Raw genomic sequence first — 56,694 nt, 5'->3', positions numbered from 1 at the left:
GGCGGAGCGGCCTTGAACCGCCAGTCGAGCGGCTCGTCGGCCAGGGCGGCCACCGCTCCGCGGGCGATGCCCGGCCCGGTGCCGCTGCTTGAGAAGGTCTGCTCCACCATGTTCCTCCATCCGCACAGGTTGCAACATGTGCAACGAGGGTTGCACATGCTGGCAACACGGTTCTAGCATCGGCGCCGGATCACGGTCAACGGACCTGACTCCCGGTCAACGGGGTCGACTCCCGTTCAGCGCTCGCCGACGAGGCGGCGCTGACGTGCGGGGAGTCGACCCGGTGGGCCCGCTCTCGACGGAACGGCCGCAGACGAGGAGCCCCGCACATGCCGCGACAGGACACCCAGGGCCCGACCCGCCCCGGCCCTCCCCCGACGGCGGTGTGCGTGGGCGAGTCGATGGCCGTCCTGCTGCCGGACCGCCCGGGCCCGCTGGAGTCGGTGGAGAGCTTCCGGCTCTCCGTCGGCGGCGCGGAGTCCAATGTGGCGGGCGCGCTGGCCGCCCACGGCGTGCCGACCGCCTGGATCAGCCGGGTCGGCGACGACGGCTTCGGCCGCCGGCTGCTCGCCGAGGTCGCCGCCCGCGGCGTGGACGTCTCGGCGGTCGCGGTCGACCCGCACCGCCCGACCGGCCTCTATCTCAAGGAGGTCGGCGGCAGCACCGGCGACCGCCACGACCTCGGGCCCGGCCGCAGCCGGCTGCACTACCACCGGCGCGGCTCCGCGGCCGCCGCGCTCTCCCCCGACCTGCTCGCCGACCCGGCCGCCGCCGCGCTGCTGGCGGGCGCCGGACTGCTGCACCTGTCCGGCATCACCGCCGCGCTCTCCGACGACTGCCTCGCCCTGCTGCGCGCCCTGCTCGCCGACCGCCGCCCGGGCCGCCTGGTCAGCTTCGACCTCAACTGGCGCCCCTCGCTCTGGCGCGACCGCGATCCGGCCGTGCTGCCGCCACTGCTGGACGCCGCCGACCTGCTGCTGCTCGGCTCCGACGAGGCCGAGGCCGCCTTCGGCACCGGCGACCCGGCCGCCCTGCGCCGCCGCTTCCCCGCCCCGGCCACCGTCGTGGTCAAGGACGCTGCCCGCCAGGTGACGGCCCTGGGCCGGGACGGCACCGCGGTCACCGAGCCGGCCCTCGCGGTCGAGGTGGTCGAGGCCACCGGCGCGGGCGACGCCTTCGCGGCCGGCTACCTGGCCGGCACCGTCCGGGGCCTGGACCAGCGGAGCCGGTTGCGGCTCGGCCACCTGAGCGCCGCCTGCGCGCTGACCGCCCACGGCGACCAGGCCGAGCTGCCGGACGCCACCGTGGTGGCCGCCCTGCTCGCCGCCTCCCCCGCCCAGTGGGCCGCCACCCGGGTCACCGCGGAGGGGATCACCGGCCCGGCGCTGCCCGCCGGCTCCACGCGCCCGGTCGCCCCGACGCCGTCCGCCGCCCCGGCGCCGTCCGCCGGCCCGGCGCTCCCCGCCGACCGGTCCCGGGCACAATGAGCAGGACCCTCAGCCCTCGAAGCGGAGCACGATGAGCCAGACCGTCACCCGCGCCCTGCGCATCCTCGCCGAGCTCGGCGAGGGCGAGCGCTCCCTCGACCAACTCGCCGAGGTGCTCGGCGTCCACAAGACGACCGTGCTCCGCCTGCTCCAGAGCCTCGAAGAGGAACGATTCGTCTATCGCGACGCGGCCTACCGCTACCACCTGGGCGCCGGCCTCTTCGCCCTCTCCGGCCTGGCCCTGGAGCAGCGCGGCGTGCGCCGGATCGCCGCCCCGCACCTGGCCGAGCTGAACGCCGCCACCGGCCAGACCGTGCACCTGGCCGCGTACGAGGGCGGCGAGGTGGTCTACATCGACAAGTTCGACTCCCGCCACCCGGTGCGGATGTACTCCCGGATCGGCCTGCGCGCCGCCCTGCACTGCGCCGCCGTCTCCAAGGTGCTGCTGGCCGACCTCCCGCTGCCCGAGCGGCGCCGGGTGGTGGCCGGGATCGGCTTCACCCCGCACACCGAGCGCACCCTGACCACCCCGGAGGCGCTGCTCGCCGAGCTGGAGAAGGTCGCCGCCCAGGGCTGGGCGCAGGACCACGCCGAGCACGAGTCCTTCATCAACTGCGTGGCCGCACCGGTCCGGGACGCCAGCGGCCGGGTGGTCGCCGCCGCCTCGATCTCCGTCCCGGACGTGGTCCTGCCGTACGAGCAGGTGCTGGACCTGCTTCCGCAGCTGCTCGCCACCACCCGCGCCGTGTCCGCCGACTGCGGCCGCCCCGACCACAACTGACGAACCGTCGACCAGAGTAAGGAACCCCGCATGTCCTCCGACAAGACCGAGATCCGCACCGACGGCGCCCCCGCCCCCGCCTGGATGTTCTCCCAGGGCGTCCGCAAGGGCCCCATCCTCCAGGTCTCCGGCCAGGGCCCGCAGGACCCGGCCACCGGCGAGTACCTTTACCACGGCGACGTGAAGGCGCAGACCCGCCGCACCCTGGAGAACGTCAAGGCCATCGTCGAGGCCGGCGGCGCCACCATCGAGGACGTGGTGATGTTCCGCGTCTACCTCACCAAGCGCGCCGACTTCCCGCTGATGAACGAGGTCTACGCCGAATTCATCGACGAGAACGTCAAGCCCGGCGGCGTGAAGCCGTGCCGCACCACGATCTTCGTCGAGCTGCCGCAGGAGCCGATGCTGGTCGAGATCGACGCCCAGGCCGTCGTGGCCTGACGACCCGCCGCACCGAAGGGCCCGGACGCCGCAGGCGCGTCCGGGCCCTTCGGCCTGTCCGCACGCGTGCTTGCCACACCCCCGGTCGCACATTAGGTTAGGCTCACCTAACCAACTGGAGGTCCGTCCATGAGCCTGCCCACCGGCGACACCGAGGTCCCCGAGCCCACCACCGCCGAACGGATCCACAGCCTGCTCGTCACGACCTCCTCGCTCACCGTCCGGGCCCTGGGCGAGCACCACCACCTGGACACCCCGGTCTCCGTCCACGGCTCCCGGCTGCGGCTGCGCACCGCCCTGGACGACCCGCTCACCACGGCCGCCGCCGGTGCCGCCGACGGCCTCGCCGTCGTCCTCGACGTCACCGACGTCGCCCCCGTCGCCGTCCGCGACCGGGTCCGCGCCCGCCTCACCCTGGCCGGCCGGCTGCACCTGGCCCACCTCGCCGACGACGGCCTCAGCGTGCACCTGCGGGTGGACGTCGCCCACGCCGTCCTCGCCACCCCGTACGGCACCGGCGCGATCACCGCCGCCGACCTCGCCCTGTCCGCCCCCGACCCGCTGGCCCGGCACGAGGCCGCGATGCTCACCCACTTCGCCGACGACCACGCCGAGGCGCTCGACCTCCTCACCCGGCTGCTCGACCCGGCCCTGCTCGTCCACACCCCCGAGGTCCGCCCGCTCGCCCTGGACCGCCACGGCCTGGTGCTGCGCCTGGACCACCCGCACGGCCACCGCGACGTCCGCCTGGTCTTCCCCGAACCGGCCCGGGACACCGAGGACTTCGGCCACCGGATGCACGAGCTGCTGTCCGCCGCCCACCACGGCCTGCCGGTCCGGCGCGGCTGATCCCCCCGCCACCCGCCGTCGCCGACCGCCCGCCACCGCCCGCCGTCACCGCTCGACCGCGTCCTCCAGCACCACCCGCCCGATCCGCGCGTACAGCTCCGGCCGCCACCGGCGCACCGCGAGCGCCAGCGCGATCCCGCCGGTGAACACCCCGATCACCAGGTACGGCGTCAGCCGGAACAGCAGCGTGTGCGCCGCCGCCCCGGCCGCGGCGTCCTTGTTGAGCACCAGCAGCACCACCACCCCGGCCATCGCCACCCCGCCCACCAGCGGCGCCGCCAGCGTCCGGAACCAGTGCGCCGTCTCCGGGTGCCGTCGGCGCACGTGGAAGTACCCGACCACGGCGAAGGAGCAGAGCGTCTGCACGACCAGGATCGCCATCGTCCCGAGCAGCGCCAGCAGCGTGTACAGGTGCGCGTACGGATCCATCCCGGCCGCCAGGAACCCCGCCACCAGCCCCACCGCGATCACCGACTGCACCACCGAGGCGACGTGCGGCGAGCCGTGCCGCGGATGGGTGCGGCCGAGCCCCGGGTGCAGCAGCCCCTCCCGCCCGATCGCGTACAGGTACCGGGCCGCGCACTGGTGGAAGGCCATCGCGCAGGCGAACGAGCCGGTGACGACCAGCCATTGGAACACCTTCACCGCCCAGGCCCCCAGGTGCGCGCCGAGCGGGTCGAAGAACAGGCTGTTGCCGTCCTTGCCCGGCACCGCGCCGCTCGCCACCGCGATCGCCCGTTCGACCCCGTTGCCGGACACGATCATCCAGGACACGAAGACGTAGAGCAGCCCGACCCCGATCACCGACACCAGCGTCGCCCGCGGCACCACCCGCTTCGGGTCGCGGGACTCCTCGCCGTACATCGCGGTGGACTCGAAACCCACCCAGGACCAGAACGCGAAGAACAGGCCGAGCCCGGCCGCCGCCGGCCCCGAACTCCCCACCCCCTTCAGCGCGTTCAGCGGGTTCACGGCGGCCACCGCGATCCCGTCCGGACCGCCGCCGGAGAACAGCACCGCGAACGACACCGCGCTCAGCACCCCGATCTCCAGCACCAGCGCGACCCCGAGCACCCTGGCCGTCAGGTGCAGGTCGAACCAGGCCATCACCCCGATCACCGCCGCCCCGAACAGCGCGTACCAGCCCCAGCCCAGCTCCACCCCCAGTTGGGAACGGACCAGCCCGCGCAGCGAGTACGCGAAGAAGCCGAGGGCCGAGGCCTCGGTGACGACGTACGCGAGCACCGCGAGCAGCCCGGCCGCCATCCCGACCACCCGGCCCAGTCCGTGCGAGACGTAGCCGTAGAACGCGCCGGCCGCGGTGATGTGACGGGCCATCGCCACGTAGCCGACCGAGAACACCGTCAGCACCACCGTCGCCACGATGTACGCGGCGGGCGCGCCGGCCCCGTTGCCCTGCCCGACGATGATCGGCAGGTTGCCGGTCATCGCGGTGATCGGGGCGGCGGTGGCGAGCGCCATGAACACCACCCCGACCAGGCCGACCGAGTCCGCCTTCAACCGGTCGACGCCGCCCGGGCCGAGCCGCTCCCGTCCGGCCGTCTCCCCCGCCACGCCCCCGCTCCGGACCGCCATCCGGCCTCCTCGCCTCACTGACCCGCCCCACCGCCGGACCGGCCGGGCGCTGACCGCCCGCCAGCATGGCGCCCCGCAGGAGCCCGGCGCTTCAGCCGATCACCCGGCAGTGCGCCGGAGTTGACGCTTCGTTCGACCGCTGGAACACCCCGGGCGGCCCCGGGAACGAAAGCGGCCGGCCCGGCCGCACGAGGAGGTCCTCGTGCGGCCGGGCCGGCCTGGGCGTGTCCCGCGCCCATGTCCGCCGTGCGGCGATCACCCGGTCGAGCGGTCACCCGACATGACCATCCCGGGCGATCGGTTCGCCCGCAGCAGCGGTGGTTCCTGGTACCCCGGAGCTCTCGGGGTCAGAGCGCGACGCCGTGCGCGCGCAGGTAGGCGACCGGGTTGATGTCCGAGCCGTACTCCGAGCCGTTGCGGATCTCGAAGTGCAGGTGCGGGCCGGTCACGTTGCCGGTGGCGCCGGAGAGGCCGATCTGCTGGCCGGCGGTGACGGTCTGACCGATCCTCACACCGATCGAGGAGAGGTGCGCGTACTCGGCGTAGTGGCCGTCGGCGAGCTTGATCTCGACCTCGTTGCCGTAGGCGCCGCCGTTGCCGGCCTTGACCACGACGCCGTTGGCGATCGCGCGCAGCGGGGTGCCGGTGGAGGCGACGAAGTCCTGGCCGGTGTGGTGGCCGGAGGCCCACATCGAGCCGGCCACGCCGTAGGCGGTGCCGAGCCTCGGGTTGGCCAGCGGGGCGACGAAGCCGGAGGTGGCGGCGGCGACCGGAGTGGCGGTCACGGCCTGGGCCGGCGTGGCGACCTGGAGCTGGGTCTGGAGCTGCGCGGACGGCTTGGCGGCCTCGGTCTGCACCTGGACCTGGGCCTGCGGCTTGGCGGCCTGGGTCGCCGGAGCCGCCGGAGCGGCGGGCTTCGCCGGCGTGGCGGGCTTCGCCGGAGCGGCCGGCTTGGCCGGAGCGCCGGCATGGCCCGGCAGCGCGAGCTGCTGGCCCGGGAAGATCAGGTTCGGGTCGGCGCCGACGACCGAGCGGTTCCGCTCGTACAGCGCGTGCCAGCCGCCCTCGACGTTCCGGGCGTCGGCGATCTTGGACAGGGTGTCGCCGCCGACGACGCGGTAGCTCTCCTGCGCGGCGGCCTGGGCCGGGGCGGGGGCCTGCGCGGCCGGCTTGGCGGCGGCGGCGGCCGCGGCCGGGGCGGTGTGGGCCTGGGCGCTCATCGCGGTCACGAGCGGGAGGGCGAAGGAGACACCGGTCACGGCGGTGGCGATGCCGATGCGGGCGGCGCGGGGCAGGGCGATACGACGAGCCTGTGCAGGCATGGAAGTTTCCTCTCCGACGCCTGCGAGGTGAGCTGTCGGGTTCGGGCTGGAGTTGCCCGGCCGCGTGTGCGGCTTCACCCCTAGCCGGTCCTGGACGCCCGCGCCCTGAGGCGCGAACTCCGGTCCGGCGACTTACCTGTGGGTCCCCCGCTCCTGCCGTACAGAGTTCGTTTCGAACCACCGGGCAGCGGCAGGACTCGGCGTTCCACCCGGCGGATCCGTCCGGACTGGCCGGGCGGTCGCTGAACTAAAACCCATCCGTTCGGGTGAAGCAATGTCGATCTTTGAAAACGCAACGATCCCCCCTGCCCCGGTGACCCTCCGCAGGCCCAGGCCCACGATACGTACACAATCCATTCACCCCGCGCCACTGATCCACGACCCTGCGCCGAGATCGCCGACACTGCGCAGCCGCCCGCTCACGCACCGCCCACCCCCAACACACCCACCGGTGACCCTTGTCACTCGCGCCCCGGCAGCGCAGGATTCGCCCGTGACCACCTCCGAGGCCGGCACCCTGCGCTTGGGCACCGCGCAGGGCCGCTGGGTACTGATGGCAACGGTGCTCGGCTCCAGCATGGCGATGCTCGACGGCACCGTGGTGAACGTCGCCCTGCCCCGGATCGGCGCCGACCTCGGCGCCTCCCTGGCGTCCCTGCAGTGGACGCTGAACTCCTATCTGCTCACCCTGGCGGGCCTGATCCTGCTCGGCGGCGCGCTCGGCGACCGGTACGGGCGGCGCAAGGTCTTCCTGATCGGTGTGGTCTGGTTCGCCGTCGCCTCCGCGGCCTGCGCCGCAGCGCCGAACATCCACGTGCTGATCGCCGCCCGCGCCGTGCAGGGCATCGGCGGGGCGCTGCTCACCCCCGGCTCGCTCGCCATGCTCCAGGCCGTCTTCCACCCCGACGACCGCTCGGCGGCGGTCGGCCTCTGGTCCGGCCTCGGCGGGGTGTCGGCCGCGGTCGGCCCCTTCCTCGGCGGCTGGCTGGTGGACGGCCCCGGCTGGCGCTGGATCTTCCTGCTGAACCTGCCGCTGGCCGCCGCCGTGATCGCCGTCACCACCCGGTCGGTGCCGGAGAGCCGGGACGAGGCCGCCTCCGGTCGCTTCGACGTGCTCGGCGCCGTGCTCGCCGCCCTCGCCCTCGGCGCGGTCACCTACGCGCTGACCGCGGCCGGCGAGGGCCTGTCCCCCGCCGTCTGGGTCAGCGGGGTGCTGGGGCTGGCGCTCGGCGCCGCCTTCGTGGCGGTCGAGCGCCGCGCCCCCGAACCGATGCTGCCGCTGGGGCTGTTCTCCTCCCGGCTGTTCACCGCGGTGAACCTGGTCACCCTGTGCGTGTACGCGGCGTTCAGCGGCGTCTTCTTCCTCCTGGTGGTGCAGCTCCAGATCGTGTCCGGCTTCTCGCCGCTGGTCTCGGGCTTCGCCCTGGTGCCGATCACCGTGCTGATGCTGACGCTGTCCGCGCGCGCCGGACGCCTCGGCAAGCGGATCGGCCCGCGTGTCCCGCTGACCGTCGGCCCGCTGCTGTGCGCCGCCGGGGTGCTGCTGATGCTGCGCATCGGCCCCGACTCCTCGTACTGGGTGGACGTGCTGCCCGCCGTCGCGGTGATGGGCTGCGGGATGACACTGCTGGTCGCGCCGCTGACGGCGACGGTGCTGGCCGCCGTCGAGGTCCGGCACGCGGGCATCGCCAGCGGGGTCAACAACGCCGCCGCCCGCGCGGCCGGCCTGCTCGCGGTGGCCGCCCTGCCGGCGCTGGCCGGGCTGAGCGGCGACGCCTACCGGGTGCCCTCCTCGGTCGACTCGGCCTTCCACACCGCGATGCTGATCTGCGCCGGTCTGCTGGCGGCCGGCGGGCTGATCGCCGCCGCGACCGTACGGGGCAACGTCCTGGCCCCCGAGGCGGCGCAGCCGGTGGCCGAGCCGAACTGCGACTGGCCGTGCGGCCCCACCGCTCCGCCGCTGGACCCGGGCCACGTCCCCACGACGCGCGAGGGACCCGCCACCGGTCCGGCGGCAGGGCCCTCGGCTCAGGCCTGACGAGGGCCTGACGACACGTCAGAGAATGTCGGCCGGCGCGTACTTGGCGGCGTCCGGGTAGGCGGCCGCGACGGCCTCCACCTGGCGGACGACCTCCGCGACCTGGGCACCGGCCGCGCCGGTGAAGGACAGCTTGTCGGCCAGCAGCGCGTCCAGCCCGGCCCGGTCCAGCGGGATCCGCTCGTCGGCGGCCAGCCGGTCCAGCAGCTCGTTCTCGCGGGCGCCCGCGCGCATCGCCAGCGCGGAGGCGACGGCGTGCTCCTTGATGACCTCGTGCCCGGTCTCCCGGCCGACGCCCGCGCGCACCGCGCCCATCAGCACCTTGGTGGTGGCGAGGAACGGCAGGTAGCGGTCCAGCTCGGCCTCGATCACGGCGGGGAAGGCGCCGAACTCGTCGAGGACGGTCAGGAAGGTCTCCAGCAGGCCGTCGAAGGCGAAGAACGCGTCCGGCAGCGCGACCCGGCGCACCACCGAGCAGGAGACGTCGCCCTCGTTCCACTGGTCGCCGGCCAGCTCGCCGGTCATCGAGGCGTAGCCGCGCAGGATGACGGCCAGGCCGTTGACGCGCTCGCAGGAGCGGGTGTTCATCTTGTGGGGCATCGCGGAGGAGCCGACCTGGCCCTCCTTGAATCCCTCGGTGACCAGCTCGTGGCCGGCCATCAGCCGGATGGTCTTGGCCAGGCTGGACGGCGCGGCGGCCAGCTGGACGAGGGCGGTGAGCACCTCGAAGTCCAGCGAGCGCGGGTAGACCTGGCCGACGCTGGTCAGCACGTGGTCGAAGCCGAGGTGCCCGGCGACCCGGCGCTCCAGCTCGGCGAGCTTCTCGGTGTCGCCGCCGAGCAGGTCCAGCATGTCCTGGGCGGTGCCGACCGGGCCCTTGATCCCGCGCAGCGGGTAGCGGGCGATCAGCTCCTCCAGGCGGCGGAAGGCGACCAGCAGCTCGTCGGTGATCGACGCGAACCGCTTGCCCAGGGTGGTGGCCTGCGCGGCCACGTTGTGCGAGCGGCCGGCCATGACCAGCTCGGAGTGCTGGGCGGACAGCTTGGCCAGGCGGACCAGCACGGCGACCGTGCGGTCCCGCACGTGCTCCAGGGACTGGCGGATCTGGAGCTGCTCGACGTTCTCGGTCAGGTCCCGGGACGTCATGCCCTTGTGGATCTGCTCGTGGCCGGCGAGTTCGCTGAACTCCTCGATGCGGGCCTTCACGTCGTGGCGGGTGACCCGCTCACGGGCGGCGATCGAGCCGAGGTCGACCTGGTCGATCACCCGCTCGTAGTCGGCGACGGCGGTCGCCGGAACCTCGACGCCGAGGTCCTGCTGGGCCTTCAGGACGGCGAGCCACAGGTGGCGCTCGAGGACCACCTTGTGCTCGGGGGACCACAGCTGGGCCAGGGTCGCCGAGGCGTACCGGGAGGCCAGGACATTGGGGATCTGGGGCTTCGCGCTCACGCTTCGCAAGAGTAACAGTCGAGGTCACGCCGGACGTCGGCGGATGGGGTAGGCTGGGTCAATTGAGCGCCATTAAAAACGCACTCCAAAGCCTCCTCACCGCAAGGATATCACATCGATGAGCGAATCTCCAGCGGCCGCAACGGATCACGACGGCGCCCTCGCCGCGGCCCTGCGCACCGAGCAGGCCCGCCTCACCCGGCTCTACGCCCGACTGGACACCGTGCGCGACCGGGCCCGCCGCACCGCCGACGGCGCCCACGACGGCGCCGCGCCCGGCGGCACCCACCAGGCCCGGCTGGAGCGCGAGGTGCGCGCCCGGGAGGCCGCCCGCCGGGCCGCCCGGCTGGACGCGGTCGAGCGCGGCCTGTGCTTCGGCCGGCTCGACGAGCGCGACGGCACCGTCCACTACATCGGCCGCACCGGCCTGACCGACGAGGCGTACGAACCGCTGCTGCTCGACTGGCGCGCCCCGGCCGCCCGCCCCTTCTACACCGCGACCCCCGCCCGCCCCGGCCCGGTGGTGCGCCGCCGCCACCTGCACACCCGGGGCCGCACCCTCACCGGCCTGGACGACGAGGCGCTCGACCTCGCCGGGCTGGACGAGTCCGGCCGGCGCGGCCTGGTCGGCGAGGCCGCCCTGCTCGCCGCCCTCGGCCGCGAGCGCACCGGCCGGATGGGCACCGCCGTCGCCACCATCCAGGCCGAACAGGACCGGGTGATCCGCTCCCCGCTGCGCGGCGCCCTGGTGGTCCAGGGCGGCCCCGGCACCGGCAAGACGCTGGCCGCCCTGCACCGCGCCGCCTACCTGCTGTTCACCCACCGCGCCGCGCTGGAGCGCCGGGGCGTGCTGGTGATCGGCCCCAACCCCGGCTTCCTCCGCTACATCGACGAGGTGCTGCCCGCGCTCGGCGAGACCGAGGTGGTGCTGCGCACCGTCGGCGAGCTCCTCCCCGGCATCGCCGCCACCGCCACCGACGCCCCGGCCACGGCCCTCGCCAAGGGCGGCCCCTGGATGTCCGGGGTGCTCCGCCGTGCGGTGGCCGCCCACCAGACGGCCCCCGCCGAAGGCCTGGACCTCGGCGAGGGGCTGCGGGTCTCCGCCCGGGCCTGCGCCGAGGCCCGGGACGCCGCCCGCGGCCTGCGGCTGCCGCACAACCGGGCCCGCTCCTTCTACCTGGGCACCCTGCTCGACGCCCTCGCCATCGCCCAGGCACTCGCCCTCGGCCGCCCGTACGACGACGAGGAGGCGCACTACGCCCCGCGCGAGCTGTGGGACCGGCCGGACGTCCGCGCCGCGCTCGACCCGCTCTGGCCCCGGCTCACTCCCCAGCGGCTGCTCGAACGGCTGCTCACCGACCGGGAGTTCCTCGCCGGGACGGCTCCCGGGCAGGCGGCCGCGCTGCTCCGCCCGGTCGGCTCCCCCTGGACGGTCGAGGACGTCCCGCTGCTCGACGAGGCCGCCGAACTCCTGGGCCCCGAACGGACCTCCGACCCCACCGACCGGCAGCAGGACCCGGACCAGAACCCAGGCCAGGACGAACTCGCCTTCGCCGAGGGCGTGTTGACCATCACCGGGCAGACCGGCGACGCCCTGCTGGACTCCGCCGCCCTGGCCGAGCGCTTCCGCGACGACGGCCCGTACCGCTCCACCGCCGAACGCGCCGCCGCCGACCGCACCTGGGCGTACGGCCACGTCGTCGTCGACGAGGCCCAGGAGCTGTCCGCGATGGCCTGGCGCGCCGTCCTGCGGCGCGTCCCGACCGGTTCGCTCACCATCGTCGGCGACCTCGCCCAGACCGGATCGCCCGCGGGCGCCCGCAGCTGGGCCGAGACCCTCGACCCGCACCTGCCCGGCCGCTGGCGCGAGGAGCGGCTGACCGTCAACTACCGCACGCCGGCGCCCGTCATGGCTCTCGCCACCGCCGTGCTGAGCGCCGTGCTGCCCGGCCACCGGCCGCCCGAGTCCGTCCGCCCGGGCACCGAGCGGCCCCGGGCGGTCCCCGTCCCGGACGGCGACTTCGCCGCCGCCCTCGCCCGGCTGCCCGGCGGCCCGGGGACCCTGGGGGTGATCGCACCGGACGACCTGGCCGCGGAGTCTGCCGCGCTCACCGTGGCGGAGGCCAAGGGGCTGGAGTTCGACGCGGTCGTGGTGCTCGAACCCGCCGCGCTCGCCCCGCGCGACCTCTACGTCGCCCTGACCCGGGCCACCCGCTCGCTCACCCTGCTCCACCGCCGGCCGCTGCCGCCGGAGCTCGCCGAACTGCTCTGACCGGCGGCGCGGGCCACGGGCGGCGCGGGGTTCCTACTGCGCGCCGCCCGTACGGCCGGCCAGTACCGGCAGCACCTGGGAGCAGATGGAGTGCAGGGCGATCCGCTGCTCGTCGGTCATCGCCTCGAAGGCCTGGTGGGTCCGGGCCATCTCGCCGCGGATGCGGTTCAGGATCTCCCGGCCCTCGGCCGTGATCACCACGATCTTCACCCGGCGGTCACCGGCCGCCGCCTCCCGGTTCGCCAGGCCCAGCGACTCCAGCCGGTCCACGATCCCGGTGACGTTCGACGCGTCGCAGCCCAGCCGCCCGGCCAGCGCCCGCATCGGCACCGGTTCCTGCACCGCGCCCAGCGCCTTGGCCTGCGAGGAGGAGAGCCCGTGCCGGGCCGCGGCCGCCGCGAAGTCCTGGAAGTACGCGGCACCGACGGCGGCCAACGCCTCCATCAACTCGGCGTTGGTCGGTACGGTCGTCGTCGCTGTCGAACCCATGGGGCCAGAGTACGGCCAGGTGCTTCACCAACTCAAGCTTTGACCGGGGCAACCGTCGGCGAGCCGCCCCGCACCGGCCGGACGTCAGAGCACCAGCTGGTCGAACAGCCGCCGCAGCTCCGCCTCCGGGTCCGCGGTCAGCCCGGTGTGCACCGGCCCCGGCTGGACGATCGCGCTGCGCGGCGCGGTCAGCCAGCGGAACCGCTGACCGGGGCTGTCCCCCGCCGCCGGACCGGCCTGCGGGCCGCCGTGGCAGACCGCCTCGATCCCGTGCAGCGCCCGCCGCACCCCCTGCACGTCCGCCACCGGGTCCAGTGCCAGCAGCCGGGCCTGGTCCAGGTGGGTACGGGCGGCCAGGTGCGCGCTCTGCCGGCAGTACAGCAGCACCCCGACGTTGACGCACTCGCCGCGCTCGACCCGCGGCACCGCGCGGATCACGGCGTACTCGTAGTCGTGCAGCTCGACGGTGACCGGCAGCACGGAAAACGCGGACTCGGTCATGCGGGCACCTCCGGCAGCCAGTCGCGCGGACCGGCCAGTCGCTCGGTCAGCTGCGTGCGGTACGCGGCGCGCACCTCGTCGGGCGAGTCGAAGCCGAACTCGTCCACCAGCCAGACGTCGGGGATCTGCGCGACCGCGCCCTCGATCGCCGCCTCGGCGAGCGGCGCGAGCGCCTTGTCGGCCGCCGTGAGGTCCGGCCGGGCCCGCAGCAGCGCGTGGTCGGAGGCGTCGTACGGGCGGCGGATCCAGGCCGCGGCGCCCGGCCAGTTGTGGTGGAAGATCAGGCTCGCGCCGTGGTCGATCAGCCGCAGTCCGCCGGTCGCCACCAGCAGGTTCGGGTTGCGCCAGGAGCGGTCCACGTTTCCGATCAGCGCGTCGAACCAGAGCACCTGCCCGGCGAGCTCCGCATCCACCTCGTAGCAGAGCGGGTCGAAGTTGAGCGCGCCGCTGACGAAGGCCATCCCGAGGTTGGTCCCGCCGCTGGCCCGCATCTGGTCCTGGATCTGGTGGTCGGGCTCGCTGCGCGCGAGCACCGGGTCCAGGTCGACCGTCACCAGCTCCGGCACCGGCAGCCCGAGCCGCCGGCCGAGCTCCCCGGCCAGCACCTCCGCGACCAACGCCTTGCGGCCCTGCGCCGCACCGACCCATTTCAGCGCGTAAAGCCGCCGATCGTCGGCCTCGACCAGGCCCGGCATCGAGCCGCCTTCTCGCAGTGGCGTCACGTACCGGATCGCCGTCACCTCGGGTAGCACGGCCGACAGCCTATCGGTGTCGCCGCCCTTCCTCTCCCCGCACCCCGCGGCCTTCCGCTCCCCGCACCCGTGGCCGCCCGTCCCGACCCTCCCCCGCGCGACCCGCCCCGGTGGCAGCCCCCGCTGCTCCGTGCGAGTGTGGCGGACAGTAATGGCAGTCCTGGGGACCTTCACGGCACAAGGGATGAGCGATGGAACGACCTCGGATCCTGATCGTGGGCGGTGGCTTCGCGGGCCTGGAGTGCGCCCGCCGCCTCGAACGCAAGCTGTCACCGTCGGAGGCCGAGATCTCGCTGGTCACGCCGTTCAGCTACCAGCTCTACCTCCCCCTCCTCCCGCACGTCGCCGCCGGCGTCCTCACCCCGCAGTCCGTGGCCGTCTCCCTGCGCCGGTCGCTGCGCCGCACCCACATCGTCCCCGGCGGCGCCATCGGCGTGGACCCGGGCTCCAAGGTGTGCGTCGTGCGCAAGATCACCGACGAGGTGGTGGCGCAGAAGTACGACGTCCTGGTGCTCGCCCCCGGCAGCGTCACCCGCACCTTCGACATCCCCGGACTCACCGACTACGCCCGCGGCATGAAGACGCTCGCCGAGGCCGCCTACGTCCGTGACCACGTGATCGCCCAACTCGATCTCGCCTCCGCCACCCTGGACCAGAAGGAGCGCGAGTCCCGGCTCCAGTTCGTGGTGGTCGGCGGCGGCTACGCGGGCACCGAGACGGCCGCCTGCCTCCAGCGACTGACCACCGCCGCCGCCCACCGCTACCCGCGCCTGGACGTCCGGCAGATCAAGTGGCACCTGATCGACATCGCCCCGAAGCTGATGCCGGAGCTCGGCGACCCGCTCGGCGAGGCCGCCCTGGAGGTGCTGCGGGAGCGGGGGATCGAGGTCTCGCTGGGCGTCTCGGTGGCCGAAGTCGGCGCCGAGACCGTCAAGTTCACCGACGGCCGGGTGCTCCCCTGCCGCACCCTGATCTGGACCGCCGGGGTGGCCGCGAGCCCGCTGATCGCCACCCTGGACACCGAGACGGTCCGCGGCCGGCTCGCCGTGACGGCGGAGATGCGGGTGCCCCAGTTCGAGGGCGTGTTCGCGATCGGCGACGCCGCGGCCGTCCCCGACCTCGCCAAGGGCGACGGCGCGGTCTGCCCGCCGACCGCCCAGCACTCCGCCCGCCAGGGCCGCGCGGTCGCGAACAACGTCATCGCCTCGCTCCGCAACCAGCCCCTGGAGCCCTACTACCACAAGGACTTGGGCCTGGTGGTCGACCTCGGCGGCAAGGACGCGGTCTCCAAGCCGCTCGGCGTGGAGCTGCGCGGGGTGCCCGCCCAGCTGGTGGCCCGCGGCTACCACCTGATGGCGATGCGCACCAACGTGGCCAAGTTCCGGGTGGGCGCCAACTGGCTGCTCAACGCGACCGCCGGCGACGAGTTCGTCCGCATCGGCTTCCTCGCCCGCCAGCCCGCCCGGTTGCGCGACTTCGAGTACACCGACGCCTATCTGACGAAAGATCAGGTCCGCGCGCACGCCCAGTCACTGCTCGCCAAGGGCTGAGCACGACGGCACGGCGCCCCCGCGGCCGAGGCCGCCCGGGGGCGCCGGACCGTGCGGTCACCGCGCGGTCAGGTACATCCCGCTCGCGTCCTGCCCGGCCGTGTTGCGGCAGGAGTAGTCACCGCTCGGCCGCGCCCACAACAGCGTCAGGCAGCGCCCGACCGCCTGCTGGCCGTAGTAGTTGGGGTGCATCGACTCCTGCAGCACGCCCTGCGTGGAGTTGAGCCCGCCGTCCAGGAAGCGCGCCCACTCGCTGGTGGTCGCGGACGGGCCGGAGCCCGCGGTCGGCTGGCCGGTGGCCGTCGAGCAGACCTCACGGCCCTGCAGCATGTCCGACAGGTCCAGGAACTGCGCCCCCTTGGCGGCGGCGACGCCCGCCAGCGCCTGGGAGATCTGCGGCACCATCGAGTCGCGGGCCCAGTCCGCGTCCCCGTCCCAGAACGGGCAGCCGCCGGTGTCGGAGCGGCTCCAGCCGCTCTCCGGGTACCGCATCTCGGCGGCGCGCGGGATCGGCGACGGGTAGGACTGCAGCACCAGGCGGTAGTCCGACCGGGCGTAGCCGGCGTCGGCCATCACGGCGCGGATCTCGTCGATCGCCTTGCCGACCCCGGCCATCGCGGTGGGCATCCGGCCGTCGATCTGGGACTGCGCGGAGCCGTGGCAGTAGGAGTACCAGATCAGGTAGTCCTTCACGCAGGTGGAGATGACGTCCGAGAAGCCCAGGTCGTTGCCGCCGATCGACAGGGTGATCAGCTGGACGCTGTTCTGCCGTGCCACGGTGGCGAGTCGGTCGGCCTGCGGAGCCTCGCCCTTGAGCGACTGGCCTCCGTTGGCGGCGCGGAAGACGTTCGCGGTGACGGCTCCGGAGCAGGCCAGGTCGATCTCGTTCTGGGCCCCGGTCGAGGCGCTGAGCACCTCGGCCACGTCCGAGCGGTCGCACCCGCTCGCGGCGGTGGCGCCGTAGATCCGCGAGGGGTCGTACGAACTGCCGGTCCAGGCCCGGTCGGTGCCGTTGCGGCCGCCGCTGGTGCCGGCCGCGTTGCCCTTCCAGCGGCCGGCCTCGCCGGAGATGTAGCTGTCGCCGAGCGTGACGCTGGCGGTGGGCCCGGACGGCGCCGCGGCCGGCGCCGCCGGCGCGGGCACGGCGGCGGAGGCCGGCGAGGCGACGGCCAGGCCGGCGACGGCGAGCGGAAGGGCCAGCGCTGCGGCGAGCAGCCGGCGGCCGGGTCGCGGGGTGCTGCGGGTGACGCTCGAACAGTTCTCGGGCACGGCGGAACTCCTGCGGTCGGTCCTCCCGGAGGTTGGGGAACGGGAGGACGCCTGGGTGAGGGTGGGCCGCCGGCCGGTGGCGCGAAGAAGATGACATGCGCGCGCTCACCGCCGCTAGGCATCCGCAGCAGGTTTCCGCTTTTGTTACCGCCGGGTTCAGACCAAGCGGGCCGACGACCACCGGACGCCGCCCGGGGTTCACACCCGCCACACCCACCGCTTCCGCCCCACCCGCCCCACGCCCTGCGCCCCGCTCCCCGAGGACCGGCCCCGGGCTCACACCAGCCGCGATCCGCCCCCGCCCGCCCCCAGCACCGCCGCCAGGTCCTCCGCCAGCTCCCGCGCCTGCGCCGGCTCCAGCCGCGCCGTGGTGAACCGCAGCCCGGGCGGCGACTGGATCCGGTACCGCGCACCGGGCGCCGCGACCCAGCCGCGCTGCACCAGCGCCGCCAGCACCGAGGTCTCGTCCGGCACCGGCACCCAGACGTTCAGCCCGCTCCGCCCGTGGGCCGCGATCCCGCGTGCCGCCAGCTCGCCCAGCAGCGCGTCCCGCCGGGCCCGGTACGCGGCGGCCACCCGGTCGGCCGGCGCGGCGTCGCGGCGCCACAGCTCCGCGACGGTGCGCTGCAGCAGGTGGCTGACCCAGCCGGCGCCCAGCCGCTGCCGGCCCGCCACCCGCCCGATCGTCTCCTCGTCTCCGACCGCCACCGAGACCCGCAGGTCCGGCCCGTACGCCTTGGCCGCCGAACGCACCACCGCCCAGTGCCGGGCGCCCGCGCCCACCAGCGGGTGGTACGGCTGGTCGACCATGCCGTGCCCGTGGTCGTCCTCGATCAGCAGCACGCCGGGGTGCTCGGCCAGGACGGCCCTCAGCGCCTCGGCCCGCCGCGCGGTGAGCGCCGCCCCGGTCGGATTCTGCGCCCGGCTGGTGACGACCACGGCCCGGACGCCCTCGGCGAGCACGGCGGCCAGCGCGTCCGGCAGCGGCCCCTCGTCGTCCAGCCGGACGGGCGCGCTCCTCAGCCCCATCGCGGGCAGCAGGTCGAGCAGGCTGCCCCAGCCCGGGTCCTCGACGGCCACCGCGTCGCCGGGGCGCAGCCGGGCGCCGAGGATCCGTTCGATGGTGTCCAGCGAGCCGGAGGCGACGGCGACCGGGCCCCCGGGCAGGCCGTCGGCCTCGAAGGAGGCCCTGGCCAGCGCGAGCAGCTGCGGGTCGACGGCGTCGTGCCCGTACAGCACCGGGTCGGTGCGCCCGGCCTCGACGGCGGCCGCCACGGCCGGGCCGAGGTCGGGCAGCAGGGCCGGGTCGGGGTTGCCGGCGGACAGGTCGCGGGCGTGCGGCGGGACGGGGATGCGGACCTGGTCGCGCGGGGTGAGCGCGGGCCGGGGCAGGATGCGGCTGCCCTTGCGGCCGGCGGTCTCGATCACGCCGCGGTCGCGCAGCAGCCGGTAGGCGGCGGCGACGGTGTTGGCGTTGACGCCCAGTTCGGCGGCGAGGTCGCGCAGCGGGGGAAGCGCGGTCCCGGGGGCGAGCTGCCCGCCGCTCACGCCCTGCTCGATGTGGGCCGCGATTTCGCTGGCGCGTCGCCCCTTCAGGGGATAGTCTCCTAGCACAAAGTAAATTATGCACTAGTACATAGAGGATGTCATGTCAGCCAGCCCGGAAGGCTCGCCCAACTACTCCCGCACCCCCAGGACCACCCCCACCCGCTACCGGGACCGGGCCACCTGGGAGCAGGAGGCGATCCACGCCATCCTCGACAGCGCCTACATCTGCCACCTCGGCTTCGTCGTCGACGGCGCGCCCGTCGTCCTGCCGACCATCTTCGCCCGGGTCGGCAGCCGGCTCTACCTCCACGGCTCCACCGGCAGCCGCCCGCTGCGCAACGCCTCCGGCGAGCAGGGCATGCCGGTCTGCGTCACCGTCACCCAGGTCGACGCGCTGGTGCTGACCAAGTCCGCGTTCAACCACTCGGTGAACTTCCGCTCGGTGGTCGCCCACGGCACCGCGCACCAGGTCACCGACCCCGAGGAGCTGGACGTCGCGCTCGCCGCCCTGGTCGACCACGCGATACCGGGGCGCTCCGCCGAGGTCCGACCGGCCAACGCCAAGGAGCTCGCCGCCACCGCCGTCATCCGGCTGGAGCTGGACGAGGTCTCGGCCAAGACCCGGGACGACGCCGCCGCCGACGACCCGGACGACACCGACCTGCCGCACTGGTCCGGACTGATCCCCGTCACCACGGTGCACGGCACCCCCGAGCCGCACCCCGGCACCACCGTTCCACTGCCCGCGCACCTGCGCGGCTACCCCCGCTGACGGGAGGCCCACCCGTGCTGATCAGATCCTGGGACCGCGGCGACGAGGCCGAGTGGCGCGCCTGGCTCGCCGAGGGCCGCGACTTCGGCCTGCTCGCCGCCAACGGAGGCCCCGGCGAGGGCCCCGTGCTCGTCCCGACCCACTTCCTGCTGGACGCCGAGCGCGGCGAGATCCTGCTCCACCTGGCCGCACCCAACCCGCTGCTGGCCGCCGTCCGGGCCGACCCCGAGGTCACCCTCGCGGTCACCGACGGCTACGCCTTCGCCCCGGGCCACTGGCGCGGCGCACCGGGCACGCCCACCAGCTACTACGCCTCGGTCCACTTCCACTGCACCGCCGAGGTGGTGGAGTCCGCGACCGGCAAGGCGGAGATCCTCAACCGCCAGCTGGCGCACTTCCAGCCCGAGACGCCGGAGGTCCGGGTGGTGCCCGGCGAGGGCGAGCTGGCCCGGCAGCTGCCCGGACTGCGCGGGCTCCGGCTGACGGTGAAGGAGGTGCGGGCCAAGTTCAAGTACGACGACAAGAAGCCCGCCGAGTCGCAGTACGCGCTCGCCGACCGGCTCGCCGAGCGCGCCGACGGCCCCGGTCGCGGCCGCGACCAGTACGGCGCCGCCCGGACCCAGCTGCTCCGCCGTCACCAGCGGCGGACCGCCGGGCCGCGGACCGCCGCCGTCCTCCCGGACGACAGCCCGCGATCCGACCTCTCGCGCAGCGCCCGCCCGCGCGCGGACCGGCCGAGCGCCACCGGCTGACCCCGGATCACCCGGTCGGCCGCCAACTCGGGCAGGTCGCCCGCCGCGCTGCTCGAATGTGAGACGAGCCCTGCCCACTCGCCGTCAGAGCGGGCCCGTCGACCCCCGGGAGCGCGTGTGTCCTCAGTCAACAGCCGACCGGCGGCCGGCGAGGCCCACCTCGGCCACGTGGTGTTCATCTCGGCCGCCGCCGCCATGGGCGGCTTCCTGTTCGGCTACGACAGCGCGGTGATCAACGGTGCCGTGACGGGCATCCAGAAGCACTTCGCGGTCGGGCACGGCACCACCGCCTTCGTGGTGGCCATCGCGCTGCTCGGCTCCGCGGTGGGCGCGGTGATGGCCGGCCGGCTCGCCGACCACCTCGGCCGGGTCCGCACGATGCTGCTGGCCGCCGTGCTGTTCGCGGCCAGCGGCATCGGCTCGATGTTCCCGCCGAACATCGGGGTCCTCGCCACCTGGCGCGTGGTCGGCGGCATCGCGATCGGCATCGCCTCGGTGATCGCCCCCACCTACATCGCCGAGGTCGCCCCGACCGCCTACCGCGGCCGGCTCGCCTCCTTCCAGCAGATGGCGATCGTGCTCGGCATCACCGTCTCCCAGCTCGCCAACTGGGCGCTCAACCAGGCCGCGGGCGGCGAGTCCACCAACCACCTCGGCGGCGTCCAGGCCTGGCAGTGGATGCTCGGCGTCGAGGCCATCCCGGCCCTGGTGTACGGGCTGATGGCGCTCGCCATCCCGGAGTCGCCGCGCTACCTGATCGCCGACCACCGCGAGGAGCAGGCCCGCAAGGTGCTGGTCGAGGTCGAGGGCGAGGGCGTGGACCTGGACGCCCGGGTGGCGGAGATCCGCTCGGTGCTGGAGTCCGCCCGCAAGCCCCGGCTGAAGGACCTGATGGGCGGCCGCTTCGGCCTGCTGCCGATCGTCTGGGTCGGCATCGGCGCCTCGGTGTTCCAGCAGTTCGTCGGCATCAACGTGATCTTCTACTACTCGTCCTTCCTGTGGCAGTCGGTCGGCATCAACGAGTCCGACTCGCTGCTGATCAGCCTCTCCACCTCGATCATCAACGTGATCGGCACGGTGATCGCGATGGCCCTGGTGGACCGGATCGGCCGCAAGCCGCTCGCCCTGGCCGGCTCGATCGGCATGGCGGCCGCGCTGGGCACCGCCGCCTGGGCGTTCTCCTACCGGCACGGCTCCGGCGACACCGCCACCCTGGACAACACCCACGCCACCGTCGCCCTGATCGCCGCGCACGTCTTCGTCCTCTGCTTCGCCTTCTCCTGGGGCGTGGTGGTCTGGGTCCTGCTCGGCGAGATGTTCCCCAACCGGATCCGCGCGCTGGCGCTGTCCGTCGCCGCCTCGGCCCAGTGGATCGCCAACTGGGCGATCACGGTCAGCTTTCCGGACCTCGCCGACTGGAACCTCTCCGCGACGTACGTCATCTACGCGGCCTTCGCGCTGCTCTCCATCCCGTTCGTGGCCTTCTGCATCAAGGAGACCAAGGGCCGTGCCCTGGAGGAGATGGGCTGACCCGCCCCGGCCCGCCGACCCCCGCCGCACGCGGCCCGACCCACCGAGAGGAAGCCATGCCTGACCAGGGCGGCTCCCGGCAGAACGTCAGCTTCCCCAGCAACGGCCGCACCGCGCACGGCTACCTGGCCCACCCGCCGCAGGGCGTCGGGCCGGGCCTGGTGGTGGTGCAGGAGTGGTGGGGGCTCACCTCGCACATCGCCGACATGGCCGACCGCTTCGCCGCCGAGGGCTTCACCGTCCTCGCCCCCGACCTGTTCGGCGGCGCCACCACCCACGACGGCGCCGAGGCGGCCCGGTTCAGGCGCGAACTCCCGGTCGAGCGGGCGGTGGAGGACCTGGCCGGGGCGGTCGACCACCTGCTCGCCCTGGACGGCGTGGTCGGCGACTCGGTCGGCGTGGTCGGCTTCTGCATGGGCGGCGGCTTCGCCCTGCTGCTCGCCGCCCGGGCCGGTGACAGGGTCGCCGCCGTGGTCCCGTTCTACGGACTGCCGCCCGACCCGGACTTCGACTACCGCGGTCTGACGGCCCACGTGCTCGGCCACTTCGGCGAGCTGGACGGCTCGATCCCGATGGCCGCCGTGGACGAGGCGGCGATCCGGATCGGCGAGGCCACCGACGTCCGCCCGGAGATCCACTTCTACCCGGCCGGGCACGCCTTCATGAACGACGAGAACCTGATCGGCACCTACGACCCGCTCCAGGCCCGGATCGCCTGGCGCCGCACCCTCACCTTCCTCTGGGGCCACCTCGGCTGACACAGGGCGTGCCGGCGGGGCCTCCGCTCGGGGAGCCTGGCGCGAAATCGGATGGACACCCGGACGGCCCCACGGCATAGTCTCCAGGTGCCGACCCCACCCTCACACCGCTTCGCCTGGGCGAGCCGCAACTTCCGCATCCAGACCGCCGCCACCGTGGTCAGCGGTCTCGGCAACGCCGGAGCCCCCATCGCCACCGCGTTCGCCGTGCTCGGCAACGGCGGCAGCACCACCGAGGTCGGCTACGTCACCGCCGCCCGGCTCGTGCCCACCGTGCTGTTCATGGTGATCGGCGGCACCCTCGCCGACCGGCTGCCACGCCACCTGATCATGGTCGCCGCCAACGTGTTCAGCGGGGCGTCCCAGGCCGTTCTGGCCGTCCTGGTGCTGACCGGGGACATCCGGCTCTGGCAGATGATGGCGCTCTCCGCGGCCGGCGGGGCCGGCTACGCCCTCTACTCCCCCGCCTCCGGCGGCATGATCATGCAGGCCGTCCCCCAGGAGCACGCCGCCCGGGCCTTCGCGGTCTTCCGGATGGGCCTCAACGCCTCCCAGATCGGCGGCGCCGCCCTCGGCGGCGCGCTCACCGCCGTCGCCGGCCCCGGCTGGGTGCTCGCCCTGGACGCCCTGTGCTTCCTGGTCGCCGCCGCCCTGCGCTTCTTCCTGGAGCCGGAGAAGGCCCCCGCGCCCTCCGGCTCCGGCATGCTGCGCGACCTGCGCGAGGGCTGGCGCGAGTTCGTCTCCCGCCGCTGGCTCTGGGTGATCGTGCTCCAGTTCTCCGTGCTGGTCGCCTGCATCAACGCGGTCGAGTCGGTGTACGGGCCGACGGCCGCCGAGCAGCGGCTCGGCGGGGCGAGCGCCTGGGGCCTGGCGATGTCCGCGTACGGCGTCGGGCTGGTGGCCACCGGGGTGCTGATGACGCGCTGGCGCCCCCGCCGGATCCTGCTGGTCGGCAACTGGGGGGTCTTCCTGTTCGGCGTGCCCGCCCTGGCCCTCGCCGCCGAGGTGCCGCTGCCACTGCTGGTCGTCGCGATGTTCCTGTCCGGCGTGGGCGTCACCGTCTTCGGCGTCAACTGGATGGTCGCGCTCCAGCAGGAGATACCCGAGGAGATGTTCTCCCGGGTGACCGCGTACGACGAACTCGGCTCCTACTCGCTGGCCCCGGTCGGCACCGCGCTGGCCGGCCCCGCCGCGGTGGCGCTCGGCCTGTCCGGCGCGCTCTGGGCGTGCGCCGCCATCTGTCTGGTGCTCAGCGCGGTCGTCCTGGTGGATCCGCAGGTGCGCCGGCTGAGCCGTCGGAGCACGGCGGCCGCACCGGTGCCCGTCGGGGAGCCCGCCCACACCCCGTGAGCGCCCCGTGCGCCCCGTGTGCGCCCGCCCGCGGGCAACCGGAGGTGTGCGAGGGTCGTCCGAACAGTCAGGAAACACCACCGTCTCCGAGGGGCCACCGGTGCCGAAGCCACTGCTGTTCCTGGACGTCGACGGCGTCCTGAACCCGGTCTGCCCGCACCCGGACGCCGGGTTCGACACCCACACCCTGTTCGGCCACGCCGTCCTGCTGTCCGCCCGGCACGGCGTCTGGCTGCGCGAGCTGGCCGGAACGTACGACCTGGTCTGGGCGACCACGTGGGAGAAAGTACCACCCTTGCACCTTGGTCCTGAGCTGCGGGAATGGCGCTGGGGTGCAAGGGGCCACGGCCCTGTTGTGGCCGCTTAGCGCTCAGGGCATCGTCGTCCGGCCTTGAGCATCGGGTCACGGAGCCAGTCCGGATCACAGCCGTACATCGTGCCGATGACCCTCATGCCGACACCCGACTCGTAGCGGCGGGCGATGGCCGGTAGTGCGGCGATGACGAGTTTCCTGATCATGGCCTGGCGGTCTCGTTCGGTGGTGGCCCGCACGTGGCTTCTCCGGGCGGTCGGCGGCCCCGCTCTGCCGGTCTTCCGAGTGACCGCCGAGCGGGGGCCTGGCCCGCCGCTCCCGGGGCTCTGAGGCGTCCGGGGAGCGGCGGGGGCTTGGGTCATCCCCGGGTGGGGACGGGGTTGTCGGGACTGTCGAGCCACGCGGTGTGGCCCTCGGGGGTGACGGTGAGGCCGAAGCGCTCGTGTCCGGGGCGGCCCTGGTCGTCCCACCAGCGGTAGGCGGCCTCCACCTCGTCCCACAGGTTGCGCGGGCCGGACTGGTACACCTCGTACTCGGTGCGGCCGTGCTCGTAGTCGGCGGACGCCCACGACTGCTTGTCGCGGCTGTAGATCCACAGCGTGTACGCGCCGCTGTTGTAGCGCTCGGCCCGCCAGAACGCGCCCGAAACAGCGAGGCCGATGACGAACTGCTGGAACCACTTGCCGGTGTCCCATGGGGACAGCGTGGTGGTGCTCCTCACGCCGTCCGCCGGCCACTCCATCCCGTGCAGGTACTCATCGAACAGGGGCCTTTCGGTGCGCTGTTGACGCAGCCTCATGAACGCGGACCCGCCGGTGAAGCTGCCGACCGCCCGGGTCCCGTCGCCGTTCACGGTCAGCCGGACGACCTGCTCGCCGCCGTACTCGGTGCCGAACGGGGCGACGATCACCGCGCCGGGGGCCGACTGCTCCAGCCAGGCCGCGGGGATCTCCAGCAGGGAACACGTGGCGATGATCCGATCGTAGGGAGCCCCCTGCGACCAGCCCGCCCGGCCGTCGCCCTCGACCACGGTCGGCGCGAGTCCGGCCCGGTGAAGGTTCTCCCGGGCACCCCGGGCAACCTCCGGGTCGTACTCGACGCTCACCACGTTCGCGTCCCCGAGCCGATGGGCCAGCAGGCCCGCGTTCCACCCCGTGCCCGTACCGATCTCCAGCACCCGGTCACCCGGACGCACATCCAGGTCCCGGAGCATGGAAACGACCATCGTCGGCATGGAGTTGGACGAACTCGGGGTCACCCCGAGGCCGTCCCCGTCGTGGTCACCGTCGTCCCACTGCGTGGTCAGCGGGACATCCGAGTAGACCGCCCTGCGCCACGCCTCGGGGTCCTTCGAGCGATACACGGCGGGGTTCTGTTTCGTGCCGTCCGCGATGCCCGGCCAGATGCGGTCCGGGACGAACTGCTCGCGGGCCACGGCTTCGAAGGAGGGGAGCCAGTCCGATTGAAGTGCGCCGCTGGCCACCAGCGCGGAGGCGAGCCCCTGGGGGCCCGCCTCCCTGTGCGTTTCGCCGGTCACTGGCTACTTACCGCCCGCCGGGTTCTGGCCGTCCGAGGTGTTGCCGCCCTCGTCCGAGCCGCCACCGCCGTGCCCGGAGCCCTTGTTGCTGTCGTCCTGCTGCTTGCCGCCGTCACCGGAACCGGTGCCGCCACCGCGCTTACCCATCTCCGTACCTCCGTGCTGGTCGTGCCCGGCGGACGGATGCCCGCCGGGTGGTGCTGCCCGCCCCGGCCGTTCTTCCCCAGGTCGGCCGGGACGGGAGTGTGTGGGCCCTGCCCGCCCCATCGGGGGGATTGGGGAGGGGGCAGGGCCAGAGGTCCGCTCGCGGCCGTCGAATGCCCCTTTCCGGGGCCGCTGCGGTGGTCAACACCGGCGCGTCAGCGCCAGGGGTGGTTCTCCTCACGCACCCGGGCCAACAGCCGGGCCCGCCGGGTCCGGTCCTCGGGCGACAGGGGCACCTCGCCGAACTCCTCCGGCGTCAGGACCGGTCGGGGCTCGGAACGGCGCACACGGGGCCACGGGTGGGCGTGCAGCCACTCGAACGGGTCCACCGGACCCACGTCCCGGACATCGCCCTCCGGGGCTTCCTGCGGGCTCTCCTGGCTACTCACCGGCCACCCCCGACGCAGTGCGCTCCCCGTCCTCGATGCGCCGTCGGGCCTTGCAGTTCCGGCAGCGGCAGGAGCCGAGCACGGCGTCCCGCTGAAGCAGCGTGCCTACCGAGGGGGCGCGGCCGGCCGGGTTCGCGGCCTTGTAGTCGGCCAGCGGGCTCCAGCCTGCCGGGGGCTGGTTCACCTCGTGCTTCGCGGGACCGGTCACGACCTCGCGGTACTCACGCTTGGGGTTGCGTCTCGCCATGGGTCTGTCCTCCTTCGCCGTGGCGGTGGGGGGTGCGTGATAGACCGTAGGGAGTCGACTACAGGCGGTGCCAGGAACTTGCGCCTTATTGCGGGATGTCAGCGCAGGGCGTCTATCGCGCCAGTCAGCAGCGCACGCGCTTCGCCGCCGTAGACCGCCATCTGCGACAGGGCCAGGAACGCGGCTGCGTAGTCTCTGACCTCCCTCGGCTCCGTGTGCCGGAGGTAGCCCACCGTCAGTTCGACGGAGACCACGGCATCATCGAACATGTAGAAGTCTTCGGCTGGAGACCGCTCACGGTCCGGCCGGGTCGGAATGATTCCAAGGCTGATGCTCGGAGAGGTGCTGATGGCTATCAGGTGCCCAAGCTGGCCAGCCAGCGTGTCCCCGTCGCACACCGCCCCGCGCAGGACTGATTCCTCCAGCACCAAGGCAAACCGCCGAGGGCCGGAGAACAGCATCTGCTGGCGCTCCATTCGAGCCTCGACAGCGGCCTCTACGTCGTCAATGGCGACTCGTGAACGCTGGATTGCGCGCAGGACGGCCGCTGTGTACTCGCGGGTCTGCACCATGCCGGGGACAACCTTGCTGGCGTACACCCGGAAATGCCGTGTGCGCTCGTACAGGTCAAACACCGACTCCTGGGCGGCTCGCAACCCAGTACGCTCCATGCGCCGCCACTCGGTGTACAGCGAGTCCACGGCCCGCGCGGCTGCGATCAGGTCCGGGATCTGACCTTCCGCGCCGCAAGCGCGGCACCATGCCCGGATATCGTCCTCGGACGGCGCGGACTTGCCGCTCTGGATGCGGGAGGTCTTGGCGGGATGCCAGCCACACCGGGCAGACAGCTCCTCGCCCTTGAGTCCAGCGTCCTTGCGTAGCTCAATGAGGCGGTTTGCCAGAGCCTTTCGAGCAGCGACAACGCTGGACGATGGCGACGACGACATGTGCTGACTGCCCGGTGGTTGCTGGTATCAGAGGATCTTGTACTCGTCGTGCGGCGTTGCGCGCTCCCACACGGCCTCGAAGGCATCGGAGCAGAGTTGAACGGCCGTCAGGTCTTCGGTGGCCTCGTTCTCCAACCAGTCACCGTTACCGGCGAAGTGACCCCACACGACGAGCCGGCCGTCGATCAGCCAGAAGTCGTTGCCCGGCAGGGCGAGCATGGACGCCTGCCGACGCGGAAGCCAGCGGACCTTTTCACCCGCCACGACATTGGGGAACGTCACGTCGTACTCATACCGGATGTACTCGCTCACCGGCTCGGACACGATCCGGGCCCGACGAATCTCCACGCCGCGCGAGACTGCCTCTGCCACCACGTCGAGCCACGGACGCCACCAGGCCGACCGGTCAGCAGGATCATGCCGAATGCCTCGTTGCCATGCGTGCAGGGCCGGATCATCGAGCATGTAGCCGTCACGCATCTCCAGGTGAACGGCGGAGCGCTGAGCTGCTTTCAGCAACTCATCCGGCCTGGTCACCACCGTCCGAGACATCGCACGCCTTCCTGATCGCTTCGACCACATGTGCAGGCATTCGGACCACGGTCTCGTAGTCCGGCACGGTGCCCGCGGCCCGAACCTCTTCCTCGGCCTCGGCGTCGAGACGATAGCCCTGAAACAGCAGGTCCATGGTCTCCTCGTCAAGGAAGATGGTCGGGGAGTTCCCATCCGGGGACTTGTCGTCCTTCCAGATCAACCGTAGTGCCATGGCACTCTCCCATGTCCAGTCAGTTGCGGCTACTTGCAAGACAGTCACTCCCATGGACAGGGAAGCCGTCAAGAGGGCGTGCCGAAACGGCAGCAACTGAGCGTAGGGCGTCAGACCCAGAACGCACGAAAGGCCCCGGCTGCCCAGTTCGTTGGGCGGCCGGGGCCGGGGGGCTCGGGCGGTCAGATGCGGTTGCCCCAGCGGTGGGCGGCGAGGTTGCGGGCGGCGGCGGAACGGCCTGCCGGGATCTCGTCGGTGGGGAGGCGAACGCGGGCGATCAGGCGGCCCGCTTCGGCACGGAGCCGGCGGGCCTCGGCGATCAGGGGATGGGCGACCATGACTCCGTGGCGGGTGCCTCCGGCGATCAGGCGGCCGTCCGCGCGCACCTGGTCGTCACAGTGCGCGGCGTCGCGCAGGTGGTGCTCGGCGAGGCGGAGCGCGGCGTCCTCCTGGGGGTCCAACTCGATCTCCAGGGCGGCGAATCCGGCGCGCAGGTCGGTGATGATCTCGTTCGCGGGAGACCCCTTTCGCTACTCTCGGTGGATGGGTGTAACGCTGTGCGCATGAGGGTTGGTTCATGCCTATGCGCATCGGTGCTGGGCTGCTATGACGCCCCGGAGAGGAAAGAGGCGCACGAGGGAGTCACCCCCCGGGGTGTAGTGCCCGGCGTCACGTACTGACGTGCACCGCCCCAGCGGTTGAAGATGGTCAACAAGACCGCAATGCAAGGAAGTTGGAGACTTTGGAGTCTGTCGGGCAAGCGTGAAGCCGATCGACTCTGACTCGTCGGCTGCTCGCAAGGGAGCCGCACAGAACTGCGCGGCTACGAGGGCGTGCGAACCTCGGCGCTTTCCTTGATGGGCTCACGAAAGCGCTGTGCGTCCGCCTCGCGGCCCGACAGGAGCGCCCGTGCTCCATGCCCCTATTGGGGGGATGCGGGGCTGCGAGGCGGACGCACGGGGCCCCGGGTGGCCTCGTGGTCACCATGCCCGGCGGATCAGCCGTTCGGCGATGGCCTGGTGGTCGGGCTTGGCGGGGGCGGTGGGGTCGAGTCCGCCCCGGCCGAACAGCGGGCGCGGGGTGGCGGCCTCGGCCAGGTTCCGGCACAGCTCGTCCAGGTCCACGAAGGGTGCGGCGGCGCGGGCTGCGTCGGCGGCGAACGGGGGCAGCGAGTACGCGGCGATGACCTCCTCCGCCTCGGCCCGGCGGGCGTCCTCGGCGGCCTGGGCGCGTAGCTCGTCCGCCTCGACGGATGCGCCGCTGTGCTCCTCGCGGACATGGGCCAACTCGGCCTCCAGGTCGGCGATTCGGGCGTCTCGCGGGTCGGGCTCGGGCTCCGGCCGGCGTCCGGGCTCAGCCTCGGTCACGGCGGGCGGCGCGGCGTCGGCGGGCGTGGGGGTGTCGGGGTGGGCGACACCCCCGGGGATGGCGTCGGCGGGGGTGGGGTGGTCGGCGGGCACGGGTCTCTCCGGTCTTCGAGCGGGCGGCGGCGAGCAGGGGCGGGCGGGAGCCCCGTCCGCTCGACGGAGGGGCCCCGCCCGGTGGGTCACGCTGCGGCGGGCGGGGTGACCTTGAAGGCGATGGCGCGGGCCGGGTCGATGGTGGCCACGCCGCACAGGGTGTCCACGATGGAGACCTCGGACTTCACGGACGGGTCGAAGTCCATGGTCACCCGAAGCGCGTACTGGTTGTCGGCGGAGGAGACGGAGCGGGCTCCGCCCTGCACCTCGGAGGGGGCGCGCACCGCGAGGGCGAACGCGGTCTTGTGGAAGGCGACCGCGCCGTCCAGGTGCGGGGAGACGACCACGCGGAAGCCGAACAGCTCGCCCATGGTCGCGTTGCGCAGCGCGTGGGAGTCTCCGGCCTCGTTGACCTTCTGGAGCTGTTCGACGTCCAGGAGGATGTTCTGCACGTCCGGGCCGATGGCGAGGAACCGGTCCGTGGCGGGGATCTCGCGGCGGGTGAAGTCGGCGGCTGCTGCGGTGAGCATCTTCACGACGTGGCCCGGCTCGCCCGGCTTGGCGTCGGCCTTGATGACGCGGGCTCCGGCGGCCTTGCTGGCGGCGTTGAGCAGGGCGGCGGCGGACTTCTCGACGTAGGTGGAGACGGCGTCCATCTGGGGCTTGAGGACCTGCTCGCCGAAGCTCTCGATGTTGAGCGTCATGTCCTTGGTGGTGAAGGCGGCGGCGTCGGTCGGTTCGTCGGTCAGCTTCACCTGCACGTGGCCCTCCTCCACCTTGGTGTAGACGGTGGTGCCGTTGAAGTTCTGGGCGACGCGGCGCTTGGGGGTGCGCACCCGTACCGAGTCGCCCCGGCCGCCGGTGAACGCGGCCTCCGCGTCGCGCATCACGCACTCGCCAAGGACGGAGTTCGAGCGCATCAGGGCCAGGCTGACGGCGACGACGTCGGTGATCTCGAAGGTGTTGCTGGTCATGGGGTGGCGCCTTTCCTGGAGTTCCCGCCGCTGCGGCGGGAACGCGAAAGCCCCGGCCATCTGCGGGACGGGGCTGGGTAGTTCGGGTGTCGGGGCGGTCAGCCGGCCGAAACGGCGGGGGCCTCGGCGAACAGCTCGGCGGCGGTCGGCGGCCGGTAGCCGTCGGGGGCGCGGAACAGCTTCGCTTCACCGCTCATGAAGTACTGGTCCCCCCTGCGGCGCAGGCGCAGCAGGGGGGAGAGGAACAGGAACTCGGCGTCCGGGTTGTCGTCCCATGCTTCGTGGTTGACCACGTCTCGGTAGGTCAGACCGAGCGCGTTGCACCACGTGAGGTAGTGCGTGGGGGTCGGGGTCTTGTCCTCGGCCTCCCAGGCGTAGACGGTGGCGACGTGGACGCCGACGCGGTCGGCGACCTCGGCCACCGACAGGTCCAGGGCCTTGCGGCGGGCAGCGAGGGAGAGCGGGTGGATCACGGTTGGGGGTCCTTCAGTCGGTCGGGTGGCGGGGTTCATGATCACCAGGGGGCTCGGGGTGAAACGGCACGCGGACGGCCTCACCAGCCCCGAAATTGGTGATCATGGTCGGGGGATCGGGCGGGGTTCGGCCCGCTCTGGGCAAGGGGATCGGCGGGGGTGGGTCGGGGTGCGGCCCCCTCCCTGGGGTCAGGGGGTCGGGGGGTTTGCGCACGTCACGACATCCCCCCGAATCTGAGGTGGGGTCAGGCGTTCGCGGGGTGAGATCCACTCGGTCAGCAGCATGTCGCCCTTGTCGGTGTTGCAGTCCCGGCAGGCCCAGCGGAGATTGGCGATCTCCGTGAGCCCGCCGCGCGCCACCGGCCGGACGTGGTCCAGGACTTCGCCCGGCGTGGCCAGTGCGGGCGGACAGTACGCGCACCGGTCGCCGAACCGCTGTGACACGCTGCGGCGGATCGACTCCCGGCGATCCTTGAGACGGCGGCGCTGCTCGGCCTGGCAGGCGCGGCAGACGCCGTCCGGGAACTGCATCACCTCCTTGCGGAAGCGGCAGCGTCGGCACGGGCGGGGCTTCTCGGCGGGGTCTCGACCGGCCTGCCTGGCCTTGCGGCGGGCGTGCTCGGCCGCGCGGGAGCACTTGTCGGAGCAGTAGCGCCTACGGGGGTCGGCCGCCGCGTCCACGACGCCCGTGCACCGGGGGTTGTGGCACGGCCGGGGCCCGTTTGCTGCACGTTCCATCAGCTCGGCGCGGCGGGCGTCCTCACGGCGGCGCACCCGGCGGTCGGCCGCGCACCGTTCGCAGTAGGTGACCTGCCCGGCGTGGGCGGGCCGCCTGCCCGACGGCTCGCCGCACTGGCCGCACAGCGCGGGGTCCGCAAGCTCTCTCAGGGCCGCGCGCTGGGACTCCTGCGCCAGGGTGAAGGCCCTGCGGCAGCGGTCGTCTCCGCAGAGCGGCTGCGGGCCGTCCCGGGCCTGGGGCCGCACCCCGCATACCCGGCACCGGGCCGTGGTGGTCTCCATGTCCGGCGCTCCTCCCCCCGACGAAACGCGGTGATCATGAACAAGCGCAGGCGCAGCACTCGCTCTCGCCTGCGGACGAATCCCGGAGCAAATGAGAGAGACCCCGGCGCAGTGCCGGGGTCTCCCGCGAAGCCACGCACGTTCGAGTGCGCGCACCTGTCCATATGTATTGAGAGGAAGCGGTTAACAGCGAACCCCCAACTCCCTACGAGAGAAAGTCTCATAGGCATTAAGCCGGGCCGGTCAACAGCTCCCCTCCCCGGCCGCCGGCTTCGGGGCCTTCCAGCCGCGCGGCTTCTTCCACACGATGAACAGCCGGTCCGCCTTCAACCGCGCACCCGAGTACGGAGCCTTCAGCAGAAACACCCGCTCGATCGCCAACCGCAGCAACTGACCCCGGTAGTGCGCGTCCCCGGACTCCCACAGCTTCAGACAGCGCTCGGGATCTCTCAGCACCGAGATGTCCGCCATCGGCAGAGCCACCGCCTCCCAGTCCTTCCGGGCGCTCTCCACGTCTTCCACCGCAGCGCGGCGCAGCTTGATGAACGTCTCCTCGCCGTCGCGGCCGGTGTACGCGCCGCCCGCGTTGAGCCGGTCGAGCTTGGCCACGGCCTCCTCCGCCAGCTTGATCTGCCCCCGGGCCTCGCTCTCCTTCTGGCTCTCCTCCGGGTGTGCCAGGGCCACCCAGCCTTCGGCGACGGCCAGCATCACCGGGTCCAGCGGGCTGCTCGTGGTCACCTTCTTGCGCCATTCCTCCCCGAGGACGCGTTCCACCGAGGTCCGCATCCCGCTCACCGGGTCGGGGCAGGTCGTCAAGCCGAGGTTGAGCGGGCCGCACCGGAACGACTGGCCGTGGATCGTCGCGCTGTGCCCCTTCTTCGGATCGCGGCCCCCGCCGTCGCACCACATCAGCCCCGACGCGGGCGAGCGCTCCACCGGCTTCTCCTCCTGATCCTCCACGGTCGGCAGGTTCGTGCGCCGGTCGATCCCCGCCGCGATCTTGCGATGCTTGTCCCAGACCTCCTGCGGGATGCCCTCCACCCCCTTGGCGAACACGCGCACCGGCTTGCCCTTGGCGTTCAGGTAGAGCTGGTGGTGCCCGTTCACCGTGACCACCTGCCACCCCAGGTACACCGGGTTGCGCAGGATCTTGCCCACCGTGTTCGAGCGGAACGGGCCGCCCCGCGTCGCCCGGATGCCGTCGGCGGTCAGCCCCAGCGCGATCTTCCGGTTCGACTTGCCTTCCGCGGCCTCCCGGTGGATGCGCTCGATCACCGGCCAGAACTTGCCTGGCTTGAGCTTGCGCTTCTTCGTGACCTTCAGCCCGTAGGGCGGCATCGTCAGCCATTTGCCCTCGTCGCGCTGCGTGGCCTTCGTGTCCCGGATCTTCTCCGACAGCACGCGGCTGTACTCGCGGGCATCCTCCGCCTTGCCGACGATGCGGGAGCGGTCGGCGGGGATGTCGGTGTCCAGCCGGTCCAGGTCGAACACGAGTCGCTTGCCCGGGACGTCCAGGATCTTGAGCACGTCGCCCGCGCCCTGTCGGGAGTAGCGGGAGGAGTCGTAGACCCACAGGCAGTCCGAATCGCCTTCGAGCAGCGCGTGCACGGCCGCGTCGAACTCGGGACGCTTCACGCCCTTCTTGTAGGCCGAAAGGTTCTCGCGGAAGATCCGCCGGATCTCGTACCCGTCCCGTTTGGCCCAGTCCCGGCCCTTCACTTCCTGGGCCTTCAGCGACAGGATGTCCCGGGCGGCCGTACCCCGGACGACCTGCGACTTCCGCAGAAGCAGGTCGACATATCGCACCGGTCCGGCAGGCTTGCGAGCCATGGTTCTACTCTCCAGTCAGCTGCACGGGCCTGCATCCTGGAGGTGCAAGGGCGACCCGTCGCTCTGGGAGGAGCACGCCAACACCCACATCGCCCCGGCGATCGGCCTGGACCCGCTCCCGGTGGTCGTCTTCACCGGCTACGTCCCGCAGCCCGGAGACCCCCGGGTGCCGCTGATGGAGCTGTTCTCCGCCGCCAAGTGGGCCCCGCTGCTGCGCTACGCCGCGGGCCGGCCGTTCGCCTGGGTGGACGACGTCATCCCGCAGCGGCTGGTCCTGCGCTCCCAGTGGCGCCGGGACCGCCTGCTGCTGCCCGTCGACCCGGGCCAGGGCCTGGAGCGCCGGCACGTCGACCGCCTGCTCGCCCACCCGCCGCGCGCCGGGGCGCTGTCGCTCAAGGGGTCGGCAGCCAGCTGACGTGCCCGGCCAGCAGCGCGTACCCGACGAAGGCCACGGTGTCGATCAGCGCGTGCGCCGCCACCAGCGGCATCACCCGCCCCCACCGCCGGTACAGCAGGCAGAACACCACGCCCATCACCATGTTGCCGATCAGCCCGCCGACGCCCTGGTAGAGGTGGTACGAGCCCCTCAGCACCGAGCTCACCGCCACCGCGGCCGGCCAGGACCACCCCAGCTGCCCCACCCGGCGCAGCAGGTAGCCGAGGACGACGACCTCCTCCAGGATCGCGTTCTGCCAGGCCGAGGCCACCAGCACCGGCACCCGCCACCACACGTCCGGCAGCCCGGACGGCGCCACCGTCAGGTTGTACCCGGCCGCCTGCGAGGCCAGGTAGAGCGCCAGCCCCGACCCGCCGATCGCGGCCGCGACGGCGGCGCCCCGCCCCAGGTCGCGCAGCTTCTGCCCGAGGTCGAAGCCCAGCACCCGCAGCGCGGTGCCCTCGCGGACCAGCAGGTAGCCGACCAGCACGACCGGCATCAGCCCGCGCCCGATGGAGTACAGCTGCCACACCAGGTCCAGCCAGGGCCGACCGGGCGCCCGTGAGCCGTTCAGCGTGGCGACCTGCTGGCCGAGCTTGATCGGTTCGGTGAGCGAGCCGGTGAAGCTGATCAGCGCGCTGATCCCGCTGGCCCCGAGGGAGAGGCCGAGGACGATCAGCAGCTCCACGCCGAACAGCCGACGGCTGGGCTTCGCGGTCTCCGGCGCGGTCGGGGCGGTGGTCACGGGGGCTCCAGCGGACGGGCGGTCGCTCCGGCCGTCGGCCGACCGCCGGAGCGATCATCCTGACACAACCGCCGCGGGGCCCCGGAGGGGAGTCGGGTCGCCGCTCTCAGCCCACCGGCCAGGTGTGCACCGGTTCGCCGCCGCGCATGAGTTCGGCGTAGCGCCTGGTCATCGCCGCGAGCGCGGCCGGCCGGTCCATCCCGTACTGTTCGCGCAGCCGGTGGAAGGTCGCCGTCTGCCAGGACGCGCCGTTGGCGCGGCGCAGGCAGCGCTGCTCGATGATGCCCAGGTAGCGGTCGCGGTCGGCGGGCTCCACTCCCCACTCGTCCAGCCCCTGGTGGGCCATCGGCAGCAGTTCGTTCAGCACCAGGTCGACCGCGGACACGGTCTGCAGCCCGCCTCCGCGCCCGGCCCGCCCCGAGCGCGGCCACTGGAACACCGCGTCGATGCCGTACCGGGCGCCCTGCTGGAAGTTCTCGTCCGCCCGCTCGAACGGCAGCCGGGTCCAGATCGGCCGGGGCTGCTCGGCGAGCACCCGTACCAGCCCGTAGTAGAAGGCGGCGTTGGCCAGGGTGTCGGCCACCGTCGGCCCGGCCGGCAGCGCCCGGTTCTCCACCCGCAGGTGCGCCACCCCGCCCGCGATGTCGTAGACCGGGCGGTTCCAGCGGTAGATGGTGCCGTTGTGCAGCCGCATCTCGGCGAGCCTGGGCGCGCCGCCGGAGGCCAGCACCTTCATCGGGTCCTCGTCGTCGCAGATCGGCAGCAGGGCGGGGAAGTACCGCAGGTTCTCCTCGAACAGGTCGTACGCCGAGTCCACCCAGCGCTCGCCGAACCAGGTGATCGGGCGCACGCCCTGCGCCTTGAGCTCCGCCGTCCGGGTGTCGCAGGCCTGCTGGAAGAGCACCGGACGGGTCTCCCGCCACAGCTCCCGACCGAACAGGAAGGGCGAGTTGGCGCCCAGCGCGAGCTGCGGCCCGCAGATCGCCTGGGCCGCGTTCCACACCGAGGAGAACCGCTCCGGGGTCACCTGGAGGTGCAGCTGGAGCGAGGTGGCGGCGGCCTCCGCCACCATGGTGATCGACTCCAGCTGGAGGCGCTCGACCCCCTCGATGTCCAGCGCGATGTCCTCTCCGCGGGCGGCCAGGATCTGGTCGCTGAGCAGGCTGTACCGCTGGTTGTGGCTCATCGCGTCGAGCCCGGTGTGGGCGTGTTCCAGGGTCGGCAGGATGCCCACCATGACGATCCGGGCGCCCGCCTCGGCCGCCCTCCGGTCGGCGTAGCGCAGCCCGGTGTCGATCTCCTCGCGCAGTTCCTCGAACACGTGCCCGCAGAGCCGGTGGGGCGTGATGTTGACCTCGATGTTGAACCGGCCCAGTTCGGTCTGGAAGTCGCTGGAGCCGATCGAGCTCAGCACCTGCGCGTTGTTCATCGCCGGCAGGCCCTGCTCGTCGGCCAGGTTGAGTTCGATCTCCAGGCCCATCACCGCCCGCGGCCGGTCGAAGCGGTCCTCCCGGAGCATCCGTCCGAGCGCCTCCTGGCACGCGTGGAGCTTGCGTCGGTACAGCTGCCGGTCCGCCAGCTCCGCCCGAGTCGCCACGACCTTCTCGCCCACGGTCCCCTCCTCCAGAGCCACCCCGTCGAGCACCCGGTCGACCGACCGTGCAAGCATCATGCCCACCTCGAAGATCGATACCCGAATGCGCGTACTGGCTTGCAATGCAAGGCATCTGACGGAAAATCAGAGGAACTGTGGACTTGCTCGCCACCACAGCCTGTGATAAACAGATCACCCTGCGCACCTGTTCGAATTAGCACAGCGCTCCGGCCGGTCCACCCCGCCCCGAACCCCCCGTCGACGGCGGCGACCGCGCCGGCACCGCGATCCTGCACAACCGGACACGGCCGGGCCCCGTCACCGAAGACGCGTCGCCCCTCCACGCCGGTATGACGCACTCGCACGCCGATCTCGCACGGAGAGGCGGACCCCGCCATGACTCTGCAAACCCCCCAGCCCCCGCCGAGCGCCCTGCGCGCGGTCCTGGGCGCGCTCGACTCGGAGACCGCGCTGCGCCAGCCCGCCGCCGCAGCGCTGCGCCGTCCGACCGGCCCTCTGCTCCCCGCCCACCCGCTCGCGGTGCACGTCCTGAACGGCCCGCGCCCCGAGCTCCCGGCCGCCCGCCGCATCGGCTGGCGCTTCCTGATCAAGGACGGCGCGGAGGTGGCCGCCGCCGCCGAGGTCGTGCAGAGCGCCGAGGGCCACAGCTTCTCCCACTTCACCGCCGGCCCCTACCTCGACTCCACCGTCCGGGCGCTGCGCGAGGCCTGGCAGCTCGCCCAGGGCTCCCGGACCCGCCGCCAGCCCCGGCTGCTGACCTTCCCCGGCCAGTACGCCACGGCGCTCTGGCTGCACAGCCCCGACACCGAACCGGACGGCGACCTGCTGATCCCCCTGGCCCCGGCCCCGCTCGGCGTCACCGCGCACCGCGCCTGCCCGGCCGCCGAACTGCTGCCGCTGCTCGCCCGCGCCCCGCTCGCCAGGCCGCTGCTGCTCGGCTCCGCCTGACGGACGACGAGCCGATCGGCGACGCGATCCGCGATCCGTTCGGCTCTCCGATCGGCGCCCCCTCGGGCCGCCGGGCCCACCCGCCCGGCGGCCCCCACCCGCGATCGCACACCCGCCCCGAAGCTCCGCGCCCGCGCCCCATCCGACCCGAGACCACCCGTCCGGGCCATCCGGCATGGTCCGAACGGGCCATCTCATGGCTGACCCACCGGTGTGCCATTTCCCGCCGGCCCCACCTGAACGGGTGATCTCTACCCGGGAGTTGTGGCGCATGTCACGAAATCCCTGCGCGCGGGTCCCGCGATGCCGACACTGGGAACCAGCGTGGAAGGACCACCTGTCCTACCCACTTGAGCGCCGGTCCACACTTGGCCGGCGCGCGGACAGGATCCGACCACCGCGGCGGCTCCGGACGGCACGACCTCCGGAGACCGCACCACGGGGAGGATCGCAGAGCGAAGCGAGGGTACGCGTATGTGCCAGCACCGTCCTGAGTGCCCGTCGGCCGAGTCCGAGGACCGCGAGGCGGCCGTGTCGGTGGCCCGCCACCCGGAGCAGGGCTGGAGCCTGCTCTGCAACGGCGTGGTCCTGTTCGAGGACACCGGAGAACTGCTGCCCGACGGCCGGGTGATCGCCCCGCGCCGCCCCGTCGCCCACGCGGCCTGACCACCCGGTCCGACCGTACGGCGGGGGCGGCCGCCGACTCCACCGGCACGAGGGACAGGGCCCCGGCGGAAGCTCCGCCGGGGCCCTGTCGTCACCTGCCGGACCTCCTGGGTCCGGTCCGGTCAGACGCCGTACTCGTCCAGCGGCGGGCAGGAGCAGACCAGGTTGCGGTCGCCGTAGGCGCCGTCGATCCGGCTGACCGGCGGCCAGTACTTGTCCGCCGGGTTCACGCCCGCCGGGAAGACCGCCTCCTGCCGCGAGTAGCCGTGCGCCCAGTCGCCGGCCAGCGTGGCGGCGGTGTGCGGGGCGTTGCGCAGCGGGTTGTCGTCGGCCGCCCACTCGCCCGAGCCGACCTTGTCGATCTCGGCACGGATGGTGATCATCGCCTCGCAGAAGCGGTCGATCTCGTACAGGTCCTCGGACTCGGTCGGCTCGATCATCAGCGTGCCGGCCACCGGGAAGGACATCGTCGGCGCGTGGAAGCCGTAGTCGATCAGTCGCTTGGCGATGTCGTCCACCGTCACGCCCGTCTCCTTGGTCAGCGGACGCAGGTCGATGATGCACTCGTGCGCGACCAGGCCGCCCGGGCCGGTGTAGAGCACCGGGAAGTGCGGCGCCAGGCGCTTGGCGATGTAGTTGGCGTTCAGCACGGCGACCTGGGTCGCGTGCTTGAGGCCCTCGCCGCCCATCAGCCGGACGTACGCCCAGGAGATCGGCAGGATGGCCGCCGAGCCCCACGGCGCGGCCGAGATCGGGCCGACGCCGGTGGCCGGGCCGGCCTCCGACTGCAGCGGGTGGTTCGGCAGGTACGGCGCCAGGTGGGCGCGCACCGCCACCGGGCCGACGCCCGGGCCGCCGCCGCCGTGCGGGATGCAGAAGGTCTTGTGCAGGTTCAGGTGCGAGACGTCCGCGCCGAACTTGCCCGGCTTGGCGAGGCCGACCAGGGCGTTCAGGTTGGCGCCGTCCACGTAGACCTGGCCGCCGGCCTCGTGCACCAGGGCGCAGATGTCGGTGATCTGGGTCTCGTACACGCCGTGGGTGGACGGGTAGGTGACCATCAGCACGGCGAGGTTGTCGCGGTGCTGCTCGATCTTGGCCTTCAGGTCCTCGACGTCCACGTCACCGTCGACCAGGGTCTTCACCACGACCACGCGCATGCCGGCCATCACGGCGGAGGCCGCGTTGGTGCCGTGCGCCGAGGACGGGATCAGGCAGACGTCGCGCTGGGTGTCACCGTTGGCGTGGTGGTAGGCGCGCACGGCCAGCAGGCCGGCCAGCTCGCCCTGCGAGCCCGCGTTCGGCTGGATCGACACGGCGTCGTAGCCGGTCACCTCGACGAGCTGCTGCTCCAGCTGGCGGATCAGGGTCAGGTAGCCCTGGGCCTGGTCGATCGGCGCGAAGGGGTGCAGCTGGCCGAACTCGGGCCAGGTCACCGCCTCCATCTCGGTGGTCGCGTTGAGCTTCATGGTGCAGGAGCCCAGCGGGATCATGCCGCGGTCCAGCGCGTAGTCCCGGTCCGACAGGCGGCGCAGGTAGCGCAGCATGGCGGTCTCGGAGCGGTGGCTGTGGAAGACCGGGTGGGTCAGGTACTCGTCCTCGCGCAGCAGCGCGGCGGGCAGCGTCTCGGCGGCCTCGGCGACCTCGACGGCGGGGACGCCGAACGCGGCCCACACACCGGCCAGGTGCTCGCGGGTGGTGGTCTCGTCGGTGGAGACGGAGATCCGGTCGGCGCCGTCCTGGTGGACGTTGATGCCGTTGGCGCGGGCGGCGGCGGCGATCTCGGCGGCGCGGCCCGGGACGACGGCGGTGACGGTGTCGAAGAACTCGCCGTGCAGCAGCTCGACGCCGCCGGCCCGCAGGCCCTCGGCGAGGGCGGCGGCGTAGCGGTGGGTGCGGCGGGCGATGTCGGCCAGGCCGTCCGGACCGTGGTACACGGCGTACATCGAGGCCATGACGGCGAGCAGCACCTGCGCGGTGCAGATGTTGCTGGTGGCCTTCTCGCGGCGGATGTGCTGCTCGCGGGTCTGCAGCGCCAGGCGGTAGGCGCGGTTGCCGTCGACGTCGACGGAGACGCCGACCAGGCGGCCGGGCAGCGAGCGGGCGTACTCGGCGCGCACCGACAGGTAGCCGGCGTGCGGGCCGCCGAAGCCCATCGGCACGCCGAAGCGCTGCGAGGTGCCGCAGGCGATGTCGGCGCCCAGCGAGCCCGGGGACTTGAGCAGGGTCAGCGCGAGCAGGTCGGCGGCGACGGCGACGATCGCGCCCAGGCCGTGCGCCTGCTCGATCACCGGGGCGAGGTCGCGGACCACGCCGGTGGCGCCCGGGTACTGGAGCAGCACGCCGAAGACGCCGCGCTCGGCGATCTCGGCCGGGATGCCCTCGGAGAGGTCGGCGACGACGACCTCGACACCGGTCGGCACGGCGCGGGTGTTGATCACCGCGACGGTCTGCGGCAGGGTCTCGGCGTCGACCAGGAAGACGCCGCCCTTGACCTTGGTGACGCGGCGGGCGAGGGCCATCGCCTCGGCGGCCGCGGTGCCCTCGTCCAGCAGCGAGGAGCCGGAGGTCGGCAGGCCGGTCAGGTCGGAGACCAGGGTCTGGAAGTTGAGCAGCGCCTCCAGGCGGCCCTGCGAGATCTCCGGCTGGTACGGGGTGTAGGCGGTGTACCAGGCCGGGTTCTCCATGACGTTGCGCAGGATCACCGGCGGGGTGAAGGTGCCGTAGTAGCCCAGGCCGATCATCGGCTGGAGCACCTGGTTGCGGCCGGCCAGCTCGCGCAGCTCGGCGAGGACCTGGGCCTCGGTCCGGCCGGCGGGCAGGTCCAGGGCGGTGATGGAACGGATCGCCTCGGGCACCGCGGTGGCGGCGAGCTCGTCCAGCGAGCCGTAGCCGACGGACGCCAGCATCTTCTCCTGGGCGGCGGCGTCGGGGCCGATGTGGCGGTTCTCGAAGGGGCTGGCCAGCTCAAGCTCGGTGAGGGTCGAGGCGCCGGTGGGGCGTCCCGCGTTCGGCTGGGCGTTCATGGTGGTCGAGGCCTCCTGGTCACGGACCGGCGGGGGTACGCACGCCGGCCGGCCTCGCCGCTGCGAGCAGCGGACAAGCCTGGGCGGGCGGACCCGACAGGCCTCCCCCTCTGTCATCGGGACCTGAGAGCTTCACCCGCACGGGGCGCTGTGGGCGCTCCGCCGGCTTGCACCGTCGGTGAGGGTGGTGATCGCCGGCTTCCGTGCCGACGCTCCTGCCCTGCTTTCCAGAGTGACCTACCCCACACGGTACGGATGCCTGAGAGATTCCGGGGAGGAGTTGCTCCTTCGGCGCTCCGACCAGCGGCTTTCGTGATCGGAGACTCTCCCGAGCGGGCTCTGCGGTCGCCGCCCAGGGTACCAGCGGGAGGCCCCCCGATCACGGCTGCGTCAGGTCGTTCGAGGTCTACGCGCGTCCCCCGGAGGGCGCAGCTCGCACCCCGTACGGCGCACCCTGGTCGCGCCTGTCCGATTAGTGGCTTTTGGTATGAAATTGTGGACGGAAGGGCGCTCCGACCGCCCTCCTGCAGGAGTTCCGCAGGCTCAGTGCACGGGAGGAAAGAGTGCAGACCGAAATCGACCCCCGGGACCTCATCGGTCACAAGGCCGTCGACCGCAACGGAGACAAGATCGGCACGGTCGACGAGGTCTACCTGGACGACGCCACCGGGCGCCCCGAGTGGGCGGCGGTCCGGACCGGCATCTTCGGCCGGGACGCCTTCGTCCCGCTGACCACGAGCGAGTTCTCCGGCGACGAGCTCCGGGTGCCGTACGACAAGTCACTGGTGAAGGAGTCACCGGACTTCGGCGTCGGCCAGCACCTCTCCCCCGCCCAGGAACTCCAGCTGTACCGCTACTACGGGCTCGACACCCCGATGGACAGCCGCCCGAACGGCGAGAACGGGAGCCGGCCCAAGCAGCCCGACCTCGACTTCGGCACCACGGCGGCGGCCGCCGCCGCGACCGGCGCGGCGGCCCCGGCGAAGTCGCTCACCTTCCACACCCCGGAGCGCTCCCCCGAGCCCGCCCCGGCCCGGACGCCCGCCACGGCAGCGCCCGCCGCCGCCGTGGCGGGCGCCGACACCACCAGGACCGCCCCGGAGCCCGAGGTCCGGACCCTCTCCGCCCCCGCCGCCACCGCACCCCCGGCGGCCGCGCCCGCCTCGGCCGACTCCTCCGCGCTCACCACCCACGCGCCCGCCGCCGAACCGAAGGCGCAGTCGCAGCCCGCCCCCATCCCGACGGCGGCCACCACGACAGCCGCGAGCGCCGGCGCCGCACCGGCCGCCCCCAACAGCCCGGTCGAAATCACCTGCCGCGAGGAGCGGCTGGAGATCACCACCGAGTGGCACACCCTCGGCACCGCGAAGCTGCGCAAGTACGTGACGACCGAACAGGTCGAGCGCCGCGTGCCGGTGATCCGCGAGCGCGTCCGGGTCGAGCGCACGCCGGTCAGCGAGGCCGAGCGCGCCGCGCTCACCGAGAAGGACATCGCCGAGGCCGTCGAGGAGGTCACCCTCCGTGAGGAGCGCGCGGTGACCCGCAAGTACCTGGCCCCCGTCGAGCGGGTGCGTCTGGTCGTCGAGCGGTACACGACCGAGGAGGTGATCCGGGAGGAGATCCGCCGGGAGCACGTCGAGGTCCACGACACCACCGGCACCCAGAACCCGGCCCCCCTGGCGTCCGCCGCCTCGCCGTCCACCTCGTCCCCCGAGACGCCCCGCCCGGCCGCACTGCGGCCGCTCGCCTGACAGCACCCCCGGCACGAGGGCCCCGGACAGCCGTCCGGGGCCCTCGTCGCACGCCCGGGCGCCGCTTGTCGCGTACCCGACCCTTCGTCTTTGCCAAAGCTTAACCACTCGATATTTGACACTCTGAAGTATCCCCTGCAAAGTTACTTCAGTTCATTCACTATGTACGAGAGGAAGCAACCGTGAGTGAGGCACCACAGCCCACCACCGCGGCCGAGAAGCAGAGCAGCGCCCGGGTCCTGCCGGCCCTCATCCTGGCGATGCTGTCGTTCAGCGTGGTGCAGACCGCGGTCGTCCCGATCCTGCCCTCGCTGGCCAGGGAACTGAACGTCTCCGCCTCCAGCATCACCTGGCTGATGACCGCCAACCTGCTCTCCGCGGCCGTGCTGACTCCTCTCCTGGGCCGCTTCGGCGACCTCCGGGGCCGCAAGCCGATGCTGCTGATCTCGCTGGCCGGCCTGGTCGCCGGTTCGGCGCTGGCGGTCAGCACCCACTCCTTCACCTGGCTGGTCGTCGCCCGGGTCCTCCAGGGCGCCGGCGGTGGCGTCCTGCCGCTGGCGATCAGCATCGTCCGCGACGAGCTGCCCAAGCAGAAGGTGACCGGCGGCGTCGCCGCCATCAGCGCCTCGATGGGCGTCGGCTCCGGCCTCGGCCTGGTCGCCACCGGCCTCCTGCTGGAGCACTGGAACTACAAGTCCATCTTCTGGATGGGCCTGGTCTTCGGCCTGATCGCGGTCGCCCTGGTCGCCTTCCGCGTCCCCACCGACCCGGTCACCGACAAGGAGGGCGGCGCCGACCCGCTGGGCGCCATCGCCCTCGCCGGCTGGCTCTCCGCGCTGCTGGTCGCGGTCAGCCAGGGCAACCACTGGGGCTGGACCTCCAACAAGACGCTCGGCCTGTTCGCCGTCGCCGCCGTGGTCGCCCTGGTCTGGGGGATCATCGAGACCAAGGTCGCGCACCCGCTCGTGGACATGAAGATGATGGCCCGTCCGGCCGTCGCCTTCACCAACGTGGCCGGCCTGCTCATCGGCTTCGGCATGTACGGCTCCTTCATGGTCATCAGCAACTTCGCCCAGACCCCGGAGAAGCTGACCCACTACGGCTTCACCGCCACCGTGCTGCACGCCGGCATCATGCTGCTGCCGTCCGCCATCGGCTCGATGGTCGCCGCCCCGGTCGGCGCCCTGTTGATCGCCCGTCGCGGCCCGCGCCTGCCGCTGGTCCTCGGTGGCGTCCTCGGCGCCGTCGCGATGGCCTACCTGGCCGTCCGCCACGGGCACGAGGCCGACATCTACACCGCCTCGGCGATCTTCGGTCTCGGCGTCGGCCTCGCCTTCGCCGCGATGCCCGCCTACATCAACGGCGCCGTCCCGGCCGAGCAGAGCGGCATCGCCAACGGCATGAACTCCGTGCTGCGCACGGTGGGCGGCGCGATCGGCACCGCCGTGATGGCCGCCATCCTGACCGGCGACACCATGAAGCTGCCGCCGCAGATCCCGCTCTCCCTGCCCACCCTGGACGCCTACAAGCACGCGTTCTGGACCGCGGCCGTCGTCTGCGTCGTCGCCGGCGTCGTCCCGTTCCTGATCCGCGGCGGTACGGCGGCCGCCACCGCGACCGTCGTCGGCGGTTCGGCCCAGCAGGACTCCAGCCCCGAGCTGGTCAAGACCGACGCCTGACGAGGCGTCCGGCCCCCGCGCTCAGGGACAGGGCGCGGGGCCCCGGGTCCCCGTACGTCGCGAGGGCATCACGACCGTACGGGACCCGGCACGGTGATCGGCCCCACCCGGTACTCCCCCACCGGGTGGGGCCGCTTCGCGTTTCAGGCCCCCGTGTCCGATCCGCCACCCCTGTCCGATCCGCCGCCCTCGCTCCCGCCCCCGTGCTCGCTCCCGTCCTCGACCCGGCGCAGCGGCAGCGGCCGGGTCGGTTCCAGCGCCGGGTCGTCCACCGCGAAGGTCCGCACCCGCCCCGGCCCGCTCCACGGCGTCTCGAACCGCACGGTGACCCTCCCGACGCCACTGCCCTGCACCCAGCCCGGCCCGAACTCCTCGTGCCGGACGTCCTGCCCGGGCATCCACCGCCGCACCACGACGGCCTCCGGCTCCTCCTCGACCGGCTCGGCCTCGGCCGCCGCCTCCGCGTGCTCCGCGGCCTCCTCCCGCAGCGCCTGGGCGAACAGGTCCTCCTGGGTGTAGTCGGCGAGTTGGGTGACGCCCACGCCCAGCAGCCGGACCCCGCCGGCGATGTCCACCTGCTCGGCCAGTCGGCGCGCGGTCGCGGTGATCACCGTCTCGTCGTCCGTGGGCCCGCCGAGGGTCTCCGAGCGGGTCAGCGTCGAGAAGTCGAACCGCCGGACCTTGAGCACCACCGTGCGCCCCGACCGCCCGGCCGCCCGCAGCCGCCGCACGCACCGGCCGGCCAGCGCCTCGACCTCGCGCAGCACCCGCTCCCGGTCGGCCAGGTCCACCTCGTAGGTGTCCTCCACCGACACGGACTTGGCGTCCTGGTCGGCGACCACCGGCCGCTCGTCCAGCCCCGTGGACATCTGGAAGATCCCGGCACCGTGCGCCCGCCCCACCAGCTGCACCAGCTCCGCCTCCCCCGCCTCCGCGAGGTCGGCCACCGTGTTGAGCCCGGCCCGGCGCAGCACCTGCTCGGTGGCCGGCCCGATCCCGGGCAGCGCCCGCACCGGCATCGGGCCGAGCACGGCCCGCTCCTGCCCGGGCTCGATCAGGACCAGCCCGTCCGGCTTGGCCTGCTCGGAGGCGATCTTGGCCATCAGCTTGGACCCTGCGGCCCCCACGGAGCCGGTCAGCCCGGTCCGCCGCCGGATGTCCGCCCGCAGGTCCTCCGCCAGCGCGAGCACCAGCTGCTCTCCCGTGTCGTGGTCCGCCGCCAGCAGCGCCGGGCCGTACGGGCCGGCCTCCAGGTCCACGAAGGCCTCGTCCAGGCTGAGCGGCTGCACCAACGGGGACAGCTGCCGCAGCAGCCCCATCACGATCTCGCTGTTCTGCCGGTAGGCCTCGAACCGCCCCGACAGGAAGGCCGCGTTGGGGCAGAGCCTGCGCGCCTGCGCCATCGGCATCGCCGAGTGCACCCCGAACCTCCGCGCCTCGTACGAGGCCGTGGAGACCACCCCGCGCCCGCCGAGCCCTCCGACGATCACCGGCTTGCCGCGCAGGCTGGGCTTGGCCGCCTGCTCCACCGCCGCGAAGAAGGCGTCCATGTCGAGGTGGATGATGCTCGGCAGAGATCGCACCCGCCGATCATCGCGCACGGGTCCGACAGTCCGTACGAACCCGGCCGCCGTCCCTAGGGCCGCTGCGCCGCGGCGGCCGCCAGCGCCCTCGGGATGCCGTCCTCCCGGGGCCCCAGGAACACCGGGTCCGGCCGCAGCCAGGCGTTCGCCGCCGCCTTGCCGGCCCCGGCGACCTCCCGCAGCCCGCCGTACAGCCAGGTGGCGTCGTGCTGCTCCGGCACCCCGACCGCGTACGAGCGGATGCCCGCCGCCTCGCACAGCGCCAGTGCCCGGCGGACGTGGAAGTCCTGGCTGACCAGCACCGCGTGGTCCACCCCGAAGATCCGGCGCGCCCGGGTGCAGGAGTCCCAGGTGTCGAATCCCGCGTAGTCCCGCACCACCCGGTCCTCGGGCACCCCGTGCCGGGTCAGGTAGTCGTACATCGCGTCGGGCTCGGAGTACTCGACCCGCCCGTTGTCCCCGGTCACCAGGATCGCCTGCACCTTCCCCTCCCGGTACAGGTCCGCCGCCGCGACCAGCCGGTGCTCCAGGTACGGCGAGGGCCTGCCCTGGTACAGACCTGCGCCGAAGACCACCGCGACCGGCGCGGCGGGCGCGCTCTCCACCGTGCCCACCCGGTCCCCCGCGGAGCACCACACCCAGGCGCTCGGGGCCAGCGCCAGCGAGCAGAGCACCGTTCCGAGCTGGAACACCCGGCGCTGCGTACCCCGTTGCCGCAGCCGCACCCCCAGCAGCCCGGCCCTGCGCCGCAGCAGCCCCGATATCCCGGTGCCGACTCCCACGTGCCCTCCCTCGATCACGTCAACAGGGAACACGACGGGGCCGCGGGTCCGAACGGTTCCCCGTTCGGGCCCGCGGCCCCGTGGAAGGCCTGCTCAGACCGCCCGGTTGCGGCGCTGGGCCAGTTCGTCGGCCGGATCGTGCCCGACCACGGTCTCGCCGGTGTCGGTGCGCTCGGCGTGCAGTCGCCCGAGGGTGAGCTCCAGCTCCTGCCAGACCGCGCCCACCGCGATGCCGAAGACCCCCTGACCGCCCTTCAGCAGGTCCACCACCTGCTGCGGGGTGGTGCACTCGTACACCGTCGCGCCGTCGCACATCAGCGTCATCCCGGCCAGGTCGGCCTGGTCGGCGGACTGGAGGTGGGCGACCGCCACCCGGATGTTCTGCAGCGAGACACCCGCGTCGAGCAGCCGCTTCACGATCTTCAGCAGCAGGATGTCGCGGAAGCTGTAGAGCCGCTGGCTGGTCGACGGGTACGCGGTGCGGACGCTGGGCTCCAGCAGTCCGGTACGGGCCCAGTAGTCCAGCTGGCGGTACGTGATGCCGGCCGCCGCGCAGGCCGTCGGACCGCGGAACCCGAGCAGGTCGGACGTCGGGACCAGCCGTTCGATGGCCGGCTGGCCCGGTTGTACGGCCGGGAACCTGCCGACCCTGGGGAGATCGGTGACGGTGCGAGCGGTGCGCGGCATGTGCACGGCGCACCGGCCTCCCACGGCCGCGTCATCGCCGGTGCTGCTCATGCCTGCCTCCGTCCACTCGTGCTGCGGGCAACCCGACTGCGGGCATCGGCCACCCGGACAGCCACTCCTGACGGTAGGCAGTCCCCTATGACCCGTCAACGATCGCCACGCCGGGTCAGACAATCCGCATCACTCAGGAGAGTGGTTTTTCGTGCCCCTAGTGTGGGTAGGAGGACGGTTTTTCGCAAAACGATGGGCCAGAAGGCCGCACAGGGGTCCTCGCTACTGCGGACCACTGCCCCCGAAGTCCTCGGGCGACACCTGGTCGAGGAACTCGCGGAACTTCTCGACCTCGTCCTCCTGCTCGTCCGGGATCGCGATGCCCGCCTCGGCGAGCACCTCCTCGCTCCCGTAGATCGGCGTGCCGGTGCGCAGCGCCAGCGCTATGGCGTCGGACGGCCGGGCGCTCACCTCGACCCCGCCGGCGAACACCAGCTCGGCGTAGAACACGCCCTCCCGCAGGTCGGTGATGCGGACCTCGGTGAGCTGCTGGCCGAGCGCCTCCAGGACGTCCTTGAACAGGTCGTGCGTCAACGGGCGCACCGGCGTCATGCCCTGCTGGGCGAAGGCGATCGCGGTCGCCTCGCCGGGGCCGATCCAGATCGGCAGGTAGCGATCTCCCCCGACCTCCCGCAGCAGCACGATCGGCTGGTTGGAAGGCATCTCCACCCGGACACCCACGACGTCGAGCTCATTCACACAGGCAACCCTATGGCTCCGCTCCCGGATATGAAAGCGCAGGGCCGACGCCGCTGGTCAGCGCGGTGCGGTTCGCGCCCCCGGGCCGCGCGGTCGCCGGAACGACCGGTCGGACGGGCCCTAACCACGGGTCCGCAGACCGGCCTGGACCATGGCCGCGTGCAGCCGTACGGACAGCGTCGCGAGCTCCCGGGCGGTGGCCTCCGCGTGCGCCCTGGTCTGCGGGTTCCGGTGCCGGCGCAGTGGCGCCACCACCTGCTCCACCAGCGCGATCTCGCGGTCCGCCGCGGCCTTCATGGCACGCAGGTGCCGGGGCTCCAGCCCGTACCGGCCGAGCTCCGCGACCAACCGGGCCACTTGGAGCGCCTCGCCGTCGTAGCCGCCGTCCGGCCCCGGGGCGACCAGCCCGTAGGACTCCCACTCGGCCAGCTCCGGCTCCCCGGCCTCGGCCGCGGCCAGCAGTTCGGCACGCCCCAGCCGGACGCCGGAGGGCACCTCGCCGGCGGCCACCAGCTCCCGGTCCGCTTCCTCCAGCGGCCCGGGGCGCGTGTCGGCGGCGGGCAGCGCGGGCGGGTTCTCGCCGCGCTCGATGGCGTCCAGGTGCTCCCGGATCACCCGCAGCGGCAGGTAGTGGTCCCGCTGCATGCGCAGGACGTACGCCAGCCGTTCGACGTCGGCCGGGCTGAACTTGCGGTACCCCGAGGGCGTGCGCTGGGGCTCGACCAGCCCCTCCGCCTCCAGGAAGCGGATCTTGGAGATGGTCACCTCGGGGAAGTCGTCGCGCAGGAAGGCCAGCACCGCGCCGATGCTCAGCAGCTCGTCACCGCCGCGCCGACGGCCGGCGGGCCGATCGGCCCGGACCGGCTGCCGCGGGCCCGCGACCACCCCGCGTCCGCCGCAGTCCGCGTGCGGACCGGACGGGGTTGGGGTGGCCGCCCCGAGAGAAGAGGAAGGGGTATTCGTATTCACTCGGGCTCCTACCGACGTCGTTTTCAGTACCCCCGGTTGTGGCCGGCGAAGAACACCAGCCGGTACTTCCCGATCTGGACCTCGTCGCCGTTGTTCAGCGACACCTCGTCGATCCGCTCCCGGTTCACGTAGGTGCCGTTGAGGCTCCCCACGTCCGCGACGCTGAAGCCGGCCGGGGTGCGGCGGAACTCCACGTGCCGGCGGGAGACCGTGACGTCGTCCAGGAAGATGTCACCCTGCGGGTGGCGACCCGCCGTGGTGACGTCCGAGTCCAGCAGGAAGCGGCTGCCGGAGTTCGGACCGCGCTGGACGATCAGCAGGGCCGAGCCCGGCGGCAGCGCGTCGATCGCCGACAGCACCTCGGCCGACAGGGCCGGCGTGGCGCCGGTGCCGGTCGTGGTGGTGGGGTCGTACGACTCCAGGCCGGAGATGGAGATGGTCGACGTGGTCTCCGCCGCCCCCTCCGGGAGCAGACCGCCGCGCAGCGCCGTGCCGCAGTTGGAACAGAACCGGGCCGAGGCCGGGTTCTGGTTGCCGCACCTGGGGCACGGAGTGGGGCCAGCCATGTTCACAGCCTCCTGGCGCGGCACACCCGACGGGTTGTGCCCGGCGTACGGATCCGGGGCAAACCCTCCACCAGAGGTTGAGGGTCCTGACGGGAAACCTATGCGCGGCTCGCCGGAGGGGTCAACCGACGCGCCGTAGCCCGCCTGATTCCCCGCGTACTGGGCGGCTCCACCGTCCCGGTAGAGCTGCTGACCCGCGTACGGCGCGGCCTCGGGGGCCGGGCGCATGCCCGGCACGGCGGGCTCGTCCTCGGGGCGGCGGTGACGCGCGGTGGGCGCCTCGACGGCGGCCGCGTCACGGCCCTTGTTACGACCGAACAACTTCGAGAAGAAACTCACGGGCGAATCCCCTTGCGTGTGACAGACCCGCCCGCGGGGCAGGGTGAGAACCTCGGACATGCTGCGGGCCCGCTCGCTGCTGCTCGGGCCCGCTGGAGTGGTACTCCGGCGGTTGGTACTGCGGTTGTTGCTCCGGAGCGTACTGGTGCGAACCAGTCTCGCCCATGTGACGGCGGCGCCCCGAACCGGGTGCCGCCCGCCCTTGACGGGCCGTTCGTCGGGCGCCCCGTCACTTCGAAGCCGGCTTGGCGTACTGCGGCGACTTCGGGTCGACGAGGGCGTCCACGACCACCTTCTGCTGCTGGGTGATCGTCGCCCGCGCCTGGTGGCTCTCCAGCGTGCGGACGACACCTCCCGGGATGTTCAGCGCGGGTGTCAGATCCTGCGGGTTCCCCACGACCGTGAAGCGGTAGGGCTGCGAGACCTTCTTCCCGTCGATCTGCACCCCGCCGCCCGACAGGTCGGTGAAGTAGGTGTTGACCACCACGCGCACATCGTTGATCTGAATCGCCTCCGCCCCCGCCGCTCGAAGTTCTTGCAGGGTGTCCAGCAGCATATCTGCCTTCACCTGCCCTTGGGGATCATCGACCGTGAGTACGATGCCCGGACCAGTGGCTTTGACGGTGCCGGCGAGCACGCCGAGCTCCGTCACCTTCTTCCTGGTCTGCTCCTGGGCCTCCTTGGCCTGGTTGGAGCTGTTCTCCAACTTCGCCAGGGACTGCTCCAACTCCGCCTTCTCCTGCTGGAGACGCTGCTGACGGCTGTCCAGTTCGTCGAGGATCCGCACCAGGTCCTCCTGGCGGGCCCCGCGGAGCTGGCTGTGGTGGTCGTTGGTCGACCGCACCTGGATCGCCAGGCCCAGACCGAGCGAGAACAGCAGCAGCGCCACCACCAGTTGCCCGCGCGAGAGCCGCGGCGGCCAGAGCGCCGCCTTCAGCCGCCGCCGGCCGGCGTTCCGGTCCGCGGCGGGTTCGGGCCCGGCGTCCGGCTCCGGCTCCGGTGCGGATTCCGCCTCGGGCTCGGCGGCGGGCACGGGCTCGGCGGCGGGCACGGGTTCCGGCTGAGCCTCGGCCGCCGACGAGGCCTCCGGAGCGCCCCGGGGTGCCGGCTCCACGACCTTCGTGAGCCGCAGCGTCGGCTCGGCCACCGGAGCGGCCTCAGGCTCAGCCTTAGCGTCAGACTTCCCCTCCGAGGCCTCCCCGGCCCCGGCCGTCTCCCCCGCCGCCTGGGCGGCCTCGGACGCGGCCGCCGGGCCCTCCGGCCCGGCGGGCCCGGCCGGCTCCGGTTCGGGCCCGTCCACGGCGTCCTCGGCGGGCTTCGCAGCCGTCTCCTCGGCCGCCTTCCCGCTCGTCCTTGCGCCCGGCTCCCCGGGGACCGGACCGGCCGCCGGGGCCTCCCGCTTCTCCGCGGCCACCGCCTCGCGGCCCGGCTCAGGCACGGAAGACATGGCGCCGGATCGCGGCCGCGTTGGAGAAGATGCGGATGCCCAGGACGACGACCACACCGGTCGACAGCTGCGAGCCGACGCCCAGCTGGTCGCCGAGGAAGACGATCAGTGCCGCGACCACCACGTTCGACAGGAACGAGACGATGAACACCTTGTCGTTGAAGATCCCGTCGAGCATCGCCCGGACGCCGCCGAACACGGCGTCCAGCGCCGCCACCACCGCGATCGGCAGATAGGGCACGACGGCGTCCGGCACCTCGGGTTGGACGAAGAGGCCGACGACCACCCCGATCACAAGACCCAGTACGGCAATCACGGTCTGGCTGCTCCTGTCCCTGTCGAGGTCTTGGTGGATCCGGTCGTCGGACGCCGCTTGGCGCTGGACGTACCGCTGGGCGCGGCCGGCGGCGGCGACGCGGAAGGCTGGGCCGCCGGTGGGACGGACGCGCCGGGGCTCTGCTGGGTCGCGGCGCCGCCCGGCGGCGTTCCGCCCGGAGTCGTCGGGGCCGCGGGCGAGGCTTCGGGGGTCACCGGCTGGGCGGTCCGCAGCGTCACCCCGACCGCCGCCGGCAGCGTCAGGCTCTTCTGCACGGAGAGCGTCGACTTGATGCCGTACTGCTCCTGGAGAAGCCGCAGGTACTGCCCGGCCATGTCCTTCTCGAAGGCGGCGAGGAGCTGCGAGCCGTCCCCGATCGCCTGGATGCTGTACGGCGGCACCAGCGGCCGGTTGTCCACCAGCACCGCCTCGCCCGCGGCCCGGATCGCGGACAGTGCCGTCAGTCGCTGGCCGTTGATCGCGATCGCCTCGGCCCCGGCTCCCCAGAGGCCGTTCACCACGAGCTGCAGGTCGCGGTCCCGCAGCCGGCCGCTGTTGGAGAAGCCCTGCCCGGCCCGCGGGTCGACGTTGCCGCCGAGGCCCGTACCGGCGGCGTCCTCCAGGACCAGCTTCAGACCCGGCCCGGTGACCTGCCCGAGGCCCACCGCCCCGCTCACCCCGCCCGGGTCCCCGTCGCCCGAGGCGAGCGCCTGCTGCTGCGTGCTGTCGACCTTGAGCCGCAGTTCCTGCACCTGCTTCTGCAACTGGTCGGCCGAGGTGTTGCTGTCGTTGATCCGGTGGATCAGTGCGTCCCGCTCCTTGGCCAGCGACGGCTCGGCCTCGTGCGCGTTCACCGCGCCCACCGTCACCACCGCGCCGACCAGCGCGAGCCCGGCGCCGAGCGTGAGCAGTCCCTGCAGGGTGCCGGGTATCCGGCTGTCGCGGGCTCCGCCGCGCGCGGCGGCCGCCTCCGCGTAGCCCTCGTCCAGGCTGTGGTCCATCACGCTGGTCAGCAAGGACATCGAGGCGTCCGGGCGGTTGTACCGTCCGTTCGGGGCACTCGGCGTCGGCGTCGCTGGCATGGAGACCATCGTCCCACGTCGCCGAGGGGGCCCGTGCACGGCCCCTGAGCTGCACACACGCTGCACACATGACGGAACGTGACGGAGTATTCCGAATGATGTGAAAACGGACGGCGGGGCGCGCGGATCACACCGCGCGCCCCGCCGTCCGAGGTAGTTCCGGGCCCGGCTCCCGACCGTGCCCGGCTCGGCTCCGGACCGTGGTCAGCCCCGGGCCGTCACCGCCCCGCGCCGTCGACCACGGCCGCCCACTCGTCCAGCAGCGCCTCGGTGGCCTCGTCGTCGGGGCCCTCGGCCCACAGGTGGGTGACCGCCTCGGCCGGGTCCGGCAGCACCAGCGTCCAGCGCCCGTCCGCCTCGACCACCCGGACCCCGTCGGTGGTGTCCAGCCGACGGCTGCCGGCCGCCTCCACCACCGAGCGCATGACCATGCCCTTGGCCGCCCACGGCGTCGCGATGTCCCGGCGCCGGATGTGCGCCTGCGGGATCCGCGCGTCGATCTGGCTCAGCGTGAGCTGGGTCCGCGCCACCAGGCCGACCAGCCGGACGAACGCCGCGGCGCCGTCCAGCACCCCGCTGAACTCGGGCACCACGAAACCGCCGCGGCCGTCCCCGCCGAACACCGTGCCCTCCGCGGAGGCCGCCTTGGCGAGGTCGTCCGGCGTCGTGGTGGTCCAGATCACCTGGGTGCCGTGGTAGGCGGCGACCTGCTCGGCGATCCGGGTGGTGGTCACCGGCAGTGCCACCTGCCCGCTGCGCCGTTCGGCCGCGACCAGGTCCAGCAGCACCAGCAGCGCCCGGTCGTCGTCGATCACCCGGCCGAGCTCGTCCACGAACGCGACGCGCTCGCCCACGGGGTCGAACCGCACCCCGAAGGCCGCCCGCGAGGAGGCCACCAGCTCACCCAGCCTGGCCAGGCCGGCCCGGCGCGCCTCCGCGTCCTCGGTCGGCCGCGCCTCGTCCAGCCCGGTGGAGACGGTGAGTGCCTCCACCCCGAGCCGGCCGAGGATGCTCGGCAGAACGAGGCCGGCACTGCCGTGCGCGGTGTCCACGACCACCTTCAGCGCGGCCTCCCGGACCCCGGTGGTGTCCACCGCCCGCAGCAGGTTGCCCGCGTACGAGTCGAAGACGCTGGACGGGAAGGTCAGGTCCCCGATCTCACCGGGGAAGGCCCGCCGGAACTCCTGGCGGGCGTAGACCCGGTCGAGCTTGCGCTGGCCGGCCTGCGAGAGGTCCGCCCCGCGCTCGTCGAAGAACAGGATGTCCAGCGAGTCCGGCACGCCCGGCGTGGTCCGCAGGAAGATCCCGCCCGCGCTCCCCCGCGCCGTGTGCTGCCGCGCGACCGGCATGGGCACGTTCTCGAGGTCGCGGACGTCGATCGCGGAGGTCTGGAGCGCCGAAATCATCGCCCGTTTGAGCGCACGCGCACCACGCGAGTGGTCACGCGCAATGGTGACGGTGGCGCCCTTCTTCAGGGTCGTCGCGTACGCCCCCGCCAGCCGCACCGCCAGCTCCGGGGTGATCTCGACGTTCAGGACGCCCGAGACGCCGCGGACTCCGAAGAGGTGCTCCTGGCCGCGCGACTCCCAGATCACCGAAGTGTTGACGACGGCACCGGCCTCGATGGTCTTGAACGGGTAGACCCGGACGTTCGCCCCGATGATCGACTCCTCGCCGACCAGGCACTCGTCCCCGATCACCGCGCCGTCCTCGATCCGCGCGGCACGCATCACGTCGGTGTTCTTGCCGACCACGCAGCCCCGCAGATTGCTCTGCGGTCCGACGTACACGTTGTCGTGCACCACCGCCTTGTGCAGGAACGCGCCGCGTTTCACGACCACGTTGCTGCCCAGCACGGTGTGCTCGCGGATCTCCACGCCGGCCTCGACCTTGGCGTAGTCCCCGATGTACAGCGGCCCGCGCAGCACCGCCTCCGGGTCCACCTCGGCTCCCTCGGCGACCCAGACCCCGGGAGAGATCTCGAAGCCGTCGAGCTCGACGTCGACCTTGCCCTCCAGGACGTCCGCCTGGGCCTTGCCGTAGCTCTCGTGGGTGCCCACGTCCTCCCAGTAGCCCTCCGCGACGTAGCCGTAGACCCGCTTGCCCTCCTTCAACAGCTGGGGGAAGACGTCGCTCGACCAGTCGACGGACTCGCCCGCCGCGACGTAGTCGAAGACCTCGGGTTCCATCACATAGATACCGGTGTTCACCGTGTCGGAGAAAACCTGCCCCCAGGTCGGTTTCTCCAGGAAACGCTCGACCCTCCCCTCGTCGTCCGTGATCGTGATGCCGAACTCCAGTGGGTTCGGCACCCTCGTGAGACAGACGGTGACCAGAGCGTTCTTGCTGCGGTGAAAGTCGATCAATTCCGAGAGATCGAAGTCGGTCAGCGCGTCACCGGAGATCACCAGAAAGGAATCGTCCTTGAGCGCGTCCTCGGCGTTCTTGACACTCCCCGCAGTGCCCAGTGGCGTCTCCTCGTGGGCATAGGTCAGATGCATGCCCAGCTCTTCGCCGTCACCGAAATAGTTCTTGACCAGCGATGCCAGGAACTGCACGGTGACGACGGTGTCGGAGAGGCCGTGCCGCTTCAGCAGCCGAAGCACGTGCTCCATGATCGGCCTGTTGGCGACCGGAAGCAGCGGCTTCGGCATGCTGGAGGTCATCGGGCGGAGTCGGGTGCCCTCGCCCCCTGCCATTACAACGGCTTTCATTACGGGTGCGTCCTCCTTCGCGGTGGTGGACCAGCAGGTCCATCAAAGCGTTCCAGAAGGTTCTCTACCCGGAAGGTCTCGTCCGACGCACCGAGGAGGCGTGGGGCTTCTCTCAGATCACGTCTCAGATTGTGGACGCCGGGCCCGCGGCGCTCCCCCGGACGATCCGCCTCGCCTGAACCGCGTAGAGAATCGCGGCCCACCAGTAGAGCGTCGTCCCCCACCAGATGAACGCCCAGCTCACCACTTCGGCCGGCCGGGCGATCCAGCTGTCCACACTGCCGAGCAGCAGAAGCGGAAACGCGTACATCAGATTGAAGGTCGCGGCCTTGCCCAGGAAACTCACCTGGAGCGGGCCGTAGCCGTGCCGGTTCAGAATCGGCAGCAGCCCGGCGATGAATACCTCACGGGCCAACAGGATCGCGGTGAGCCACCACGGCAGAATCTCACGCCAGGTCAGTCCGACCAGCGTGGACAGCACATAGAGCCGGTCGGCCAGCGGATCGAGCAGCTGCCCCACCCGGCTGATCTGCCCCCACCTCCGGGCGAGCTTTCCGTCCAGATAGTCGCTGATCCCACTCAGCATCAGGATCAACAGGGCCCAACCGTCGTTGTTGGGCCCGTCGAACACCGGCCACAGGATGAGCCAGAGAAACAGCGGAACACCGACCAGCCGGCCCATGCTCAGCATGTTGGGGATGGTGAGGACGCGATCGGTCTGGACCCGCGTCTCCTGGACCTCCACCCGGGGGCCTCCTGTCCCGTGTGACGACAATTGCATGTTGACCCTACAACAGAGAAGCCCCCGACCGGTTCACCCGGCGGGGGCTTCTCTAGAAGAATTGTTCGGCGGCGTCCTACTCTCCCACAGGGTCCCCCCTGCAGTACCATCGGCGCTGTAAGGCTTAGCTTCCGGGTTCGGAATGTAAC

Annotated in this window: 54 protein-coding genes, 1 rRNA gene and 3 riboswitches (1 of these 58 only partly in view); of the genes, 18 read left to right on the top strand and 37 right to left on the bottom strand. The window is 72.7% G+C overall.

The window, feature by feature from the left end:
• A protein-coding gene (locus tag ACWD4P_RS10115) for an amino acid deaminase (RefSeq protein WP_449779282.1) crosses the window boundary here: on the bottom strand, window positions 1-110 show its start. Its footprint begins 1,195 nt before the window's first position; 110 of the gene's 1,305 nt are visible here — the first part of the coding sequence; it begins with the start codon at window positions 108-110; its stop codon lies off the left edge, out of view.
• A gap of 219 nt (window positions 111-329) precedes the next feature.
• On the opposite strand from ACWD4P_RS10115, the gene ACWD4P_RS10110 reads away from it, so the two are divergent.
• The 4 genes from ACWD4P_RS10110 (at window position 330) to ACWD4P_RS10095 (ending at window position 3,558) form a co-directional block, all read left to right on the top strand.
• Window positions 330-1,487 (top strand): sugar kinase, encoded by a 1,158-nt coding sequence (locus ACWD4P_RS10110; RefSeq protein WP_449779281.1) that lies wholly within the window; start codon window positions 330-332, stop codon window positions 1,485-1,487.
• 31 nt (window positions 1,488-1,518) lie between these two features.
• Window positions 1,519-2,268: an IclR family transcriptional regulator gene (locus ACWD4P_RS10105; RefSeq protein WP_359823095.1), complete on the top strand. Its 750-nt coding sequence runs from the start codon at window positions 1,519-1,521 to the stop codon at window positions 2,266-2,268.
• Between the two features lie 30 nt (window positions 2,269-2,298).
• Complete coding sequence (locus ACWD4P_RS10100; protein ID WP_449779280.1) at window positions 2,299-2,709, top strand: RidA family protein; 411 nt, start codon at window positions 2,299-2,301, stop codon at window positions 2,707-2,709.
• A gap of 129 nt (window positions 2,710-2,838) precedes the next feature.
• A complete protein-coding gene (locus tag ACWD4P_RS10095; protein ID WP_449779279.1) occupies window positions 2,839-3,558 on the top strand; it encodes a DUF2470 domain-containing protein in 720 nt (239 codons plus the stop codon).
• Window positions 3,559-3,603: 45 nt separating this feature from the next.
• Here the strand turns inward: ACWD4P_RS10095 and ACWD4P_RS10090 are convergent, their stop codons facing one another.
• Both ACWD4P_RS10090 and ACWD4P_RS10085 read right to left on the bottom strand, forming a co-directional pair.
• Complete coding sequence (locus ACWD4P_RS10090) at window positions 3,604-5,154, bottom strand: APC family permease (protein WP_449779278.1); 1,551 nt, start codon at window positions 5,152-5,154, stop codon at window positions 3,604-3,606.
• 347 nt (window positions 5,155-5,501) lie between these two features.
• Entirely contained in the window at window positions 5,502-6,476 is a 975-nt protein-coding gene (locus tag ACWD4P_RS10085) for a M23 family metallopeptidase (RefSeq protein WP_449779277.1), read from the bottom strand.
• A gap of 2 nt (window positions 6,477-6,478) precedes the next feature.
• Window positions 6,479-6,616: riboswitch (cyclic di-AMP (ydaO/yuaA leader) on the bottom strand.
• A gap of 413 nt (window positions 6,617-7,029) precedes the next feature.
• On the opposite strand from ACWD4P_RS10085, the gene ACWD4P_RS10080 reads away from it, so the two are divergent.
• Entirely contained in the window at window positions 7,030-8,514 is a 1,485-nt protein-coding gene (locus tag ACWD4P_RS10080; RefSeq protein WP_449779312.1) for an MFS transporter, read from the top strand.
• Window positions 8,515-8,532: 18 nt separating this feature from the next.
• Here ACWD4P_RS10080 and purB read toward each other — a convergent pair whose 3' ends face one another.
• Entirely contained in the window at window positions 8,533-9,963 is a 1,431-nt protein-coding gene (purB, locus tag ACWD4P_RS10075) for an adenylosuccinate lyase (protein WP_359823105.1), read from the bottom strand.
• 118 nt (window positions 9,964-10,081) lie between these two features.
• Here purB and ACWD4P_RS10070 point away from each other — a divergent pair, with 118 nt between their 5' ends.
• Complete coding sequence (locus tag ACWD4P_RS10070) at window positions 10,082-12,235, top strand: HelD family protein (RefSeq protein ID WP_449779276.1); 2,154 nt, start codon at window positions 10,082-10,084, stop codon at window positions 12,233-12,235.
• A gap of 33 nt (window positions 12,236-12,268) precedes the next feature.
• On the opposite strand, the gene ACWD4P_RS10065 is transcribed toward ACWD4P_RS10070, so the two are convergent.
• The 3 genes from ACWD4P_RS10065 to ACWD4P_RS10055 all read right to left on the bottom strand — a co-directional run bounded on the left by ACWD4P_RS10065 (window position 12,269) and on the right by ACWD4P_RS10055 (window position 13,977).
• Window positions 12,269-12,724 (bottom strand): MarR family winged helix-turn-helix transcriptional regulator, encoded by a 456-nt coding sequence (locus ACWD4P_RS10065; protein WP_359823109.1) that lies wholly within the window; start codon window positions 12,722-12,724, stop codon window positions 12,269-12,271.
• A gap of 84 nt (window positions 12,725-12,808) precedes the next feature.
• Window positions 12,809-13,225, bottom strand: coding sequence for a DUF3037 domain-containing protein (locus ACWD4P_RS10060; protein WP_359823112.1), 417 nt, complete (start codon window positions 13,223-13,225; stop codon window positions 12,809-12,811).
• Window positions 13,222-13,977, bottom strand: coding sequence for a HipA family kinase (locus ACWD4P_RS10055; RefSeq protein WP_359823114.1), 756 nt, complete (start codon window positions 13,975-13,977; stop codon window positions 13,222-13,224). Before ACWD4P_RS10055 ends, ACWD4P_RS10060 begins: the two co-directional genes overlap by 4 nt.
• Before the next feature lie 191 nt (window positions 13,978-14,168).
• On the opposite strand from ACWD4P_RS10055, the gene ACWD4P_RS10050 reads away from it, so the two are divergent.
• Window positions 14,169-15,527, top strand: a complete 1,359-nt coding sequence (locus ACWD4P_RS10050; RefSeq protein ID WP_359823117.1) for an NAD(P)/FAD-dependent oxidoreductase — start codon at window positions 14,169-14,171, stop codon at window positions 15,525-15,527.
• A 57-nt stretch (window positions 15,528-15,584) separates the two neighbouring features.
• Here ACWD4P_RS10050 and ACWD4P_RS10045 read toward each other — a convergent pair whose 3' ends face one another.
• Both ACWD4P_RS10045 and ACWD4P_RS10040 read right to left on the bottom strand, forming a co-directional pair.
• The gene (locus tag ACWD4P_RS10045; protein WP_449779275.1) at window positions 15,585-16,796 is read right to left on the bottom strand and encodes a GDSL-type esterase/lipase family protein; all 1,212 of its coding nucleotides are present in this window, start codon (window positions 16,794-16,796) and stop codon (window positions 15,585-15,587) included.
• Window positions 16,797-17,072: 276 nt separating this feature from the next.
• Window positions 17,073-18,410, bottom strand: coding sequence for an aminotransferase class I/II-fold pyridoxal phosphate-dependent enzyme (locus ACWD4P_RS10040; protein ID WP_449779274.1), 1,338 nt, complete (start codon window positions 18,408-18,410; stop codon window positions 17,073-17,075).
• Between the two features lie 34 nt (window positions 18,411-18,444).
• On the opposite strand from ACWD4P_RS10040, the gene ACWD4P_RS10035 reads away from it, so the two are divergent.
• From ACWD4P_RS10035 to ACWD4P_RS10010, 6 genes are all read left to right on the top strand, one after another.
• Entirely contained in the window at window positions 18,445-19,116 is a 672-nt protein-coding gene (locus ACWD4P_RS10035; RefSeq protein ID WP_449779273.1) for a pyridoxamine 5'-phosphate oxidase family protein, read from the top strand.
• Window positions 19,117-19,130: 14 nt separating this feature from the next.
• A complete protein-coding gene (locus ACWD4P_RS10030; protein ID WP_449779272.1) occupies window positions 19,131-19,868 on the top strand; it encodes an FMN-binding negative transcriptional regulator in 738 nt (245 codons plus the stop codon).
• A gap of 117 nt (window positions 19,869-19,985) precedes the next feature.
• Window positions 19,986-21,398, top strand: a complete 1,413-nt coding sequence (locus tag ACWD4P_RS10025) for a sugar porter family MFS transporter (RefSeq protein WP_359822489.1) — start codon at window positions 19,986-19,988, stop codon at window positions 21,396-21,398.
• A 56-nt stretch (window positions 21,399-21,454) separates the two neighbouring features.
• Window positions 21,455-22,156 carry a dienelactone hydrolase family protein gene (locus ACWD4P_RS10020; protein ID WP_359822487.1) on the top strand — a complete coding sequence of 234 codons (702 nt, stop codon included), beginning with the start codon at window positions 21,455-21,457 and terminating at the stop codon, window positions 22,154-22,156.
• Window positions 22,157-22,243: 87 nt separating this feature from the next.
• The gene (locus ACWD4P_RS10015) at window positions 22,244-23,506 is read left to right on the top strand and encodes an MFS transporter (protein ID WP_449779271.1); all 1,263 of its coding nucleotides are present in this window, start codon (window positions 22,244-22,246) and stop codon (window positions 23,504-23,506) included.
• Between the two features lie 100 nt (window positions 23,507-23,606).
• Entirely contained in the window at window positions 23,607-23,873 is a 267-nt protein-coding gene (locus ACWD4P_RS10010) for an HAD domain-containing protein (protein WP_449779270.1), read from the top strand.
• Between the two features lie 304 nt (window positions 23,874-24,177).
• On the opposite strand, the gene ACWD4P_RS10005 is transcribed toward ACWD4P_RS10010, so the two are convergent.
• The 13 genes from ACWD4P_RS10005 to ACWD4P_RS09945 all read right to left on the bottom strand — a co-directional run bounded on the left by ACWD4P_RS10005 (window position 24,178) and on the right by ACWD4P_RS09945 (window position 33,666).
• Window positions 24,178-25,356, bottom strand: coding sequence for a methyltransferase domain-containing protein (locus ACWD4P_RS10005; protein ID WP_449779269.1), 1,179 nt, complete (start codon window positions 25,354-25,356; stop codon window positions 24,178-24,180).
• Between the two features lie 3 nt (window positions 25,357-25,359).
• On the bottom strand, window positions 25,360-25,503 hold the full coding sequence (locus tag ACWD4P_RS10000) for a hypothetical protein (protein ID WP_363605038.1): 144 nt from the start codon (window positions 25,501-25,503) through the stop codon (window positions 25,360-25,362).
• A gap of 212 nt (window positions 25,504-25,715) precedes the next feature.
• Complete coding sequence (locus tag ACWD4P_RS09995) at window positions 25,716-25,949, bottom strand: hypothetical protein (protein ID WP_449779268.1); 234 nt, start codon at window positions 25,947-25,949, stop codon at window positions 25,716-25,718.
• Window positions 25,942-26,196, bottom strand: coding sequence for a hypothetical protein (locus ACWD4P_RS09990; protein WP_449779267.1), 255 nt, complete (start codon window positions 26,194-26,196; stop codon window positions 25,942-25,944). Before ACWD4P_RS09990 ends, ACWD4P_RS09995 begins: the two co-directional genes overlap by 8 nt.
• A gap of 98 nt (window positions 26,197-26,294) precedes the next feature.
• Window positions 26,295-27,143 carry a helix-turn-helix domain-containing protein gene (locus ACWD4P_RS09985; protein WP_449779266.1) on the bottom strand — a complete coding sequence of 283 codons (849 nt, stop codon included), beginning with the start codon at window positions 27,141-27,143 and terminating at the stop codon, window positions 26,295-26,297.
• Between the two features lie 27 nt (window positions 27,144-27,170).
• Window positions 27,171-27,695, bottom strand: a complete 525-nt coding sequence (locus ACWD4P_RS09980; RefSeq protein WP_449779265.1) for a DUF6879 family protein — start codon at window positions 27,693-27,695, stop codon at window positions 27,171-27,173.
• Window positions 27,664-27,909 (bottom strand): hypothetical protein, encoded by a 246-nt coding sequence (locus ACWD4P_RS09975; RefSeq protein ID WP_363605033.1) that lies wholly within the window; start codon window positions 27,907-27,909, stop codon window positions 27,664-27,666. Before ACWD4P_RS09975 ends, ACWD4P_RS09980 begins: the two co-directional genes overlap by 32 nt.
• A 182-nt stretch (window positions 27,910-28,091) precedes the next feature.
• Window positions 28,092-28,370, bottom strand: a complete 279-nt coding sequence (locus ACWD4P_RS09970) for a hypothetical protein (RefSeq protein WP_449779264.1) — start codon at window positions 28,368-28,370, stop codon at window positions 28,092-28,094.
• A gap of 519 nt (window positions 28,371-28,889) precedes the next feature.
• On the bottom strand, window positions 28,890-29,369 hold the full coding sequence (locus tag ACWD4P_RS09965; RefSeq protein ID WP_449779263.1) for a hypothetical protein: 480 nt from the start codon (window positions 29,367-29,369) through the stop codon (window positions 28,890-28,892).
• A gap of 86 nt (window positions 29,370-29,455) precedes the next feature.
• A complete protein-coding gene (locus ACWD4P_RS09960; protein WP_449779262.1) occupies window positions 29,456-30,343 on the bottom strand; it encodes a P22 phage major capsid protein family protein in 888 nt (295 codons plus the stop codon).
• Window positions 30,344-30,441: 98 nt separating this feature from the next.
• Entirely contained in the window at window positions 30,442-30,816 is a 375-nt protein-coding gene (locus ACWD4P_RS09955; RefSeq protein ID WP_449779261.1) for a helix-turn-helix transcriptional regulator, read from the bottom strand.
• Window positions 30,817-31,005: 189 nt separating this feature from the next.
• A complete protein-coding gene (locus ACWD4P_RS09950; protein WP_449779260.1) occupies window positions 31,006-31,836 on the bottom strand; it encodes an HNH endonuclease in 831 nt (276 codons plus the stop codon).
• Window positions 31,837-32,079: 243 nt separating this feature from the next.
• Entirely contained in the window at window positions 32,080-33,666 is a 1,587-nt protein-coding gene (locus tag ACWD4P_RS09945) for a recombinase family protein (protein ID WP_449779259.1), read from the bottom strand.
• Here ACWD4P_RS09945 and ACWD4P_RS09940 point away from each other — a divergent pair.
• Window positions 33,665-34,081: a hypothetical protein gene (locus tag ACWD4P_RS09940; RefSeq protein ID WP_449779258.1), complete on the top strand. Its 417-nt coding sequence runs from the start codon at window positions 33,665-33,667 to the stop codon at window positions 34,079-34,081. The two genes, ACWD4P_RS09945 and ACWD4P_RS09940, sit on opposite strands and share 2 nt — an antisense overlap.
• Here the strand turns inward: ACWD4P_RS09940 and ACWD4P_RS09935 are convergent.
• Together ACWD4P_RS09935 and ACWD4P_RS09930 are read right to left on the bottom strand one after the other, a co-directional pair.
• Window positions 34,059-34,847, bottom strand: coding sequence for a CPBP family intramembrane glutamic endopeptidase (locus ACWD4P_RS09935; RefSeq protein WP_449779257.1), 789 nt, complete (start codon window positions 34,845-34,847; stop codon window positions 34,059-34,061). The genes ACWD4P_RS09940 and ACWD4P_RS09935 overlap by 23 nt on opposite strands.
• Window positions 34,848-34,953: 106 nt before the next feature.
• Window positions 34,954-36,459: a glutamate--cysteine ligase gene (locus ACWD4P_RS09930; RefSeq protein WP_449779311.1), complete on the bottom strand. Its 1,506-nt coding sequence runs from the start codon at window positions 36,457-36,459 to the stop codon at window positions 34,954-34,956.
• 378 nt (window positions 36,460-36,837) lie between these two features.
• Here ACWD4P_RS09930 and ACWD4P_RS09925 point away from each other — a divergent pair, with 378 nt between their 5' ends.
• Both ACWD4P_RS09925 and ACWD4P_RS09920 read left to right on the top strand, forming a co-directional pair.
• Entirely contained in the window at window positions 36,838-37,410 is a 573-nt protein-coding gene (locus tag ACWD4P_RS09925; RefSeq protein ID WP_449779256.1) for a hypothetical protein, read from the top strand.
• A gap of 474 nt (window positions 37,411-37,884) precedes the next feature.
• On the top strand, window positions 37,885-38,076 hold the full coding sequence (locus ACWD4P_RS09920; protein ID WP_097235094.1) for a DUF5999 family protein: 192 nt from the start codon (window positions 37,885-37,887) through the stop codon (window positions 38,074-38,076).
• Window positions 38,077-38,198: 122 nt separating this feature from the next.
• Here ACWD4P_RS09920 and gcvP read toward each other — a convergent pair whose 3' ends face one another.
• Entirely contained in the window at window positions 38,199-41,099 is a 2,901-nt protein-coding gene (gcvP, locus tag ACWD4P_RS09915; RefSeq protein WP_359822474.1) for an aminomethyl-transferring glycine dehydrogenase, read from the bottom strand.
• Window positions 41,100-41,202: 103 nt separating this feature from the next.
• Window positions 41,203-41,335, bottom strand: a riboswitch (glycine riboswitch).
• A 1-nt stretch (window position 41,336) separates the two neighbouring features.
• Window positions 41,337-41,440: riboswitch (glycine riboswitch) on the bottom strand.
• A 222-nt stretch (window positions 41,441-41,662) separates the two neighbouring features.
• Here gcvP and ACWD4P_RS09910 point away from each other — a divergent pair.
• Together ACWD4P_RS09910 and ACWD4P_RS09905 are read left to right on the top strand one after the other, a co-directional pair.
• Window positions 41,663-42,850 (top strand): PRC and DUF2382 domain-containing protein, encoded by a 1,188-nt coding sequence (locus tag ACWD4P_RS09910; protein WP_449779255.1) that lies wholly within the window; start codon window positions 41,663-41,665, stop codon window positions 42,848-42,850.
• Between the two features lie 182 nt (window positions 42,851-43,032).
• Entirely contained in the window at window positions 43,033-44,529 is a 1,497-nt protein-coding gene (locus ACWD4P_RS09905) for an MFS transporter (RefSeq protein ID WP_359822470.1), read from the top strand.
• Between the two features lie 143 nt (window positions 44,530-44,672).
• On the opposite strand, the gene ACWD4P_RS09900 is transcribed toward ACWD4P_RS09905, so the two are convergent.
• The 12 genes from ACWD4P_RS09900 to rrf form a co-directional block, all read right to left on the bottom strand.
• Window positions 44,673-46,112, bottom strand: a complete 1,440-nt coding sequence (locus ACWD4P_RS09900) for a DNA polymerase IV (protein WP_449779254.1) — start codon at window positions 46,110-46,112, stop codon at window positions 44,673-44,675.
• A gap of 53 nt (window positions 46,113-46,165) precedes the next feature.
• Entirely contained in the window at window positions 46,166-46,894 is a 729-nt protein-coding gene (locus ACWD4P_RS09895) for a SanA/YdcF family protein (RefSeq protein WP_359822465.1), read from the bottom strand.
• 93 nt (window positions 46,895-46,987) lie between these two features.
• Complete coding sequence (locus tag ACWD4P_RS09890) at window positions 46,988-47,632, bottom strand: MerR family transcriptional regulator (protein WP_359822462.1); 645 nt, start codon at window positions 47,630-47,632, stop codon at window positions 46,988-46,990.
• Window positions 47,633-47,854: 222 nt separating this feature from the next.
• The gene (locus tag ACWD4P_RS09885) at window positions 47,855-48,331 is read right to left on the bottom strand and encodes a bifunctional nuclease family protein (RefSeq protein WP_030303568.1); all 477 of its coding nucleotides are present in this window, start codon (window positions 48,329-48,331) and stop codon (window positions 47,855-47,857) included.
• A gap of 120 nt (window positions 48,332-48,451) precedes the next feature.
• Complete coding sequence (gene ftsR / locus ACWD4P_RS09880) at window positions 48,452-49,144, bottom strand: transcriptional regulator FtsR (protein ID WP_359822502.1); 693 nt, start codon at window positions 49,142-49,144, stop codon at window positions 48,452-48,454.
• Window positions 49,145-49,323: 179 nt separating this feature from the next.
• A complete protein-coding gene (locus ACWD4P_RS09875; RefSeq protein ID WP_449779253.1) occupies window positions 49,324-49,866 on the bottom strand; it encodes an FHA domain-containing protein in 543 nt (180 codons plus the stop codon).
• Window positions 49,867-50,434: 568 nt separating this feature from the next.
• Complete coding sequence (locus ACWD4P_RS09870; RefSeq protein WP_449779252.1) at window positions 50,435-51,643, bottom strand: DUF881 domain-containing protein; 1,209 nt, start codon at window positions 51,641-51,643, stop codon at window positions 50,435-50,437.
• The gene (locus ACWD4P_RS09865) at window positions 51,636-51,968 is read right to left on the bottom strand and encodes a small basic family protein (protein ID WP_030062488.1); all 333 of its coding nucleotides are present in this window, start codon (window positions 51,966-51,968) and stop codon (window positions 51,636-51,638) included. Before ACWD4P_RS09865 ends, ACWD4P_RS09870 begins: the two co-directional genes overlap by 8 nt.
• Window positions 51,965-53,050, bottom strand: a complete 1,086-nt coding sequence (locus tag ACWD4P_RS09860; RefSeq protein ID WP_449779251.1) for a DUF881 domain-containing protein — start codon at window positions 53,048-53,050, stop codon at window positions 51,965-51,967. Before ACWD4P_RS09860 ends, ACWD4P_RS09865 begins: the two co-directional genes overlap by 4 nt.
• 218 nt (window positions 53,051-53,268) lie before the next feature.
• The gene (locus ACWD4P_RS09855) at window positions 53,269-55,764 is read right to left on the bottom strand and encodes a sugar phosphate nucleotidyltransferase (RefSeq protein ID WP_449779250.1); all 2,496 of its coding nucleotides are present in this window, start codon (window positions 55,762-55,764) and stop codon (window positions 53,269-53,271) included.
• 124 nt (window positions 55,765-55,888) lie between these two features.
• The gene (locus ACWD4P_RS09850) at window positions 55,889-56,509 is read right to left on the bottom strand and encodes a CDP-alcohol phosphatidyltransferase family protein (protein WP_449779249.1); all 621 of its coding nucleotides are present in this window, start codon (window positions 56,507-56,509) and stop codon (window positions 55,889-55,891) included.
• Window positions 56,510-56,608: 99 nt separating this feature from the next.
• A 5S ribosomal RNA gene (gene rrf / locus ACWD4P_RS09845) occupies window positions 56,609-56,694 on the bottom strand; the annotation flags it as partial.

It is taken from the genome of Kitasatospora sp. NPDC002543 (genome assembly GCF_053594915.1).
This window is presented reverse-complemented; position numbering and strand designations above follow the sequence as displayed.

Coding starts and splice junctions, on each gene's coding strand:
- ACWD4P_RS09875 (WP_449779253.1), bottom strand. CDS start 49,866: ATGGCTGGCCCCACTCCGTGCCCCAGGTGCGGCAACCAGAACCCGGCC.
- ACWD4P_RS10060 (WP_359823112.1), bottom strand. CDS start 13,225: ATGACCGAGTCCGCGTTTTCCGTGCTGCCGGTCACCGTCGAGCTGCAC.
- ACWD4P_RS09975 (WP_363605033.1), bottom strand. CDS start 27,909: ATGGCACTACGGTTGATCTGGAAGGACGACAAGTCCCCGGATGGGAAC.
- ACWD4P_RS09990 (WP_449779267.1), bottom strand. CDS start 26,196: ATGGCGAGACGCAACCCCAAGCGTGAGTACCGCGAGGTCGTGACCGGT.
- ACWD4P_RS10070 (WP_449779276.1), top strand. CDS start 10,082: ATGAGCGAATCTCCAGCGGCCGCAACGGATCACGACGGCGCCCTCGCC.
- ACWD4P_RS09950 (WP_449779260.1), bottom strand. CDS start 31,836: ATGGAGACCACCACGGCCCGGTGCCGGGTATGCGGGGTGCGGCCCCAG.
- ACWD4P_RS10050 (WP_359823117.1), top strand. CDS start 14,169: ATGGAACGACCTCGGATCCTGATCGTGGGCGGTGGCTTCGCGGGCCTG.
- ACWD4P_RS09960 (WP_449779262.1), bottom strand. CDS start 30,343: ATGACCAGCAACACCTTCGAGATCACCGACGTCGTCGCCGTCAGCCTG.
- ACWD4P_RS09940 (WP_449779258.1), top strand. CDS start 33,665: ATGGTTCTACTCTCCAGTCAGCTGCACGGGCCTGCATCCTGGAGGTGC.
- ACWD4P_RS09925 (WP_449779256.1), top strand. CDS start 36,838: ATGACTCTGCAAACCCCCCAGCCCCCGCCGAGCGCCCTGCGCGCGGTC.
- ACWD4P_RS09855 (WP_449779250.1), bottom strand. CDS start 55,764: ATGAAAGCCGTTGTAATGGCAGGGGGCGAGGGCACCCGACTCCGCCCG.
- ACWD4P_RS09985 (WP_449779266.1), bottom strand. CDS start 27,143: ATGTCGTCGTCGCCATCGTCCAGCGTTGTCGCTGCTCGAAAGGCTCTG.
- ACWD4P_RS10105 (WP_359823095.1), top strand. CDS start 1,519: ATGAGCCAGACCGTCACCCGCGCCCTGCGCATCCTCGCCGAGCTCGGC.
- ACWD4P_RS10090 (WP_449779278.1), bottom strand. CDS start 5,154: ATGGCGGTCCGGAGCGGGGGCGTGGCGGGGGAGACGGCCGGACGGGAG.
- ACWD4P_RS10080 (WP_449779312.1), top strand. CDS start 7,030: ATGGCAACGGTGCTCGGCTCCAGCATGGCGATGCTCGACGGCACCGTG.
- ACWD4P_RS10110 (WP_449779281.1), top strand. CDS start 330: ATGCCGCGACAGGACACCCAGGGCCCGACCCGCCCCGGCCCTCCCCCG.
- ACWD4P_RS09945 (WP_449779259.1), bottom strand. CDS start 33,666: ATGGCTCGCAAGCCTGCCGGACCGGTGCGATATGTCGACCTGCTTCTG.
- ACWD4P_RS10065 (WP_359823109.1), bottom strand. CDS start 12,724: ATGGGTTCGACAGCGACGACGACCGTACCGACCAACGCCGAGTTGATG.
- ACWD4P_RS09920 (WP_097235094.1), top strand. CDS start 37,885: ATGTGCCAGCACCGTCCTGAGTGCCCGTCGGCCGAGTCCGAGGACCGC.
- ACWD4P_RS10000 (WP_363605038.1), bottom strand. CDS start 25,503: ATGGGTAAGCGCGGTGGCGGCACCGGTTCCGGTGACGGCGGCAAGCAG.
- ACWD4P_RS10095 (WP_449779279.1), top strand. CDS start 2,839: ATGAGCCTGCCCACCGGCGACACCGAGGTCCCCGAGCCCACCACCGCC.
- ACWD4P_RS10020 (WP_359822487.1), top strand. CDS start 21,455: ATGCCTGACCAGGGCGGCTCCCGGCAGAACGTCAGCTTCCCCAGCAAC.
- ACWD4P_RS10100 (WP_449779280.1), top strand. CDS start 2,299: ATGTCCTCCGACAAGACCGAGATCCGCACCGACGGCGCCCCCGCCCCC.
- ACWD4P_RS09890 (WP_359822462.1), bottom strand. CDS start 47,632: ATGAGCAGCACCGGCGATGACGCGGCCGTGGGAGGCCGGTGCGCCGTG.
- ACWD4P_RS09860 (WP_449779251.1), bottom strand. CDS start 53,050: ATGCCAGCGACGCCGACGCCGAGTGCCCCGAACGGACGGTACAACCGC.
- ACWD4P_RS10085 (WP_449779277.1), bottom strand. CDS start 6,476: ATGCCTGCACAGGCTCGTCGTATCGCCCTGCCCCGCGCCGCCCGCATC.
- gcvP (WP_359822474.1), bottom strand. CDS start 41,099: ATGAACGCCCAGCCGAACGCGGGACGCCCCACCGGCGCCTCGACCCTC.
- ACWD4P_RS10035 (WP_449779273.1), top strand. CDS start 18,445: ATGTCAGCCAGCCCGGAAGGCTCGCCCAACTACTCCCGCACCCCCAGG.
- ACWD4P_RS09980 (WP_449779265.1), bottom strand. CDS start 27,695: ATGTCTCGGACGGTGGTGACCAGGCCGGATGAGTTGCTGAAAGCAGCT.